Origin of the sequence: Cellulomonas soli, from assembly GCF_052036975.1 — a bacterium.
GTDB lineage: Bacteria > Actinomycetota > Actinomycetes > Actinomycetales > Cellulomonadaceae > Cellulomonas > Cellulomonas soli_A.
The window spans coordinates 1-57,671 of sequence record NZ_JBQIAR010000017.1 but is presented as its reverse complement, the minus strand read 5'-3'; the positions used below and the strand labels follow the sequence as shown (position 1 = coordinate 57,671).

At 74.6% G+C, this 57,671-nt stretch carries 49 protein-coding genes (1 of these 49 running past the window's edge); 35 read left to right on the top strand and 14 right to left on the bottom strand.

The features are described from left to right. Window positions 1-724 carry the start of an ABC transporter substrate-binding protein gene (locus ACTHAM_RS15765; protein ID WP_440689162.1) on the bottom strand. The gene continues 893 nt to the left of window position 1, outside the view, so the window shows 724 of its 1,617 coding nt (coding positions 1-724); it begins with the start codon at window positions 722-724; its stop codon lies beyond the left edge, outside the window. A gap of 241 nt (window positions 725-965) precedes the next feature. On the opposite strand from ACTHAM_RS15765, the gene ACTHAM_RS15760 reads away from it, so the two are divergent. From ACTHAM_RS15760 to ACTHAM_RS15745, 4 genes are read left to right on the top strand one after another with little or no spacing between them, the layout of a single operon-like run. After that, the gene (locus ACTHAM_RS15760; RefSeq protein ID WP_440689160.1) at window positions 966-2,225 is read left to right on the top strand and encodes an amidohydrolase family protein; all 1,260 of its coding nucleotides are present in this window, start codon (window positions 966-968) and stop codon (window positions 2,223-2,225) included. Further along, on the top strand, window positions 2,218-3,000 hold the full coding sequence (locus ACTHAM_RS15755) for a TetR/AcrR family transcriptional regulator (protein WP_440689158.1): 783 nt from the start codon (window positions 2,218-2,220) through the stop codon (window positions 2,998-3,000). The genes ACTHAM_RS15760 and ACTHAM_RS15755 overlap by 8 nt, the downstream gene beginning before the upstream one ends. A 30-nt stretch (window positions 3,001-3,030) precedes the next feature. Then, on the top strand, window positions 3,031-3,432 hold the full coding sequence (locus tag ACTHAM_RS15750; protein ID WP_440689156.1) for a GNAT family N-acetyltransferase: 402 nt from the start codon (window positions 3,031-3,033) through the stop codon (window positions 3,430-3,432). Further along, complete coding sequence (locus ACTHAM_RS15745; protein WP_440689154.1) at window positions 3,429-3,836, top strand: VOC family protein; 408 nt, start codon at window positions 3,429-3,431, stop codon at window positions 3,834-3,836. Before ACTHAM_RS15750 ends, ACTHAM_RS15745 begins: the two co-directional genes overlap by 4 nt. A gap of 61 nt (window positions 3,837-3,897) precedes the next feature. Here ACTHAM_RS15745 and ACTHAM_RS15740 read toward each other — a convergent pair whose 3' ends face one another. Next, entirely contained in the window at window positions 3,898-5,145 is a 1,248-nt protein-coding gene (locus ACTHAM_RS15740; protein WP_440689152.1) for a benzoate/H(+) symporter BenE family transporter, read from the bottom strand. A gap of 155 nt (window positions 5,146-5,300) precedes the next feature. Between ACTHAM_RS15740 and ACTHAM_RS15735 the strand changes: the two genes are divergently transcribed. Continuing rightward, window positions 5,301-8,201 (top strand): FAD-binding and (Fe-S)-binding domain-containing protein, encoded by a 2,901-nt coding sequence (locus tag ACTHAM_RS15735; RefSeq protein WP_440689150.1) that lies wholly within the window; start codon window positions 5,301-5,303, stop codon window positions 8,199-8,201. A 144-nt stretch (window positions 8,202-8,345) separates the two neighbouring features. After that, a complete protein-coding gene (locus ACTHAM_RS15730; protein WP_440689148.1) occupies window positions 8,346-8,510 on the top strand; it encodes a hypothetical protein in 165 nt (54 codons plus the stop codon). On the opposite strand, the gene ACTHAM_RS15725 is transcribed toward ACTHAM_RS15730, so the two are convergent. From ACTHAM_RS15725 to ACTHAM_RS15700, 6 genes are all read right to left on the bottom strand, one after another. Next, the gene (locus tag ACTHAM_RS15725; RefSeq protein ID WP_440689146.1) at window positions 8,507-8,923 is read right to left on the bottom strand and encodes a hypothetical protein; all 417 of its coding nucleotides are present in this window, start codon (window positions 8,921-8,923) and stop codon (window positions 8,507-8,509) included. The genes ACTHAM_RS15730 and ACTHAM_RS15725 overlap by 4 nt on opposite strands. A 106-nt stretch (window positions 8,924-9,029) precedes the next feature. Beyond that, window positions 9,030-10,340 (bottom strand): hemolysin family protein, encoded by a 1,311-nt coding sequence (locus ACTHAM_RS15720; RefSeq protein ID WP_440689144.1) that lies wholly within the window; start codon window positions 10,338-10,340, stop codon window positions 9,030-9,032. A 511-nt stretch (window positions 10,341-10,851) separates the two neighbouring features. Beyond that, entirely contained in the window at window positions 10,852-12,573 is a 1,722-nt protein-coding gene (gene cydC / locus ACTHAM_RS15715) for a thiol reductant ABC exporter subunit CydC (RefSeq protein ID WP_440689142.1), read from the bottom strand. Next, window positions 12,570-14,273, bottom strand: coding sequence for an ABC transporter ATP-binding protein/permease (locus tag ACTHAM_RS15710; RefSeq protein WP_440689140.1), 1,704 nt, complete (start codon window positions 14,271-14,273; stop codon window positions 12,570-12,572). Before ACTHAM_RS15710 ends, cydC begins: the two co-directional genes overlap by 4 nt. Window positions 14,274-14,480: 207 nt before the next feature. Next, window positions 14,481-14,948: a pyridoxamine 5'-phosphate oxidase family protein gene (locus ACTHAM_RS15705; protein WP_440689138.1), complete on the bottom strand. Its 468-nt coding sequence runs from the start codon at window positions 14,946-14,948 to the stop codon at window positions 14,481-14,483. 68 nt (window positions 14,949-15,016) lie between these two features. Then, on the bottom strand, window positions 15,017-15,487 hold the full coding sequence (locus tag ACTHAM_RS15700; protein WP_440689136.1) for a pyridoxamine 5'-phosphate oxidase family protein: 471 nt from the start codon (window positions 15,485-15,487) through the stop codon (window positions 15,017-15,019). An 83-nt stretch (window positions 15,488-15,570) separates the two neighbouring features. On the opposite strand from ACTHAM_RS15700, the gene ACTHAM_RS15695 reads away from it, so the two are divergent. Together ACTHAM_RS15695 and ACTHAM_RS15690 are read left to right on the top strand one after the other, a co-directional pair. Continuing rightward, the gene (locus ACTHAM_RS15695) at window positions 15,571-15,867 is read left to right on the top strand and encodes an MTH1187 family thiamine-binding protein (protein ID WP_440689134.1); all 297 of its coding nucleotides are present in this window, start codon (window positions 15,571-15,573) and stop codon (window positions 15,865-15,867) included. A 148-nt stretch (window positions 15,868-16,015) separates the two neighbouring features. Continuing rightward, window positions 16,016-17,371 carry a hypothetical protein gene (locus ACTHAM_RS15690; RefSeq protein ID WP_440689132.1) on the top strand — a complete coding sequence of 452 codons (1,356 nt, stop codon included), beginning with the start codon at window positions 16,016-16,018 and terminating at the stop codon, window positions 17,369-17,371. Window positions 17,372-17,375: 4 nt separating this feature from the next. On the opposite strand, the gene ACTHAM_RS15685 is transcribed toward ACTHAM_RS15690, so the two are convergent. From ACTHAM_RS15685 to ACTHAM_RS15665, 5 genes are all read right to left on the bottom strand, one after another. Further along, window positions 17,376-18,344 (bottom strand): alpha/beta hydrolase, encoded by a 969-nt coding sequence (locus tag ACTHAM_RS15685; protein ID WP_440689130.1) that lies wholly within the window; start codon window positions 18,342-18,344, stop codon window positions 17,376-17,378. Between the two features lie 69 nt (window positions 18,345-18,413). Continuing rightward, window positions 18,414-19,373 carry a zinc-binding dehydrogenase gene (locus ACTHAM_RS15680; RefSeq protein ID WP_440689128.1) on the bottom strand — a complete coding sequence of 320 codons (960 nt, stop codon included), beginning with the start codon at window positions 19,371-19,373 and terminating at the stop codon, window positions 18,414-18,416. A gap of 25 nt (window positions 19,374-19,398) precedes the next feature. Continuing rightward, window positions 19,399-20,166: a maleylpyruvate isomerase N-terminal domain-containing protein gene (locus tag ACTHAM_RS15675; RefSeq protein WP_440689126.1), complete on the bottom strand. Its 768-nt coding sequence runs from the start codon at window positions 20,164-20,166 to the stop codon at window positions 19,399-19,401. 24 nt (window positions 20,167-20,190) lie between these two features. Continuing rightward, window positions 20,191-21,432, bottom strand: coding sequence for a homoserine O-acetyltransferase MetX (gene metX, locus ACTHAM_RS15670; protein ID WP_440689124.1), 1,242 nt, complete (start codon window positions 21,430-21,432; stop codon window positions 20,191-20,193). A gap of 10 nt (window positions 21,433-21,442) precedes the next feature. After that, window positions 21,443-22,762 (bottom strand): bifunctional o-acetylhomoserine/o-acetylserine sulfhydrylase, encoded by a 1,320-nt coding sequence (locus ACTHAM_RS15665; RefSeq protein WP_440689122.1) that lies wholly within the window; start codon window positions 22,760-22,762, stop codon window positions 21,443-21,445. Window positions 22,763-23,252: 490 nt separating this feature from the next. Between ACTHAM_RS15665 and ACTHAM_RS15660 the strand changes: the two genes are divergently transcribed. The 15 genes from ACTHAM_RS15660 (at window position 23,253) to ACTHAM_RS15590 (ending at window position 44,055) form a co-directional block, all read left to right on the top strand. After that, window positions 23,253-23,642 (top strand): hypothetical protein, encoded by a 390-nt coding sequence (locus ACTHAM_RS15660; RefSeq protein ID WP_440689120.1) that lies wholly within the window; start codon window positions 23,253-23,255, stop codon window positions 23,640-23,642. Window positions 23,643-23,652: 10 nt separating this feature from the next. Then, entirely contained in the window at window positions 23,653-24,531 is an 879-nt protein-coding gene (locus ACTHAM_RS15655; RefSeq protein WP_440689118.1) for a lytic murein transglycosylase, read from the top strand. Continuing rightward, the gene (locus ACTHAM_RS15650; protein WP_440689116.1) at window positions 24,528-26,246 is read left to right on the top strand and encodes a protein kinase domain-containing protein; all 1,719 of its coding nucleotides are present in this window, start codon (window positions 24,528-24,530) and stop codon (window positions 26,244-26,246) included. Before ACTHAM_RS15655 ends, ACTHAM_RS15650 begins: the two co-directional genes overlap by 4 nt. A 157-nt stretch (window positions 26,247-26,403) precedes the next feature. After that, window positions 26,404-27,411, top strand: coding sequence for a phosphate ABC transporter permease subunit PstC (gene pstC, locus ACTHAM_RS15645; RefSeq protein WP_440689114.1), 1,008 nt, complete (start codon window positions 26,404-26,406; stop codon window positions 27,409-27,411). After that, window positions 27,411-28,562, top strand: coding sequence for a phosphate ABC transporter permease PstA (gene pstA, locus ACTHAM_RS15640; protein WP_440689112.1), 1,152 nt, complete (start codon window positions 27,411-27,413; stop codon window positions 28,560-28,562). The genes pstC and pstA overlap by 1 nt, the downstream gene beginning before the upstream one ends. A 23-nt stretch (window positions 28,563-28,585) precedes the next feature. Next, window positions 28,586-30,475, top strand: coding sequence for a substrate-binding domain-containing protein (locus ACTHAM_RS15635; protein ID WP_440689110.1), 1,890 nt, complete (start codon window positions 28,586-28,588; stop codon window positions 30,473-30,475). Then, window positions 30,472-33,084: a hypothetical protein gene (locus tag ACTHAM_RS15630; protein ID WP_440689108.1), complete on the top strand. Its 2,613-nt coding sequence runs from the start codon at window positions 30,472-30,474 to the stop codon at window positions 33,082-33,084. Before ACTHAM_RS15635 ends, ACTHAM_RS15630 begins: the two co-directional genes overlap by 4 nt. 137 nt (window positions 33,085-33,221) lie before the next feature. Then, window positions 33,222-34,094, top strand: coding sequence for a sortase (locus ACTHAM_RS15625; RefSeq protein WP_440689106.1), 873 nt, complete (start codon window positions 33,222-33,224; stop codon window positions 34,092-34,094). Between the two features lie 142 nt (window positions 34,095-34,236). Next, window positions 34,237-35,217: a substrate-binding domain-containing protein gene (locus ACTHAM_RS15620; protein WP_440689104.1), complete on the top strand. Its 981-nt coding sequence runs from the start codon at window positions 34,237-34,239 to the stop codon at window positions 35,215-35,217. Window positions 35,218-35,270: 53 nt separating this feature from the next. Further along, complete coding sequence (locus ACTHAM_RS15615; RefSeq protein ID WP_440689102.1) at window positions 35,271-36,902, top strand: Ig-like domain-containing protein; 1,632 nt, start codon at window positions 35,271-35,273, stop codon at window positions 36,900-36,902. A 158-nt stretch (window positions 36,903-37,060) separates the two neighbouring features. Continuing rightward, complete coding sequence (locus tag ACTHAM_RS15610; RefSeq protein WP_440689100.1) at window positions 37,061-38,182, top strand: COG1470 family protein; 1,122 nt, start codon at window positions 37,061-37,063, stop codon at window positions 38,180-38,182. 116 nt (window positions 38,183-38,298) lie between these two features. Continuing rightward, a complete protein-coding gene (locus ACTHAM_RS15605; RefSeq protein WP_440689098.1) occupies window positions 38,299-39,654 on the top strand; it encodes an Ig-like domain-containing protein in 1,356 nt (451 codons plus the stop codon). A gap of 119 nt (window positions 39,655-39,773) precedes the next feature. Continuing rightward, the gene (locus tag ACTHAM_RS15600) at window positions 39,774-41,390 is read left to right on the top strand and encodes a WxL protein peptidoglycan domain-containing protein (protein WP_440689096.1); all 1,617 of its coding nucleotides are present in this window, start codon (window positions 39,774-39,776) and stop codon (window positions 41,388-41,390) included. Window positions 41,391-41,629: 239 nt separating this feature from the next. Further along, the gene (locus ACTHAM_RS15595) at window positions 41,630-42,394 is read left to right on the top strand and encodes a phosphate ABC transporter ATP-binding protein (RefSeq protein WP_440689211.1); all 765 of its coding nucleotides are present in this window, start codon (window positions 41,630-41,632) and stop codon (window positions 42,392-42,394) included. 257 nt (window positions 42,395-42,651) lie between these two features. Then, window positions 42,652-44,055, top strand: a complete 1,404-nt coding sequence (locus tag ACTHAM_RS15590; RefSeq protein WP_440689094.1) for a C40 family peptidase — start codon at window positions 42,652-42,654, stop codon at window positions 44,053-44,055. An 81-nt stretch (window positions 44,056-44,136) separates the two neighbouring features. Here the strand turns inward: ACTHAM_RS15590 and ACTHAM_RS15585 are convergent, their stop codons facing one another. After that, window positions 44,137-44,631, bottom strand: coding sequence for an inorganic diphosphatase (locus ACTHAM_RS15585; RefSeq protein WP_440689092.1), 495 nt, complete (start codon window positions 44,629-44,631; stop codon window positions 44,137-44,139). Window positions 44,632-44,788: 157 nt separating this feature from the next. Between ACTHAM_RS15585 and ACTHAM_RS15580 the strand changes: the two genes are divergently transcribed. The 12 genes from ACTHAM_RS15580 to ACTHAM_RS15525 all read left to right on the top strand — a co-directional run. Then, window positions 44,789-46,201: a D-alanyl-D-alanine carboxypeptidase/D-alanyl-D-alanine-endopeptidase gene (locus tag ACTHAM_RS15580; RefSeq protein WP_440689090.1), complete on the top strand. Its 1,413-nt coding sequence runs from the start codon at window positions 44,789-44,791 to the stop codon at window positions 46,199-46,201. A 16-nt stretch (window positions 46,202-46,217) separates the two neighbouring features. Continuing rightward, window positions 46,218-47,444, top strand: coding sequence for a zinc-dependent metalloprotease (locus ACTHAM_RS15575; RefSeq protein ID WP_440689088.1), 1,227 nt, complete (start codon window positions 46,218-46,220; stop codon window positions 47,442-47,444). 7 nt (window positions 47,445-47,451) lie between these two features. Further along, window positions 47,452-48,681 carry a tRNA lysidine(34) synthetase TilS gene (gene tilS / locus ACTHAM_RS15570; RefSeq protein WP_440689086.1) on the top strand — a complete coding sequence of 410 codons (1,230 nt, stop codon included), beginning with the start codon at window positions 47,452-47,454 and terminating at the stop codon, window positions 48,679-48,681. 2 nt (window positions 48,682-48,683) lie between these two features. Next, window positions 48,684-49,238 carry a hypoxanthine phosphoribosyltransferase gene (hpt, locus tag ACTHAM_RS15565; protein ID WP_440689084.1) on the top strand — a complete coding sequence of 185 codons (555 nt, stop codon included), beginning with the start codon at window positions 48,684-48,686 and terminating at the stop codon, window positions 49,236-49,238. A 121-nt stretch (window positions 49,239-49,359) separates the two neighbouring features. Continuing rightward, window positions 49,360-51,468, top strand: a complete 2,109-nt coding sequence (ftsH, locus tag ACTHAM_RS15560) for an ATP-dependent zinc metalloprotease FtsH (RefSeq protein WP_440689082.1) — start codon at window positions 49,360-49,362, stop codon at window positions 51,466-51,468. Further along, window positions 51,449-52,099: a GTP cyclohydrolase I FolE gene (gene folE, locus ACTHAM_RS15555; protein ID WP_440689080.1), complete on the top strand. Its 651-nt coding sequence runs from the start codon at window positions 51,449-51,451 to the stop codon at window positions 52,097-52,099. Before ftsH ends, folE begins: the two co-directional genes overlap by 20 nt. 39 nt (window positions 52,100-52,138) lie before the next feature. After that, window positions 52,139-53,140 carry a dihydropteroate synthase gene (gene folP, locus ACTHAM_RS15550; RefSeq protein ID WP_440689078.1) on the top strand — a complete coding sequence of 334 codons (1,002 nt, stop codon included), beginning with the start codon at window positions 52,139-52,141 and terminating at the stop codon, window positions 53,138-53,140. Then, window positions 53,137-54,687, top strand: a complete 1,551-nt coding sequence (gene folK / locus ACTHAM_RS15545; protein WP_440689076.1) for a 2-amino-4-hydroxy-6-hydroxymethyldihydropteridine diphosphokinase — start codon at window positions 53,137-53,139, stop codon at window positions 54,685-54,687. Before folP ends, folK begins: the two co-directional genes overlap by 4 nt. Then, complete coding sequence (locus ACTHAM_RS15540; protein WP_440689209.1) at window positions 54,687-55,178, top strand: DUF3180 domain-containing protein; 492 nt, start codon at window positions 54,687-54,689, stop codon at window positions 55,176-55,178. The genes folK and ACTHAM_RS15540 overlap by 1 nt, the downstream gene beginning before the upstream one ends. Before the next feature lie 87 nt (window positions 55,179-55,265). Beyond that, complete coding sequence (locus ACTHAM_RS15535; RefSeq protein ID WP_440689074.1) at window positions 55,266-55,796, top strand: PH domain-containing protein; 531 nt, start codon at window positions 55,266-55,268, stop codon at window positions 55,794-55,796. Continuing rightward, a complete protein-coding gene (locus ACTHAM_RS15530; RefSeq protein WP_440689072.1) occupies window positions 55,793-57,319 on the top strand; it encodes a PH domain-containing protein in 1,527 nt (508 codons plus the stop codon). The genes ACTHAM_RS15535 and ACTHAM_RS15530 overlap by 4 nt, the downstream gene beginning before the upstream one ends. Further along, the coding region (locus ACTHAM_RS15525) for an NAD(P)-binding domain-containing protein (RefSeq protein ID WP_440689070.1) at window positions 57,316-57,671 on the top strand (356 nt) is incomplete at its 3' end. The genes ACTHAM_RS15530 and ACTHAM_RS15525, both read left to right, overlap by 4 nt.

Below are 57,671 nucleotides of genomic sequence, written 5' to 3'. Positions count from 1 at the left end.
CGTCGTAGGCCGTGAGCTCGTACCGCTCGCCCGTCTCGACGCCGGTCAGCTCGTAGGGCCCGGTGCCCGCGTCGTGCGTGGTCAGGTACGTCTGGGCGAAGTCGTCGCCGGCCTGGTCGGTGAGGACGGTCGGGCTGATCAGCTTCACGCCGAACGGGGATGCCAGGTAGTCCAGGAACGCGGAGTTCGGCGCGCTGAGCGTGACGACGGCCGTGAGCTCGTCGGGGGTCTCGACGCTCACGACGTCGCCGACCATGTAGGCAGGACCGGAGTCGACCTGGGTGCGCCGCTCGAACGAGGTCTTCACGGCCTCGGAGGTGAGGGCGGTGCCGTCGTGGAAGGTCACGCCGTCGCGCAGCGTGAACGTGTAGGTGAGCCCGTCGTCGGAGACGGTCCACGCCTCGGCCAGCTCGGGCACGATGGTCGGCTGCTCGACGCCGTCCTGGTACGCGACGAGGCCCTCGTACGTGTTCTCGATGATGTTCAGGCCGGGGCCGTCGTAGTTGACGTCCGGGTCGGGCGGCGTGGTGTAGCCGGTCAGCATGACGGCGATGAACGTGTCGTCCCCGTCGGCTGCGGCGGCGACCGTGCCGGACTGGCCGCACGCGGTGAGGGCGAGCAGGCCGGCCAGTGCGGCCGAGGCGGCGGCGGTGCGCCGCAGGCGGGTGCGGCGGGTGGGCAGGGTGCGGGCCGGCTGGGGTCGGCGGGTGGTGCTCGGGCTCATGCTCGGTACCTCTCGGTCGGGGGCGCCGCGGGGCGGGGCAGCGGTGAGGGCGCGGGGAGCGGGGCGGTGCGGGCAGGTGTGCCGCCGCCGGGGGTGGGGCGGCCGGCAGGTATTTCCTGTCGATGACCGAAAACTAGCTCCGGGGTGTTGCCCCGGGGTTGCCGCATGTTGCCGTCGCGTAAAATCTATCTGTGACAGGTAATGCGCTACCCTGGCTGCTCCCGACCCACGAGGAGCCCCCGTGACCGACCTGCTGCTGCGTGACGTGCGCCTGCTCGACGGCACGGGCGCCGACCCCCGTCCGCACACCGACGTCCTCGTGCAGAACGGCCTCGTCGCGGCCGTCGGACCCACCGGGACGCTCGTCGCAGACCAGCCCGATCCCGACCGCCTGACCGTGCTCGACTGCTCCGGCCGCACGCTGCTGCCCGGGTTCCTCGACGTGCACGTGCACGTCAGCACGCTGCCCGGCGCCGACGCGCTCGACACCGTGCTGGCACCCGAGTCGCTGCTCACCCTGCGCTCCGTGCCGCACCTGGCGGCCACGCTCGACGCAGGCGTGACCACCGCGCGTGACCTCGCTGGCGCCGACTCCGGGTTCCGCGACGCCGTCGAGCAGGGCCTGGTCCGCGGCCCGCGGCTGCAGATCGCGATTCGCATCCTGTCCATCACCGGCGGGCACGGCGACTGGCGCACGGTCGACGGCACCTCCCTCGACACCGGCCCCGGCGCCGGGGCGATCGCCGACTCGCCCGCCGAGTTCGTCCGCGCCGTCCGCGAGGTCCTGCGGCAGGGCGCCGACTGGGTCAAGGTCGCCGCGACAGGCGGTATGGGCAGCCCCCGCAGCCACCCCGAGTCCGGCGGCCTGTCCGAGCCCGAGCTGCGGGCCGTCGTCGAGGAGGCCGACCGCCACGGTGGCGTCGGGGTCGCGGCGCACGCGCAAGGTGCCGCAGGGATCGCCGCCGCGGTCCGCGCCGGGGTGCGCAGCATCGAGCACGGCTACCTCGTCGACGACGCGACGATCGACCTGATGGGGGAGCACGGGACGTACCTGGTGCCCACGCTGTCCACCCTGACCCGTCCGGTCGCCGACGGTCTCGCACCCTGGGTCGCCGCCAAGCGCCGCGCGCTGAAGGACCGTGCCCAGGAGCGGCTGCACACGGCCCTCACGGCCGGCGTCCCCGTCGCGCTCGGCACCGACGCCGGCATCGCCCCGCACGGCACCAACCTCACGGAGCTGGCGCTGCTGGTGCAGCACGGGCTGAGCCCCGCCGCCGCGATCGTCGCCGGTACCTCCGGCGCGGCCCGGCTGCTCGGGCTTGAGGACCAGCTCGGCACCGTCGCTCCCGGGCTGCGCGCCGACCTCGTCCTGACCGACGTCGACCCGCTCACCAGCATCGATGCGCTCGCCGACCCCCGCCACGTGCGGCTCGTGGTGCAGGATGGGCGCGTCGTCAAGGACACCACCGCCCCCGACAGGACGGACGCCCGCCATGGCTGAGCAGGTCGAGGTTCCCGCTGCCCCGACCGACCCTGCGGGCACCCCGGGCACCCCGGGCACCGAAGGCACCGCAGGGCCGGCCCCGCGTCGCCGCGGCCGACCGCGCTCGGCGCCCCGCAAGGACAGCTCGTTGAGCACCCGCGAGGAGATCCTCGAGGCCGCCGCGTCGTTGTTCAGCACCCAGGGGTACACCGACACGACCACCCGGCAGATCGCCGACGCGGTCGGTATCAAGCAGGCCTCGCTGTACTACCACTTCGCCGACAAGAGCCAGATCCTGCGGTCCCTGCTCAAGGGCACCGTCGCGCCGTCGGTGCAGTTCGCGCTGTGGGCGCGCGCCGCCGCACCCGACGACCCCGCCGCCGTGCTCGCGGCGCTGGCCCGCTACGACCTCGACGGCCTGCTGCGCGACCGCTGGAACCTGCACGTCGTGTACCGGCTGCTCGACATCGCCGAGACGGAGTTCGCCGAGACGCGCGAGAGCCAGGCGGCGCTCCGCGGGCACTACCGGGAGCTGTCGGCGCAGGTGCTGGCACGCCACGGTGTCGACGCGTCCGACGTCACCGAGGCCGACCTCGAGCTGGTGTTCGGCCTCGTCGAGAGCCTCATCGCCCAGCGTCAGTGGGGCGACACCGGCACGCGCGCCGCCTACGGGGAGGCCGTGGTGCGCGGGTGCCTGCGCCTGGTGCACGTGCCCGTGCCCCGCATCGCCGCGACCGTCGAGGCGGGGGAACGGCTGGTCGAGCGGTACCGCCACGAGGTCACGGAGCCCTGACCTGCGGACCCGTTCGTTACCGTGGCCGTCGTGGAGATCTCGCTCGTCCCGCCGTCCGCCGCGGAGTTCGTCGACCTGTACACCGGCACCGGCTGGGGCACGCTCGACGAGACCGTCGCCGCCCGGGCTCTCGACGGCTCCTGGCTCGTGTGCACCGCGCGTGACGAGGACGGTGCGCTGGCGGGCATGGGTCGGTTGCTCGGCGACGGGGCGCTCCACGCGTTCGTCACGGAGCTGATCGTGCGGGAGGACCTGCGTGGGCGCGGGGTCGGTGCGCGGTTGCTGGACCGGATGGTGCTGGAGGCCCAGGGTCGCGGGGTCCGCGACGTGCAGCTGTTCGCGGCACGCGACCGTGCGCCGTTCTACGAACGGCACGGCTTCGTCCGGCGCCCCGACGACGCCCCCGGCATGGGTCACGAGGGTCGGCTGTGACGAGCGCGGGGCCGACCGGCGCGATCCACCACCTCGAGGTGTGGGTGCCCGACCTCGGACGTGCCGATGCGGAGTGGGGGTGGCTCCTCACCGAGCTCGGGTACCGGCCGTTCCAGCACTGGCCCCACGGCCGCTCCTGGCGGCTGGCCGATACGTACATCGTGGTCGAGCAGTCGCCCGACATGACCGGCGCCGCCCACGAGAGGACGCGGCCGGGGCTGAACCACCTCGCGTTCCACGCGGGGGACCGCGCGCGGGTCGACGCCCTCACCGCCGCCGCGGCCGACCACGGCTGGGCGCTGCTCTTCGCCGACCGGCACCCGTACGCCGGAGGGCCTCAGACGTACGCCGCCTACCTGGCCAGCTCCGACGGCTTCGAGGTCGAGCTCGTCGCGCACCCGTAGCCGACGGCGGGTGGGCTCCCACCGACCGGGTTGCGGCTCCGGCGCGCGACATGGCCGGGCGCTAGCCGTCCGCGCGGGGCGCCGTCGGGTGCTCGCGCCACCGCAGCACCAGCAGCGTCGCGATCCCGGCGAGCAGCCCCCAGAACGCCGCCGAGATCCGCAGCGGTGCGACCCCCGAGACGGCGACGAGCAGGGTCACGGCCGCTGCTTCGCGCATGCCGGGTCGTCCTGCGTCGCGTGCGTCGACCTGGAAGGCGGCACCCAGCGCGGCGGCCATGGTGCCGACCAGGGCGAGCCCGGCCCCCGCGGCCACGAGGCCTTCGGGTGCGGCGAGGGCGACGGCGGCGACCGCCGCGGAGCCGATGCCGAGCACCACGTACCCGGAGCCCGCTGTCACTGCGGCGCGCCACCGGCCGCGCGGGTCGTGTCCGGCCTCGGGCCCGGCGGCCAGCGCGGCGGAGATCGCAGCGAGGTTGATGGCGTGCCCGCCGAACGGTGCGGCGAGCACGGTGCCGGCGCCGGTGACGAGCATCGAGCGGCGCAGCGGCACCTGGTAGCCGAACCCGGCGAGCACGGCTGTGCCGGGGATGTTCTGCGAGGCCATGGTCACCACGAACAGGGGGAGCGCGACGGAGACGAGCGCCGACCAGGTGAGCGTCGGGGTCGTCCAGACGAGCTGCGGGGCCAGGTCGCCCGCGGTGAGTGCGCGCACGTCCGCCGACGTCCAGGCGAGCGCCACAGCCAGCCCCATGGCGGCCGGCACCGCCCACCGGCGGGCGACCCGCAGCAGCACGAGCCAGGTGACGACCACCGGGGCGACCAGCAGCGGCTCGTCGACCAGGGCCGTGACCGGTTGCAGGCACAGCTGCAGCAGCACCCCGGCGAGCATCGCGTTGGCCAGGGGCACGGGGATGAGCCGCACCCAGCGTTCGAGCCGCGCCGAGAACCCGACCGCGGCCAGCAGCAGCCCGCACACGACGAACCCGCCGACGGCCGCGGGCCAGCCGCCGGTCACCGCGCCCGTGCCGGCGAGCAGCGCCGCACCCGGCGTGGACCAGGCGACCGTGATCGGCATCCGGGTGCGCCAGGCGAGCAGCACGGTGGCGAGCCCCATCGCGACCGTGACGGCCAGCAGGCCGGACGCGGCCTGCTGGGGGTCGGCGCCCACGGACCGCATCCCGGCGAGCACCACGGCGAACGCGCTGGTGAAGCCGACGAGCGCGGTGACGACACCGGCGGACACGGCGTGCGCGGTGTCGCGGGTGGTCGCGTCCTCGTCGTGGGTGCGGGTCGTCGTGTGGTCGCTCATGAGGCTCTCCGTCCGTGTCGGACGCGATGCTGCCAGCCTCGTGTTTCGGGGGATCGGCGCCGCGGAGCCGGGTGGGGCGCGCGCCGGGCAGGCCGCGGTGTCCAGCCCGCGGCGTGCACCGCCGGGTCCCAGACGCGCGGTGGGACACTCGGCGGGTGGCAGCCCTGACCGAGACCACCGCCCCGGACGTCGTCGACGCGCTGCGCAGCGCGGTGCGGGGGAGCGTCGACGACTCGACGCGCCGTCGCGCGGAGTACTCGACGGACGCCTCCAACTACCGGGTCGTGCCGCAGGTCGTGGTGTTCCCCCAGGACGTCGACGACGTGCTGGCCGCCACCGAGGTCTCCCGGCAGACGGGCGTGCCGCTGACGTCGCGTGGCGGTGGCACGTCGGTGGCCGGCAACGCGGTCGGCACCGGCATCGTGCTCGACTTCTCCCGGCACGTGAACCGCATCCTGGAGATCGACCCGGAGGCCCGCACGGCCCGGATCGAGCCCGGCGTGATCATGGCGCACCTGCAGAAGGCTGCGGCCCCGCACGGGCTGCGGTTCGGCCCGGATCCGTCCACGCAGGCCCGCGCGACGCTCGGCGGCATGATCGGCAACAACGCGTGCGGTCCGCGCGCGGTCGCGTACGGGCGCACGGCCGACAACGTGCTCGCGCTCGACGTGGTCGACGGGCTCGGTCGCCGGTTCGAGGCCGGCGCGGGTGCCGGGGCGCTGGACGTGGTGCCCGGCCTGGACGCGCTGGTCCGCGGCCACCTCGACGTCATCCGCACCGAGCTGGGCCGGTTCGGCCGCCAGGTGTCCGGGTACTCCCTCGAGCACCTGCTCCCCGAGAAGGGCACCGACCTGGCCAAGGCCCTGGTCGGCACCGAGGGCACGGTCGGCACGCTGCTGGGTGCGACGGTGCGCCTGGTGCCGATCGCCGCGGCACCCGTGCTCGTGGTGCTCGGCTACCCCGACATGCCCACCGCCGCCGACGCCGTGCCCGCGCTCCTCGCGCACGGCCCGCTGGCCATCGAGGGCATGGACTCCCGGCTCATCGACGTGGTGCGAGCGGTCAAGGGCCCTGGCGCGGTGCCTCCGCTGCCGGACGGCGCCGGCTGGCTCATGGTCGAGGTCGGCGGTGACACGCTCGACGAGGCGATGGCACGCGCGAAGGCCCTGGCCGCGGACGCCGGCACGAGCGCCGTCGGGGTGTTCCCGCCCGGGCCGCAGGCCACCGCCATGTGGCGCATCCGTGAGGACGGCGCCGGTCTGGGTGGCCGGACCCCCTCGCGGGAGCAGGCGTGGCCGGGGTTCGAGGACTCCGCGGTGCCTCCCGCGCAGCTCGGCGCGTACCTGCGTGAGCTCGAGGCGCTCATGGCCACGCACCGCGTCGACGGCCTGGCGTACGGGCACTTCGGCGACGGTTGCGTGCACCTGCGGCTCGACATTCCGATGGAACGTTCGGGCGACCCGCTGCGCGCGTTCATGCAGGACGCCGCCGAGCTCGTCGCGTCGCACGGGGGGTCGTTGTCGGGTGAGCACGGCGACGGCCGCGCCCGCTCGGAGCTGCTGCCGATCATGTACTCGGCCAAGGCCATCGAGCTGTTCGGCGCGTTCAAGGCGCTGATGGATCCGCGTGACCTGCTCAACCCGGGCGTGCTGGTGAACCCGCGCCCGCTCGACGCGGACCTGCGCCGCCCGGCGGCCCGACGCCTGCCGGCGGCGAGCGGCTTCCAGTTCCCGCACGACGCGGGCGACCTGACCACGGCAGTGCACCGCTGCGTCGGCGTCGGCAAGTGCCGCGCGGACAGCACCGCGGCGGGCGGGTTCATGTGCCCGTCGTACCTGGCCACCAAGGACGAGAAGGACTCCACGCGCGGCCGCGCCCGTGTGCTGCAGGAGATGGCCAACGGCACGCTCGTCTCGCGCGGCTGGTCCTCGCCCGAGGTGCACGAGTCGCTCGACCTGTGCCTGTCGTGCAAGGCGTGCTCGTCGGACTGCCCGGCGGGCGTCGACATGGCTCAGTACAAGTCCGAGGTGCTGCACCGGACATACCGACGTCGGCTGCGCCCGATGAACCACTACGCGCTCGGCTGGCTGCCCCGCTGGGCCCGCCTGGTCACCGGCGTGCCCGGCCTGGCCAAGGTCGCCAACGCCCTGCTCGGCATCCGCCCCCTGGCCAAGGCCGTGCTCGCCGCCGGCGGCATGGACACCCGCCGGAAGATGGTCGCGTTCGCCGAGGAACCGTTCCGCACCTGGGTCGGCAAGGGCGGCCACGACCTCGTCACCCGGGGCGCGTCACCGTCCGCCGCCCGCACCGGTACCCGCACCCCCGTGCTGCTGTGGACCGACTCGTTCAGCGACACCCTCGCCCCCGACGTCGCCAAGGCCGCCGTCACCGTGCTCAACGACGCCGGCTACGAGGTGCTCGTGCCCGACCACCAGGCGTGCTGCGGCCTCACCTGGATCTCCACCGGTCAGCTCGACGGTGCCAAGCACCAGCTCGAGCACCTGCTCGAGGCGCTCGGCCCGTTCGCCGTCAACGGCATCCCCATCGTCGGCCTCGAGCCGTCCTGCACCGCCGTCCTGCGCTCCGACCTGCTCGACCTGTTCCCCGACGACCCGCGCGCCGCGGCCGTCTCCCGCCAGACGCACACCCTGGCCGAGCTGCTCACCGCCGACGCCCCCGTCGGCCCCGGCGACCGCTGGCAGGTGCCCGACCTGTCCGACGTCACCGCCGTCGTGCAGCCCCACTGCCACCACTACTCCGTGATGACCTGGACCGCCGACCGGGCCCTGCTGACGAAGGCCGGGGCGACGTTCTCCACGACCGCCGGCTGCTGCGGGCTCGCCGGGAACTTCGGCATGGAGAAGGGCCACTACGAGGTGTCCGTCGCCGTGGCCGAGAACTCCCTCCTGCCTGCCCTGCGTGCCGCGGCCCCCGGTGACATCTACCTGGCCGACGGCTACTCGTGCCGCACCCAGGCCGAACAGCTCGCCGGGGTCACGGGGCACCACCTGGCCCAGCTGCTCGCCGAACGAGTCCGGGCCCGCGCGGGGGCCTGACAGCCCGCCCTCCGCGTCCGTCGCCCGTTCGGCCGCCCGGCAGGCACCCTGTGCGGTAGACATGGCGGGCGGACATCGCCGTCGCGACGTGCCGCGACGCGGGCGGCGTCGGCCGTGCGTACCGACCGAGCAGGGGTGCAGCGGATGACTGGCCAACGGGTGTTCTGGATCGTCGCCGCCGTGCTGATCGGGGCGGCCGCGGTCTGGCTGCGCAACTGGTGGACGTTCGCCGCCATGGTGATCGTCGTGATCGGCCAGCTCGCGCAGGCGTGGAAGGCGCACAAGGCGCCGACCGCCGACGAGAGCTAGACCCGGTCCTCCGGTAGCTCCAGCAGGCGTCGTACGCCCAGGCGTGCCAGCAGCAGCGCGATGATCAGTGCCGTCACGGTGAAGAACCCGCCCAGGCTCACCGCATCGCCGAACACGAACGCGACCAGCTCGAGCACGAGGATCTTCGAGCCGGGCAGCAGGACGGCGAGCGTGAGCAGGCCACCGGCCTTGCCGAGCGGGGTCTGCGCCGCGGTGAACCGCCGTTTCGCCTTCCGCTTGGCGGCCAGCACCACCTCGAGCACGAGCTTGAGCAGCAGGGCCACCAGCAACGACGTGGTGAACGTCTCGGTGATCACCTCGGGCGCGTACTGCGCGGTCAGGTTCAGCACGACGACGTAGACGAACACGTCGATGACGTGCTCGGGCCCGGGCACGTGCCGACGACCGCCCACCCCTCGACCCCCGTTCCCCCAGCGCAGATCCGGTCCGTGCACCCGCCCCGCGCATCGTACGAGCGCGTCGGTGGTCGCGCCGGGTGGGGCACCCGTCGACGCGGGCTCAGGTGGCGGGGCCGGTCGGGTCCGCCGGGACCGCCGGGTCCGTGCCGCCCAGACGCAGCCGGACGATGCGCCGCCCGTCGATCCGTTCCACCAGGAGCATCCGGCCCTCGACGGTCACCGTGTCGCCCTCGACGGCCAACCGCCCGAGGCGGTCGATCACGTACCCGGCGGCGGTCTCGTACGGACCGTCGGTCAGCGCGACGCCGGTGACCTGGCCGAACTCCTCGATGGTGAGACCCGCGTCGATGCTCATCGACCCGTCGTCGCCCGTGAGAGGAGCGGCCGGGCCGGGGACGTCGTACTCGTCGCGGATGTCACCGACGAGCTCCTCGACCAGGTCCTCCAGGGTGACGATGCCGTCGGTGCCGCCGTACTCGTCGACGACGACCGCCAGGTGCAGACCCTCACGGCGCATGCGTGACAGCGACGGCAGCACGTGGTTGGTCGACGGCAGGAACAGGCCGGTGCGCGTCAGGTCGCGGATCGTCGCCTCCGCCGGGGCGCCGAGCAGGTCGCGGACGTGCAGGAACCCGACGACGTCGTCGAAGCCCTCGCCGGTCACCGGGTACCGGGAGAACGGGCGAGCCGTGGTCGCCTCGATCGCCTGGGCGACGGTCAGGTCGGCGGACAGGAAGGCGACCTCGACGCGGGGTCGCATGACCTCGCCGAGGGAGCGGTCGCCGGCGTCGAGGACATCGGCGAGGATGCGGCGCTCGTCCTCGGGCAAGGTCTCGTGCGCGATGACGAGCTCGCGCAGCTCCTCGTCGGACATCTGCTCGGACGTGGCACGCGGGTCGCCGCCGAGCATGCGGACGACGGCGTTCGTCGACACCGAGAGCAGCCACACGACGGGGCGCATGAGCGACGCGAAGCGGTCCAACGGCGGTCCGACGAGCAGCGCCACGGTGGCGGCGCGCTGCAGGGCGAGTCGCTTGGGCACCAGTTCGCCGAGCACGAGCGAGAGGTAGGCGATGACGAGCGTGAGCACCACGAGCGCGGTCGCGTCTGCCGCGCCGCTCGACAGCCCGAGGCGCACGAACGCAGGGGCGAAGTCGGGGGCCAACGTCGATGCGCCGTACGCGGCGGAGAAGAAACCGGCGAGTGTCACGCCGATCTGCACGGAGGCGAGGAACCGGTTGGGGTCCCGGGCGACCTTCGCGACGCGGGCCCCGCGAGTGCTCTGCTGCGCGAGCCGGGTGACCTGGCTCTCCCGCAGCGACACGAGCGCCAGCTCGGTCCCGGCGAACACCCCGCCGACCAGGATGAACAGCAGCACGAGCGCGATGTTGAGCCACGTGTCCTGGTCCATCAGCCCTACCTCACCGACCGGTGCGAGCGCATGCGGTGCGTGGTGGGTGGGGCGCCGGGACTTCGAGGTCTCATCGAACGAGTAGACGTGACCTGTTCGACGCGTGTCAACCGACGCTGCCGGAGTCGGCGACGCTCTCTCAAGGACACCACGCCCTGTGTCGATGCGCTCGCCATGGGGGCGATGTCGGGGTGGTACGAGGACCTTGCCGCACGCTGGGCGCAACGTCAGATCGGGCTGCGGGCACCGACGCCGTTCACCGGCATGCTGGACCACCAGATCGTCGTACCCCGGGACCGCGCGGGCAGACCCGCGTATCGGTTGCTCGGTGCCGGCCCGTCGCGCGTCACCCGTCTGTACACCGGCCACGGCTTTGTACACCGGCCACGGCGTCACGCAGGAACTGGGTGAAGCCATTCTCGCCAGCTGGACGTGGCTCCCGCGGCGGAGCGTCTGACCCAGGCGGACCGGTTGGTCTCTTCGTCTCGTGCGGCCCGCGCCCGTGGCGCGGTCAGCCGACCTGGGCGGTCGTCGCCGTGAGCTCCTCGATCCGCACGATCCGGTCCGCGGTCCGTACGGCCCCGGGCCGGTGGGCGATGACCAGCACGGTGCGTCCGCGGCAGACCTCGGCCAGGGCGTCCTGGATCTCGGCCTCGGTCGTCACGTCGAGCTGGCTGGTGGCCTCGTCGAGCACGAGCACGGGGGCGTCGAGCAGGAGTGCCCGGGCGATGGCCAGGCGTTGGCGCTGCCCGCCGGACAGGCGTTCGCCCATCTCGCCGACACGGGTGAGGTAGCCGTCGGGCATCGCGGTGATCGTCTCGTGCAGCGCGGCCCGGCGGCAGGCTTCGACGAGCTGCTCGTCGCTCGCGTCGGGGGCGGCCAGGCGCAGGTTGGCGGCGATCGTGTCGTTGAACAGGTAGGTGCTCTGCCCGACGACCGCGACATGGCGCCGCAGGTCCTCCAAGGAGACGTCGCGCACGTCGAGGCCGCCGAGCAGCACCCGGCCGGCGTCGGGGTCCCAGGCGCGGGTGAGCAGGCTGACCAGGGTGGACTTGCCGGAGCCCGAGGGTCCGACGACGGCGGTGGTCGTCCCGGCCGCGACGTGCAGGTCGACGTCGACGAGCACGGGAGGTCCGGGGACCTGCGGCGGCTGCTCGTCCTCGGGGGTCGGGTAGCCGAACGTCACGTGCTCGAACCGGACCTCCAACGGCCCTGCGGGCAGCGGCACGGGGTGCGCGGGGGAGGTGGTGGCCGGTGCGGCGTCGGTGATCGCCCAGATGCGCCGGGCCGACGCGAACGCCTGCTCCAGGTCGGGTGCCACGTCCTCGACGGCGAGCACCGGGCCGAACGAGGCCAGGGCGATGACGCACGCCACCGCGTACGAGGCCCAGTCGAGGGAGCCGGCGGCGACGCGCTCCGCGCCGACGAGGGCCACCGTGGCCAGCGCACCGGCGGTGAGCAGGCCGTTCGTGGCCCGGCGTCGGGCGGTCCAGGTGGCCAGGCTCTGCAATCCGCGGTCCACGTCGTCGGCGAGGTCACCGGCGGCGTCGCGTCGACGTCCGGCGGCGCCGAAGGCCAGGACCTCCCGCACGCCCTGCAACGACTCGGTGACCAGCTGGGCAAGACGCCCGCGAGCCACCCGCACCCGCGCTGCGGCCGCGGCGGACGGGTCGCGCCCCCAGGCGGGCACGACCGCGCCGACCAGCACGAGGAACGGCAGCAGCGCGAGCGCGAGCACCGGGTCGTAGCCGACCGTGAGCGTCACGAGCACGGCCGCGGGGACGAGCACGGCGCTGACGGCGGGGACGAGCGTGTGCGCGAAGAACACCTCGACGCGGTCCACGTCCTTGGTGGCGCGGGCCACCAGGTCGCCGGTGCGCCGCCCGAGCACGCCGGCGGGCGACTGCGGTGCGAGCCGGTCGTAGAAGTCGACACGCAGCAGGGCGAGCGCGTGGAACGCGACCGTGTGCCCGGCGAACTGCTCGAGGTACCGCAGCACGCCCTTGGCCAGCGACAGCCCGACGAGCGTCCACAGCACGGGCCCGACCGGGGTGGACGGGTCGTCGACCACGCGCACCACCCCACTGGCGGCGACCGCCAGCAGGGCGATGCCGACGAGCGTCCCGGCCACACGGCACACCAGCGAGATCCCGAGGGGTGCGAGCACCGGTCGGCCGAACCGGACGAGCCGGCGGGACACGGCCAGTCGGGACATGTCGGCGACGGCGCTCATCGGGTCGCCTCCAGGGTGCGAGCGCCGGACAGGTCCAGGGCGCGGGAGTAGTAGGAGTCGATCGCACCGAGCCGGTCCGGTGGGCCTTGTTCGACCACCTGCCCGGCGGCGAGCACGACGACCTCGTCGACGGACCGGACCGTGCTCAGGCGGTGCGCGACGACCAGCACGGACCGCCCCTCACCGGCACGGTCGAGGGCGTCGACCAGGGCGGTCTCGGACGCGGCGTCGACCTGGCTCGTCGGCTCGTCGAGCACCAGGATCGGGGCGTCCTTGAGCAGCGCGCGGGCGACGGCGAGCCGCTGGGCCTGGCCGCCCGACAGCGACAGCCCTCGCTCGCCGACGCGCGTGGCCAGCCGGTCGGGGAGAGCGCGGACCTCGTCGGCCAGGTTGGCCTGTGCGAGCACGTGCCACAGGTGCTCGTCGGTCGCGTCCGGGTCGGCCAACCGCAGGTTGTCGGCGAGCGTGCCGGTGAAGAGGTAGGTGGTCTGCGCGACGACGGCCGTGCGTGAGCGCACCCAGTCGACGGGCACGGTCGTCGCGTCGAGACCGTCGACCCGCACCGTGCCCGCGCCGGGGCGCAGGTGCGCCTGCACGAGCGCGGCGACGGTGCTCTTGCCTGACCCCGACGGACCGATGAGCGCGACGCGGCGGCCGCGGGGCACCCTCAACGAGACGTCCCGCAGCACGGGCGGCCCGCCGGGGTATGCGAAGTCGACGTGCTCGAGCTCCAGGGCGGGCGCGTCGGCGGTGGCCGGTGCGCCGTGCGGCCGGATGTCGGGCGGGGCCAGCACGCCGGGTGCGTCGGCGACGACCGGCCGCTGCGCCAGCACGCCGTCGATCTCGCGCACCGCCGCCCGCCCGCCCATGCCCACGTAGAAGAACTGGCCGATCCGGTCGAGGGGTTCGAGCAGCACCGTCGAGACGAGCACGACTGCCACGGCCTGGCCGGGGCTGATCGCCCCGTCCCGCAGACGTTCGAACGCCAGGCCGGCGGCGGCCGTGACCATGACCAGCGAGAACGAGGAGTCGATGACGAGCAGCACGAGCTGGTTCCCGGCGAGCAGCCGCATGACCATCACGCGCAGGCTCTCGGCGTCGCGCGCCAGCTCGGCACCCTTGGCCTCGGCGCGGTGGAAGGCGGTGGCCGTCGGCAGGCCCTGGATCGCGTCGAGGTACTGCGCCGAGAACCGTCGGGCCGTCTGGCGGTACCGCGTGGAGACGCTGCGGAACGCCCGCTGGAACCCGCCGATGAGCAGGGGGATCGCGGGCAGGGCGAGGGCCAGCCAGCCGGCGATGGTCCAGTCCACGGCGGCGCCGAGCGCGACGAGCGCGACGAGAGGCACGGTCATCGAGGCCAGGATCGGCCGGCGGAACGTGGCCTCGTAGCCGGAGGCGCGTTCGACACCGTCGGTCGCGGTCGACACGAAGCGCCCGGAGCGGCCCTCGGTGCGGAACGCGACGCCGAGGGTGAACAGCTGCTCGAGCAGCACGTCGCGGCGCACCTTCTCGCGGGGGCCGACGGCGCCGAGGCTGAGGCGCGGGCCGGCGAACCCGGCGATGGCGATGCCGAGCAGGCCCGCGAGGAGGCCGGCGAGGACGCCTGCGCTGGTGCCGCGGCCGTCGCGTGCGCCGTCGAGCACCGCACCCACGGCGAGGTAGACGGTGGTGGCGGACAGTGCCACGACCCAGGTCAGCACTGCGGGGAGCGTGTCGGCGGCCCGCGGGAGCGGCGGTGTCCGCCGAGCCCCGGGGGAGCGGAGGCCTACGGGGTGCTGCGGCGGCGCCACGGCTTCTCCTTCGTCCGAGCGCGGGCGCGCAGCACCCGCGATCACTAGTGAGGAGAGCCTAACCTAAGTGACAACGAGCGGGTCCGGCACGCGGCGCCGCCGAGCGCCAGTGGGCCCTCAGCTGACCCGACGCGTCTCCCGTCCGCGGTCGAGGTGCCAGGACTCGACCAGCAGCTCGTCGGCGGACTCGGCCATGCGGGTCAGCACCACCTCGTTGATGTCGAGGGCGAAGTACAGGCCGTCCGGGCCCGTCTGGTCGGCCGGCTTGGGGATCGGCACGAGTCGCCCGGCCAGCTTGGCATCGCCCTCCCAGGTGGTCAGGTCGGCGGGCGGCTCGAGCGTGGGGGAGTGGATCGCCACACGCGGGTCGCGCACGACGTCGCGTGCCTTGAGGGAGTGCGGCATCATCCCCAGCGTCACGTCGCGCTCGCCGATCACGAGCTCGGTGCCCGAGACCCGCGGGGAGCCGTCGGCACGCAGGGTGGCGAGCACCTTGTTGGTGCCCGCGTCGAATCTCGCCGCGACGGCGTCCGCGAAGGCAGGGTCGGCCGCACGGACCTGGGACCACCGGGTGCGTTCGCTCATGCGTCCCTTCCTACCTCTGCGCACCGACACCGGCCCGGTCCGCGTCGGTGCCCTGGTGGGAGCGCCGGTCAGCGCACGGTCTGCGTGCGGCGCCCGCGCCGGGGGTGCCACGAGTCGATGACCAGGTGGTCCGCAGGGTCGCCCACGCGGGTCAGCACGACCTCCGTGACGACGAGGGCGAAGAACACCGACCCGGGCACCATGGGCACGTGCCCGGGCGCGTCGACGGGCACCAGCATCCCGGCCATCCGGGCGTCCCCGATCCAGCCGGCCAGGTCGACGGGCGGCTCGAGCGTGGGGGAGTGGATCGCGACCCGCGGGTCCCGGGCGACGTCGCGGGCCTTGAGCGAGCGCGGCATCATGCCGACGAGCAGCTCCTCCTCGCCGATGACGAGCTCGGTGCCCGAGACACGCGGCGACCCGTCCTCGCGGAGCGTGGCGAGCACCTTGTGGGTGCCGGAGTCGAAGACGGCCGTGACGGCGTCGGCGAACGCGGGGTCGCACGCGCGCAGCTCGGCCCAGCGGGTACGGGGGTTCATGCGCACTTCCTACCGCCTGGTGTCCGAGATGTCCGAATCGGGCCGGCTGGACGAGATGCCGGTGCACCGACCAGGCTGGGCGCATGCTCGTCGCCTTCTCCGTCGCCCCGCTCGGTGCGGGTGAGTCCGTCACCGAGGCCGTCGCCGATGCCGTGCGCATCGTGCGCGAGTCCGGTCTGCCGAACCGCACCGATGCGATGTTCACCACGATCGAGGGCGAGTGGGACGAGGTGATGGACGTCGTGCGCCGCGCCACCGAGGCCGTCGGTCGCCACGGCAACCGGGTCAGCCTCGTCCTCAAGGCGGACATCCGTCCAGGTCATGCGGGTGAGCTCGACGGGAAGGTCGAACGGGTCGAGGCGCGGCTCGCGCGCGACTGAGCGCCCGACCTGCGGGGACCACCCGGACGAGGGCTGACGTGGCCCGCAGGCTGTGGGACAGTGTGGCGGGCGTGCCGGACGCGGCGCGCGACGGGTGGCGACGGTGCGTGCGGCGGACCGCTGCGCGCCCAGGAGGGGCTGGGGGCACATGCCGATCTTCGAGCTCGACGAGGGCAAGGTGCGCCTCGTCCAGCCGATGCAGCCGCTGGCGGGGTCGTTCGCGCAGGAGTGCGCGTCGCTGCTGGCCGGCCACCTGGCGGCGATCGCCGGTGAGCCGCTGTTCACGGTGCGCTCACGTGCCTCCGTCCCCGAGCACACCGATGCCCCCGACCTGCTCGCGCTGGACGCCTCCGGACGCCCCGTGGTGTTCGACGTCGCGCAGGTCATCGACGACGACGCCCTCGTGACGGCCATGCGCCGGGCCGGGCAGGCCGGCCGGATGACGGTGACCGACCTGGCGCGGGCGTACCACGTGGACCCCGGCCGGTTCGGGATCGACTACGCCGCCTTCCGGGAGCAGGTCTCCTCGGGCCCGCAGACGTCGCGACGCGAGGGCGTGCGGCTCGTGCTGCTGTGCTCCGAGGTCGCCGCCGAGGCCTCGGACTCCCTGGCGTTCCTGCGCGGCCCCGGCCGGCACGTCGAGGTGTTCCAGGTCGGTGTGGTGCGCGGCGTCGACGACCGGCGCCTGGTCGACGTCTCGCCGCTCGCCGTGCACGAGGGTGTGCGCCGCACCGTCGAGCCCACGGCCCTGCGGCTCGTGCGGTCCAGCGAGGCGTTCGCCAGCGCGATGGCCTACCACCCGGACGACATGCGCACGCCGGGCGGCCCCGGCCTCGGCCGCCGGCCCAGCCCGCCGACCGGTGAGCTGCGGGCCGTCGGGCCCGCGGAGCGGCCCCCTGTGCCGCAGCCGACGCCCCTGTCGCGGCGCAGCAGCCACACGGCGACCGATCAGCCCGAGCCGACCGAGTCGACCGAGCCGACCGGACCGGCGGGCGCCGGCGACGAGCCCGACGGGCAGGCACCCGCCCCGGCAGGTCTGCGCACGCTCGTGCCCGCGGACGTGTCGGCCGTGCCGGCCGCCGGCATGCTCACCGGACCGACCGCCGCCCTGCGCGCCTCGATGGTGACGCCGACCGCGTCCGGCAACGGCACGGGCGGTCCGACCCCGTGGCGCTCGCTGCGGCACGACGACACCCTCACGGACTGGGGTCCGCTCACCGACGCCTCCCTGCAGGTGCCCGACCCGGCCCTGACCACCCTGGCCAAGAGCCGCCGGGCGCTGACCACCCTGGTGTGGCTGCGCGAACGTCGAGGTCAACGCCTGCAGGCGCTGCTGCGCGCCGACGGTCTGATCGAGCTCGAGGACGGCTCGGTGTACGCCGACCCCGGTGAGGCGGCCGCGGCGGCGTCCGGCTCGGAGTCCCTGGTGGACGGCTGGCGGGCATGGCGGCTGGGCGACGGCGGGCCGACGCTGGCCGAGGCCACGGGCGTACCGACGCCCTGAGGCGTCAGCTCCACCCGTACGCCGACACCCACCGGTCGATCTCGGCGTACACACGAGCCCGCACCGGCGCGGCAGACAGCACCAGGTCGTGCATGCCCCCGGCGATGCGCACCACGGTGACGTGCGAGCCGAGCTGCACGGCGCGCCGGGCCAGCAGCTCGACGTCCAGCACGCTGTCGGCCGAGCGCATGTCCTCGCTCCAGCGGGGACTGATGACGGTGCGCGCCGAGGCGAGCATGAGGATCGGGCTGTCGATGCTCAGCCCGCGGGCCACGGTGGCGTGACCGGCGGTGATCGCCCGCAACCAGCCGGCCCGCACGGGGAACGACGGCGTCGGGCGCCAGGCCTCGTTGATCGTCCACTCCCCGCCGAACCGGGCCTCCACGGTGCGCGCGTAGTACCCGGGGTCGATGTTCGGCAGCGGTGTCCGTGGCTGGAACCGGGCCAGCTGCGCCAGCGCAGGCCCCGAGGCGTACCGGACGATCGCCGAGCCCTGCAGCTCGAGCCACGGGCTGTTGAGCACCAGCCCGGAGACGAGGCCGGGGTGCCGGTTGGCCCACAGCACGCCGATCAGCCCGCCGGTCGAGTGGCCCATGAGCATGATCCGGCCGTGCGGGCCGATGTCGGAGCGCACCACCTCGAGCGCGGCGTGCAGGTCCTGGTCGTAGCTCTGCAGGTCGTCGGTGTAGCCCGGGGTCTGGTGCGGGCGCAGCGACCGCCCGTACTTGTGCAGGTCGAGCGCGTAGAAGGCGACGCCCCGCGCGTGCCAGAACTCCGCCAGGCCGGTCTGGAAGAAGTAGTCGGACCACCCGTGGACGTAGAGGATCGCCCGGGCGGGTCGCTGCGGCTCGACCGTGGGGGGTGCGTACCGCACGAGGCTGGCGACCAGCTCGCCCTCGTCGTCGGGCTCGAGCGGCAGCGTGGCGACCTCGTAGCCGTCGCCGAGCACGTCCGGCTCCCACAGCACGGGCATGCGGACGACTCCTTGTGTCGGGTGGCACGGTACCGGTCGGTACCGGGCCTGCGCCGTGGTCGGCCCCGGTCAGACCTCGAGGACGATCTTGCCGAACTGGCTCCCGTCGGCAAGCCGCGACAGGCCGTCGGCGGCGCGCGCCAACGGGAACGTGGAGTCGACAAGGGGGCGCACGCCCGTGCGGGCGAGGAACGCGAGCAGGTGCACCAGGTCGTCGCGCGAGCCCATGGTGGCGCCGGCCACGGTGATCTCCTGGAAGAAGATGCGGGTCAGCTCGGCGGCGGTCGCGTCGCCGCTGGTGGCACCGGCCACCACGATCGTGCCGCCGGGACGCACCGAGCGCACCGAGTGCGACCACGTCGCCCGGCCCACGCTCTCCAGCACGACATCGACCCGCGGGACGCGCGCGCCCGGCTCGACGGCGGCCGCCGCCCCCAGGGTCAGCGCCTGCGCGCGGCGCTGCTCGTCGCGGCTGGTCACGATCACCTCGAGGCCCGCGGCGGCCCCCAGCAGGATGGCCGCGGTGGCCAGTCCGCCGCCGGCACCCTGCACGAGCACGCGTTGACCGGGCGTGGCCCGGCCCGTGGTGAACAGCATCCGGTACGCCGTCAGCCATGCGGTCGGCAGGCACGCGGCCTCGACGAAGCTCAGGGCGGCCGGTTTGTCGACCAGGTTCCACGTCGGCACGGCGACCTGCTCGGCGAGCGTGCCGGGGTGCCGTTCGGACAGCAGCGAGCGCGGCTCGTCGGGCCCGACGCCGTGGCCGCTCGGTCCGCCGATGACGCCGTGCACCACGACCTCGCGCCCGTCGGCGGTGACGCCGGCCGCGTCGGTGCCCAGGATCATCGGCAGCTGCTCGGCCCGCAGGCCCACGCCGCGCAGGGACCACAGGTCGTGGTGGTTGAGCGCGGCGGCCCGCACGTCGACCGTGGTCCAGTGCTCGCGTGCCGGCGGGGCGGGGCGGTCGCCGACGTCGAGACCGGCGATCGGGTCGTCGGGGCTGAACCGGGCGACGGTGGCGGCGAGCATGCGCCCACCCTAGGACGTGCGCTGCTCAGAGCACGGGCAGCATGCGCCCCAGGTCGGGCACGGCGTCCGAGGCGAACCGGGCCTGCAGCGCCCCGGTGAGCGCGTCGACGTCGTACGGGGTGCGGCCGGCGGCCAGGCGCACCCAGGCGCGGGCGTCGACGATCTCCAGGTCCCAGCCGCCGCGCGCCACGACGATCCGCAGCAGGGCCTGCGCGACCAGGTCCAGCGCCTCGGGGTCGACCGGGTCCTCGTCGGCGATCAGCCGGGTGCGCCCGCGGGCGGCGGCCACGGAGCGGGCCAGGTCGTCGGCGTGCACCGTCAGCTCGATGACCCGCGAGACGGTCATGGTGCTCAGCAGCACGGGGCCGCGCCGGGCCTGCACGACACGGTCGACCGGGCCGAGCTCGTCGAGCCGCGCGAACGCGGCCTGCATCCGGGCGTCGACACCGCCGAGCGGGTCGTCGGCGATCTCGACGGCCATCTCGCGCGTGACCTTGGTGATCTCGTCGGCACGCCCCGGGTAGGTGCCCAGGTACTCGGCGAGGCTGAGCGGCACGGTCCCGGCGGGCAGCGGCTCGCACACCGCGAGCGCGTCCATGGCGCGGCCCACGTGCGCGACCAGCTCGGCGATGCTCCAGCCGGGCAGCACGGAGGCGGACGTCCCGGAGCCGTCGGCCACGACGGCTCCGATCCACGGGCGCAGCCGGTCCCACTGGCTGTGCAGGGCGTGCCGGGCGGCGGCCAGCTCGGCGGACGCCGGTCCGGTGGGGGAAGGCAGGGACGAGGTGGTCATGGGCCCATCGTGCCCGAGGGCCTCTCAGATCGCGTGCGTCCGCAGGAAGTCCGAGACGATGGCCCCCACCTGGTCCTCCTCGATGAGGAACCCGTCGTGGCCGAACTGCGACCGGATGGTCCGTACGGGTCCAGCGCCGGGGATGCCCGCGGCGATCCGCTGGGACTGCTCCGGGGGGAACAGCCGGTCGGAGTCGACGGCGACGACCAGAGCGCGCGCGGTGATCTGCGCGAGGGCCGCCTCGACCCCGCCGCGGTCGCGGCCCAGGTCGTGCGTGATCATGGTGCGGGTCAGGGCCACGTAGGTGTTCGCGTCGAACCGGCGGCTGAGCTTGTCGCCGTGGTGGTCCAGGTAGGACTGCACGGCGAACCGGCCGCCCTCGAGGGGGTCCTCGGCCCCCTGCGGGATCCGGCCGAAGCGTTCGTCCAGCTCACGGGCCGAGCGGTACGTCTGGTGCGCGATCTGGCGGGCCAGGCCGAGGCCGACGTGCGGTCCCTCGCCGTCGGGGGCGTCGTAGTAGTTGCCGTCGCGGTAGCGCGGGTCGGCGGCGATGGCCGCGAGCTGGGTGTGGAACCCGGCGATCTGGTCGCCGGAGGTCTGCGCCGTGGTGGCGATCGCGGCGAGGGTGCGCACGCGGGTGGGGGCGCTGACGCCCCACTCGAGCACGCGCAGGCCGCCCAGCGACGCGCCGACGACCAGGGCCCACTCGTCGATGCCGAGCAGGTCGGCCAGGCGGATCTCGGCGGCGACCTGGTCGCGCACCGTCAGCAGCGGGAACCGGCCGCCCCACGGGAGCCCGTCGGGGGCGGTCGAGGCGGGGCCGGTGGAACCCTGGCAGCCACCGAGCACGTTGGGGGCGACCACGAAGTAGCGGTCGGTGTCGATGGGTGCGCCGGGCCCGACCATCGACTGCCACCAGCCGGCCGTGGGGTGGCCGGGCCCGGCCTCACCGGTCACGTGCGAGTCGCCGGTGAGGGCGTGCAGGACCAGCACCGCGTTGCTGCCGTCCTCGGCCAGCGTGCCCCACGTCTCGTACGCCAGGCGCACCGCTGGCAGCCGACCACCCGACTCGAGCGCGAAGGGGCCGAGGTCGGCGAACTGGCGGCGGCCGACGGGGTCGCCGTCGCGCCAGGCCGCGCTGGCCGGGACCGCGGGGCGGTCACCGAGAGGGGCACGGCTGGCGAGCGTGCGCGCACGCGCCGGGACCGCCGTCCGGGTGGGGACGGCGATCGCCGGCGCGTGCGGGCGGTGCGGCTGCGTGGGCACGGGTGCGGCCTCAGGCGCCCTTGGCGGCCCGGAAGCCCGCGTCGAGGTCGGCCAGGATGTCGTCGATGTGCTCGATGCCGACAGCCAGGCGCACCAGGCCGGGCGTGACGCCGGACAGTGCCTGCTCCTCGGGCGTGAGCTGGCTGTGCGTCGTGGAGGCCGGGTGGATGACCAGCGAGCGCACGTCCCCGATGTTCGCCACGTTGGAGTGCAGCTCGAGCGCGGAGACGAACGCCTGACCGGCCGCGGAACCGCCCTCGATCTCGAACGCGAGCACCGCGCCGGCACCGCGCGGGGCGTACTTGAGCTGGTTGGCGTGCCAGGGGCTGGACTCCAGGCCGGCGTAGTGCACGCCGAGCACGTCGTCGCGGGCCTCGAGCCACTCGGCGACCTTCTGCGCGTTCTGCACGTGCCGCTCGACCCGCAGGGACAGCGTCTCGATGCCCTGCGAGATGAGGAACGCGTTGAACGGGCTGATCGCCGCGCCGAGGTCGCGCAGCAGCTGCACGCGGGCCTTGAGGATGAACGACAGGTTGGCGCCGAACGCACCGCCCACACCGAGGTCGCGGGCGAACACCAGGCCGTTGTACGACGGGTCGGGGGTGTTGTAGTTCGGGAAGCGCTCGGGGTTCTGCGCGTAGTCGAACGTGCCGCCGTCGACGATGACGCCGCCGATGGCCGAGCCGTGCCCGCCGAGGTACTTGGTCGCCGAGTGCACGACGACGTCGGCGCCCCAGGCCAGCGGGTTGATCAGGTAGGGCGTGGCGACCGTGTTGTCGACCACGAGCGGCACCCCGTACTCGTGCGCGACGGCGGCCACGGACTCGATGTCCAGCACGTCGGACTTCGGGTTCGGGATGGTCTCGGCGTAGAAGAGCTTGGTGTTCGGGCGGATCGCGTCCTTCCACGCCTGCGGGTCGTGCGGGTCGCTGACGAACGTGGTCTCGATGCCGAGCTTGGGCAGCGTGTGGTGCAGCAGGTTGTACGTGCCGCCGTACAGCGACGGGCTGGCCACGACGTGGTCGCCGGCCTCGGCGATGTTGAGGATCGCGAACGTCTCGGCGGCCTGCCCGGAGGCGACGAGCAGCGCGCCGACGCCGCCCTCGAGCGAGGCGATGCGGTTCTCGACGACCTCCTGCGTGGGGTTGCCGATGCGCGTGTAGATCGGGCCGAGCTCCTTGAGCGCGAACCGGTCGGCGGCCTGCTGGGCGGTGTCGAAGACGTACGACGTGGTCTGGTAGATCGGCAGCGAGCGGGCGCCCGTCGTCGGGTCGGGCTGCTGACCGGCGTGGATCTGGCGGGTCTCGAAGTTCCAGCTCTCGTTGCTCACGGGTGCTCCTCGGTGCGGTGGTTCACGGTGGCTCGGTCCCGGTGCGCGTGCGGCGCCGGGTGGTGCGGGTCGTGGACCGTGTGAGCTCGGCAGGCGTCGTCCGCTCGTGGTCCGGGGGATGGGCGCACGGGACGTGTCAGGGCTCTACCGGGGAGGGCGACCGAGGATGGTCGGGCACCTGCCGCCGGGCACAGCCGAGCGTGCGCTGGGTCAGCGACACATTCGGCGGCAGGACATGTCGGTGAGGTTACGGGGACGTCGGGGGGTGCGGACAGAGGCGTCCCGCATGATGAGACGGGCGTCTCATTCGTGGCTGAGCGGCAGCTGGGCGTCCGCCATGTGCCGGCGCAAACGGGTGAAACTGCCGCACAACACCCCGCCGTTCGTCCTCCGGACGCCTGGGCGTCGCCCCCGCCGAGCGGCACTGCGCTGGAGTACGCCGCGGAGCGCGCCACCAGGGCGTGCCGGCGAGGAGAGGGCGGGGTGCGCGGTGGCGCCCGTGTTCCAGCTGTACCGCTTCCACGACGAACAGCTCGTGTGGTGGCGGCTCATGAGCGCCAACGGCCGCGGGCTCGCCCGCGGACCCGCCGGCTACCCGGACGCAGTCGGTGCGCAGGTCGGCGTCCAGACCGTGCTCGCACAGCTCGACCGGCTCGAGACGGTCCTGCGCCTCACCCCGACCTACCGCTGGTGGTGGGCGCTGCACCTCGACGGGACACCCGTCGTGGAGAGCATCGGCGACAAGGACAGGCGGGTGCGCTGCGAGCACGCGGCCGCGAAGTTCGTGGAGCTGGCTGCCTCGGCGCACGTCGACCCCGTGCCCTGCACGTTCCGTCGGATGCACGGAGCCGCGCGGCTCGTCGGCGGGACCGTCCGATGACAGGCCACCGATGAGCGGCCTCGACGGTGGACTGAGGGTCGCCGCGGCCGGGGTGGTCCTCGCCGGCAGTGCGGTCCTGTCGGTGCTCGCCGTGAGCTGGACGGGCACCGCGCCGTGGGCTCCGTCCGCCGAGCCGCCGCCCGGCGTGCCGGTCGTCGCCGCCCCCGACACCGAGACCACCGGCGACCTCGGAGCCGCACGAGCCACCGGCACGGCACCTCCCGGCACGCCGGGTGCGCTGCCCGCACCGGGCGCCGGCCCCACGGGCACGGCCACACCCGTCGCAGACGGCACGGCCGGTCGGATCAGCCCGCGCGCCTCCGCCCCGGTCGCCGCCGCGGCGTGGGTCGCACGAGTGGCCACGTCGACCTCCATCCCGTCGGTGGCGCTGCAGGCCTACGCGGACGCGACCCTGGCGACGCAGACGGAACACCCCGGCTGCCACCTGGGCTGGAGCACGCTCGCCGCGATCGGTGCCGTCGAGTCGGGCCACGGCACGCACGGGGGCACCACGCTGCGCCCGGACGGGCGACCCGAGACCGCGGTCGTCGGACCGCCCCTGGACGGCACGCGGGCGATCACCGCGAGCGCCGCAGGCACCGCCTGGCACGGGGACCCCGACTGGGAGCACGCCGTCGGACCCATGCAGTTCCTGCCGGGCACGTGGGCGCGGTGGGGTGCCGACGCCGACGGCGACGGGACCGCCGACCCGCACGACGTCCAGGACGCCGCGCTCGCCGCGGCACGGTACCTGTGCGCAGGCGGGCGCGACCTGGCCACCGCGGACGGCTGGTGGTCCGCCGCGCTGTCGTACAACCGCGACGACAGCTACGCCGCGCACGTGCTCGAGCTCGCCGACGCGTACGCCGACGCCGCCGCGAGGCCGTGAGCGCAGCCACGCGCGAGCCCGACGGGGCCGACGAGGCCGCCGGGTCGACCCTCGTCGGCCGGACCGTCCTGGGCCGGTACCGGCTCGGCCGACCGATCGGCGCCGGAGGCACGGCCGACGTGCACGTCGCCGACGACCTGCGCCTCGGCACGACCGTGGCCGTCAAGGTCCACCGCGACCCCGCCCCGGGCGGTCCCGGCGCGGACCCGACCTCGCCGCTGCGACGCGTCGCGCACCTGCGGCACCCCCACGTGGTCGAGGTGACCGACCTGGGCGTCGACCTCGACGGGCGGGTCTGCGTGGTCATGCAGCTCGTGGACGGCTGCACCGTCGACGCCCTGCTGGCGGACGCCCGACCGCTCCCCGTCGCCCACGCCCTCGCGCTCGCCGACGCCGTGCTCGACGGGCTCGAGCACGCGCACGCGCACGGCGTGCTGCACCTCGACCTGTCGCCCGGCAACGTGATGCTGCCCGACGCGGACCCCCGTCGCGCCGTCGTCCTCGACCTCGGCGGCACCACCCCGCGCTCCGCGCAGGCCGACGGGTGGGTCACCGTCAGCCCGTCGTACGCGTCGCCCGAGATCGCGACCGGGGCCGCCGGCGACGCGCGCTCCGACGTGTACGGGGTCGGCTGCCTGCTGCTCCACGCGCTCACCGGGCAGCTCCCGTACCCGTCGGACCACCCCGAGCAGGTGCTCGCCGCGCACGTCCACCGACCCGCCCCGGTGCCCTCCTCGCGCACGCCGGGGCTCCCCGCCGGCATCGACCGGCTCGTCGCCCGAGCGCTGCGCAAGGACCCGCAGGAGCGGTTCGCCTCCGTCGGCGCCATGCGTGCCGCGCTGCGCGAGATCGCCGGCGACCACGGGCCGCCGCTCACCTCGGCTGCGCCCTTACCTCGACACGGCGAGCGCCCTGCCGTCGAGCCCGGTCCGACCCGGACCCGGCCGCTGCGCACGGTGGACGACCCGCCGGGGGTGCCCACCGGTGCCGTCGTGGCCCCACCGCCACCGGTGCGGCGCTCGCGGCTGCCCGTGCTGCTGACCGTGGTCGTGCTGGCGGGGCTCGCCGTCGGCGGCGCGGTCGCGACCGGCGCGGGCGGGGACCTGCCAGGTGGGGCACCGGTGGCCCTCGGCGCGCTGCCGACCCCGACGACCGCGCCGCCGTCCTCCGCGCCGTCCGTGCCACCGGCCGCGTCGGCGACCCCGTCCTCGTCCGCCGTCGTGATCCCGGTGCTCGACGGTGCGGACGTCGACCGGGCGCGTGCGATCCTCGCCGACGCGCAGCTCACCAGCGGTGACGTGCTGCTGCTCGACGGCCCCGGACCCGCCCGGACCGTGCTGCGCAGCGAACCCCCGGCAGGCACGCAGGTCGGGGTCGGTGCGGTGGTGGGCATGGTCGTCGCGAGCGGGATGACGGCCGTCCCGGACGTCGTCGGGCTGCCGTGGGTCCGGGCGCGCGAGCTGCTGGTCGGGGCCGGGCTCGGGCCGGTCGAGCCGGCAGGGTCGGCGCCCGACACCGTCGTGCGGCGCACCGAGCCGGCGGCCGGCACCCGCATGCCCGTCGGCGGGTCGGTGGCCTGGTCCGCCGCACCGCCCGTGACCGCCGCCCCGAGCCCGTCGAGCGTGCCGAGCCCGTCGAACGTCGTGCCGACGCCTGACACGAGTGCCGGGCCCACGCCCACGGCGACGCCCGGCACGGGGCCGGGGGCGCCATGACGGCGACGGTCCGGGCCGGACATACCGGGCGCCCGGGCGCGTTCGTCCCTCGTTCACCGGCCCGGGGCCTCCCGGTCATCGCCGCTCGCTTGTATCGGCCCCGAGAGGTCACGGGACGCACCGCGGACCGAGGCCGGCACCAGGAGGGGGAGTCCGCGTGAGCACGTCCGTGCCCGTCCGTCAGGGCGGTGCCGCCGTCCCGCGGCGGCTGTCGCGGCGGACCTCCGGCTCCGACCGGGTGTTCGTCCTCGGGGCACGCGGGGTCGGTGCGACCGTGCTCGCGATCACGGGAGGCATCGGCCTCTTCCTCGCCCTGCAGTCGGTGCCCACGTTGCGCCGCTACGGGTGGTCGTTCTTCACCGAGTCCCAGTGGGCGCCCGAGAGCGACACGCTCGGCATCAGCGCCGTGCTGCTCGGCACCGTGACCGTCGCCGGCGTCGCGATGGTGTTCGCCGTACCGCTCGCGCTGTGCACGGCGCTCTACATCAGCGAGTACGCACCGACCCGGCTGCGGGCGGCGTGCGTCTCCCTGGTCGACCTCATGGCCGCCGTGCCCAGCATCATCTACGGTCTGTGGGGCTTCTTCCTGATCCAGCCGCTGGCCGCCCCGCTCGCCCGGTGGCTGCACACGTACCTGGGGTGGATCCCGCTCTTCCACGTCGAGACGGATCCGCGCGCAGCGGTCTGGGAGCAGACCCGGTACACCGCCTCGGCGTTCGTCGCGGGCATCGCCGTGGCGATGATGGTGCTGCCGATGGCGTCGTCCGTGATGCGCGAGGTGTTCTCGCAGGCGCCGCCGGGGGAGCGCGAAGGCGCGCTCGCGCTGGGCGCCACACGGCTCGGCGTCATCCGGTCGGTCGTGCTGCCGTTCGGGCGCGGCGGCATCATCGGCGGCACCATGCTCGGGCTGGGGCGGGCGCTCGGCGAGACCATCGCGGTCGTCCTCATCGTCTCGCCCGCCTTCGACCTCAAGGTGCGTCCGCTCGAGATCGGCACCAACACGGTGTCCGCGCTCATCGCCGGCCGGTTCGGCGAGGCGACCGACGCCCAGCTGTCGGCCCTGCTGACCGCCGGCCTCGTCCTGTTCCTGCTCACGCTGCTCGTGAACACCCTCGCCTCGACCGTCGTGGCACGCAGCCGCTCGGGTGCGGGGACGGACATCTGATGACGACCACCGTGATCGCCGAACCGGCCGCCCCTGGCACGACCGTCGTGGTCTCCGGAGCGCGCACCCGGAGCACCACGGTGCGTCGTGACGCCGCGGTCCGACAGCCGCGCCCGCAGGGACGGCGGCACTCCGGTGCACCCGTGCAGGACGCGCTCGTCGTCGCCGGCTCGCTGGCCGCCGCGGCCGCGCTCGCGTGGGTGCTCTGCTTCCGGCTCCTGCCGTGGGGGAACCCGCTCGCCTACGCGGTGGTGGCGTTCGCGCTGTTCCTCGCGATCGTGGCCGTGGCCACCTCGGCGACCGCCGACGGGCCGCTCGTCGCGGACCGCCTGGTGGCCGCCGTCGTCACCGGCGGGGCGGCACTCGTGGGCGTGGCGTTGACCTCCACGGTCGTCTTCACGTTCGCGCGTGGCCTCGGGGCGCTGAGGCACGCCTCCATGTTCCTGGACGACATGACCGGGGTCGGGCCCCGGGACGCGCTGTCGACCGGCGGCGTCGGGCACGCCATCGTCGGCTCGCTGATCCAGATCGGTCTCGCGGTCGCGTTCGCGGTGCCCCTCGGCCTGGGGACCGCGGTGTTCATGACCGAGGTCGGCGGGCGGTTCTCGCGCGTCGTGCGCACCGTCGTCGAGGCGATGACCGCGCTGCCGTCGATCGTCGCCGGCCTGTTCGTCTACACCGTGGTCATCGTCGGCCTCGGGGTCCCACGCTCGGGTCTGGCCGCATCGGCCGCGCTGTTCGTGATGATCCTGCCGATCATCGCGCGGGCCGCCGACGTGGTGCTGCGCGTCGTGCCGTCCGGGCTGCGCGAGGCGAGCCTCGCCCTCGGGGCGCCCAGGTGGCGCACCGTCTGGCACGTCGTGCTGCCCACCGCCCGACCGGGCCTGGCGACCGCCCTGATCCTCGGCGTCGCGCGCGGCATCGGCGAGACGTCCCCCGTGCTGCTGACCTCGGGGGCGGCGTCGTTCCTCGTGCTGAACCCCACCGACGGGGTCATGAACTCGCTGCCGCTGTTCATCTACTCCACGGTGCGCAGCGGTGAGAACACCTACATCGAACGTGGCTTCGCCGCCGCGTCGATCCTGCTGATCCTCGTGCTCGTGCTGTTCGTCGTCGCGCGGCTCGTCGCGCGCCGGCCGGCCGGGCGCTGAACCCGACCCGTCCTGGAGGACCGATGACACACCCGCGCACCGGGAGCCCCCGGGGACGGTCGCCGCGCCAGAGGCTCGCGGCGTGGTCCGCCGGCGTCGCGGCGGCGCTCGTGGCCGCTCTCGGCCTGCTGGTCGCGCTGCCGACCGACGCGTACGCGGCGTACGGGCAGATCGAGGGCTCCGGGTCGACGTGGAGCCAGGTCATCGTCGACCAGTGGATCGCCGACGTGTCGGCGAGCGGCATGGCCGTGACGTACAACGGCGGCGGCTCGTCCCAGGGGCGCAAGAACTTCGCGGCGAACGTCACCGACTTCGGCATCACGGAGATCCCCTACCAGGGCACCGACGAGTACGGGAACGCCGACACCGCCGGGTCACGCGAGTTCTCCTACCTGCCGATCGTGGCCGGAGGGACGGCGTTCACCTACCACCTCGAGGTCGGCGGGCAGCTGGTCAAGGACATCCGGCTGTCCGGGGAGACGCTCGCCAAGATCTTCACGAACGTCATCACGAGCTGGGCCGACCCGGCCATCAAGGCCGACAACAACGGGCGCGTGCTGCCGGACACCCCGATCTACCCGGTGGTCCGCTCCGACGGCTCGGGCACCACGGCGCAGTTCACGACCTGGTTGGACAAGGCCCAGCCCGATCTGTGGCGCGCGTACTTCGGCCGGGCGGGCCTCACGTCGTACTACCCGAAGCCCAGCGGTTCCCGGATGATCGCCGCCGCAGGGTCCGACCAGGTCATGAACACGGTCGCCGCCACGTCGGGCAACGGCACGATCGCCTACGTCGAGTACTCGTACCCGATCAACAAGGGCTACCCCGTGGTCAAGGTGCTCAACAGCGCCGGCTACTACGTCGAGCCGACGCAGTACGCGGTCGCGGTCGCGCTGACGCGGGCGCGGATCAACACCGACCCCACCTCGCAGGCCTACCTGACGCAGATCCTGGACGACGTCTACACGAACCCGGACCCGCGTGCGTACCCGCTGTCGTCGTACTCGTACATGCTGCTGCCGACCGGCAAGAGCGACTCGCGCATGACGACCAACAAGCGGCAGACCCTGGTCGACTTCATGTTCTACTCGCTGTGCGAAGGGCAGGGGAAGGCCGGCGCGTTCGGCTACTCGCCCCTGCCGCTCAACCTCGTGCAGGCGGGCTTCGAGCAGGTCGCCAAGCTCGGTGCCGCCGACCCCGGTGTGGACATCGCGAACCGCGACGCCACGCGGTGCAACAACCCGACGTTCGTCGCCGGGGACCTCAGTCGCAACAAGCTGGCCGAGGTGGCCGCCCAGCCGGCGGCCTGCGACCAGCAGGGGCAGGGTCCGTGCCTCGGCGAGGGCCAGGTCGTCGACACGTCGGGCGGCGCCGGTGCAGGTGGCGGCGCCGCCGCAGGAGGGACCGCATCCGCAGGCGGGGCTACGTCCGGGGGCGGGGCGGCCGCTGCGGGGGGCGGCGCCGCGGCAGGTGCCGACACCACCGCGATCGACCCGGCGACCGGCCTTCCCGTCGGGAACGCGGTGGATGCCGCGACCGGGTCGGTGACCGGCGCGGTCGCCACCACGGTCGCCGCCCGTCCGGTGGGCAGCAGCGTGGCGTTCGGAGCGCTGGCGGGAGCGGAGCTCCTGGCGGTGGCGCTGGTACCGGGGCTGTTCGCCGTGCGGCGTCGGGCCGTCACGGCGCGGACGGCTGCGGGTGCCGCGCCCGGACCTTCCTCGCGGGGCGCAGCCGGTCTGATGGGCGCCCCGCTCCGGGCCACTCCCTCGGTGAACGGCACCCGGACCGAGCCTGCCTCGGCCCCACCGGGCCGGTCGCCGTCCGACGAGGGCTTCGGTGCGCGCCCCGTCGAGCACCCCGGTGCGCACCCGCTGGGCCGACCGGGGGCCGGGATGCACGGGACCGGGCGATGAGCGGGCGACCGTCGCGCGCAGAGCCCAGGACGGCCCGACGCCGGGCGCCGAGGGTCGTGCTCGTCCTCACGCTCCTCGGGCTCTTGGGCCTGGGTGCCGCAGCCGGCCGTCCCACGCCGGCGGCGGCGGCGGAACCGGGCGCGGAAGCGGGTTGGACCGCGACCCGCACGCTCACGCGGGAGCACGTCGCCGCCGACGGCACCCCGGAGCCGGTCGACAGCCGCACGGTGACGGTCTCGGTCGACCGCACGCAGAACCTGCGCGGGCGCGAGCGTGTCCACGTGACCTGGTCGGGAGCACGCCCGTCCGCCGGGCGCACCGTCAGCCCGTACGGCTTCGACGGCGCCAACCAGGAGTACCCCGTGGTGATCCTGCAGTGCCGCGGGCTCGACGACCCGACGCTTCCGGCCGCGCAGCAGATCGCACCGGAGACCTGCTGGACGACGACGTACATGCAGCGCGTCGCCCAGGCGGCACCCTCGGCCGCGGTGTGGCGCCACGACCGGTACGCCACCGAGGCCGAGCGGGGCGACCAGGGCACCGCGACCGACTGGCCGGAGGCGTGCGAGAAGCTCCTGCCGTCGATGCTCTCGCAGCGGCTCGTACCGTTCCGCGCCGCCAACGGGACGGTCTACCCGGCGTGCAACAACAGCAGCATCCCGCCCGAGTCCTCCGTGGACGCGGCGCTGCCGGCCGCCGAGCTGGCGGGGTTCACCCGCCTCGACGGCACCGGGGAGGCGAACGTCGAGATCCGTACCGCGACGGAGAACGAGTCGCTGGGCTGCTCCTCGGACGTGCCCTGCTCGCTCGTGGTGATCCCGATCATGGGTATCAGCTGCCTGGACGCCGACGCGGCGTGCCGTGGTGACGGGTCGTTCGCGGAGGGCTCGTCCAACTTCGACAACCTCGGCGCGGACGACGCGGTGTCGGCGCGGTACTGGTGGTCGGCGTCGAACTGGCGTGACCGCTTCGCGGTGCCACTGACGTTCGCCCTGCCGCCGGATGCCTGCGACGTCCTCGACGACCGGGCACCGGTCGACATGTACGGGTCCGAGCTGCTCAACCAGGCGTCCCTGCAGTGGGCCCCCGCCTACTGCCTGCGGGCCGACCGCTTCAAGTTCCGGCACAACCGCATGTCCGAGGCCTCGGCGCTGCGTCTGCTCGGCTCCGGGGGCGCCGTCGCGGCGTTCGTGTCCGAACCCGCCGCCACGACCAGCGTGCCGCTCGGCTACGCACCCGTCGCGGTCACCGGCTTCGCGATTGCCTACGTGACCGATCTGCCGGGCAACGCGGGAGAGGCGAAGGAGCTGAGGCTCACACCGCGCCTGCTCGCCAAGCTGCTCACGCAGTCGTACCCGGCGTCATCGTCCGGCCGGGCGCACCCCGGCATGTCCGACAACCCCCTGTCGCTCAACACCGACCCGGAGTTCGTCGAGCTGAACCCCGGCCTGTCGGACATCGCCGAGGAGGCCCGGGCCACCGTGCTGTCGTTGTCCGAGGCATCCGACGTGATGACGGCGCTGACGTCGTACATCGCGGCGGACGCCGAGGCGATGGCGTTCGTGCACGGGCAGCCGGACCCCTGGGGCATGGTCGTCAACCCGTCCTACCAGGACGTGGAGCTGCCGCGCGCCGAGTGGCCCATGCTCGACACGTTCGTCCGGGACATCAAGCGCGAGTGCGAGCAGCTCAACCCGTCGCCGTACCTCGGCCTGGTGGCCGCCCCGGTGAGCCGGCTCAGCACCATCGCCGGCGCGGTGCTCGACGCGTGGCCGAACGTGCAGACCCAGTGCACGCGCTCGACGACCAGCGACCCGTGGAAGTTCGGCCGCATCGCGCGGCAGGGCTACGGCGCCCGGTTCATGCTCGGGCTGGTCTCCCTGGGCGACGCGGAGCGCTACGGGCTGCGAACCGCAGGTCTGCGGACGGCCGGCTCCGGTGCGGGTGCCACGTTCGTCACGGCGTCGCAGGAGTCGATGGCGAAGGCCCTGACCGCGGCCGACCAGACGGCGCCCGGCGCGCCGTTCGTGCTCGACCGCACTGCCCTGCCGGCCGACGCGTACCCGGGGACGATGGTGGTGCACGCCGCCGCACGTCTGAGCGGGCTCGACACGGCCGACGCGATGCACGTGGCCCAGTTCGTGCGGACCGCCACGACCGAGGGCCAGGAGTCGGGCAGCGGCAACGGGCAGCTGCCCGACGGGTACCTGCCTCTCGCCTCGACGGGTGTGACGGCCCCGCTGTACGCCTCGGCGCAGGCGGTCGCCGACGCGATCGAGGCGCAGGACCCCGACTCCCTGAAGCCGGCGCCGGTACCGGCGGCGGCTCCCGTCGCACTGCCCGTCCCGTCGACCGTGAGGACCTCGCCACGGTCGGCAGCCGTGGACGCCCCACCTCTCGCGGCGGAGCCGGCGGGGCCGGTGGCCGTCGAAGGTCTACCTGCCGACGAGAAGCAGACCGGGCAGTCCACGACGGCCTCGGGCACCACCCTGGCCGAGGAGTCGGACGTCGCGGACCGCGCGCTGCCCGCGGCGTTGTCGCTCGCGCTCGGGGGTGCGGTCGGTGCGCCGCTGCTGCGCCGGTTCACGACGCGGCGGAGGCCGGTGTGAGCGTCGTCGAGCTCGATCCGCAGGCGAGCGCGCCCGCCCCGGAGGCCGTCGCGCCGGGAGGCGTCGCCGCGGGGCCCCGCCGGCCCCGCCGACCCCGCCGACGGGAGCACCCGACGTCGGCCGGTCGACGTCGGCAGGTGACCCCGCGGCCTCCGCGGCCGCCGCGATCGCAGGAGCCGGCCGCCTCGCTGGTCGCCACCACGGCCCTGCTCGTCGTGGCCGCGCTCGCCGCGTGGGCGCTCGTGCAGGTGCTCGTGCTGGGCAGCCTCGTGCAGGCGCGGTCCCAGCAGGTGCTCTACGCCCAGCTGCGCGAGCAGCTGGCGTCGCAGACCGCCCCGACGGGCGGTGCGATCGAACCCGGTGCCCCCGTCGCCGTGCTCAGCGTCCCGACCCTCGGGCTGCAGCAGGTCGTCGTCGAGGGCACCGCGTCGGGCGATCTGCAGGCGGGGCCGGGCCACCGGCGGGACACGGTCCTGCCGGGCCAGGCGGGCGTCTCGCTGGTGCTGGGGCGGGCGACCGCGTTCGGGGGACCGTTCCGGCACGTACCGCACCTGCGCGAGGGCGACGGCATCGAGGTGACGACCGGCCAGGGCGAGTTCGTCTACCGGGTCGACGGCGTTCGCCACGACGGCGACGCGCTGCCGACACCGCTCGAGGACGGCGGGTCGCGGCTCACGCTCGTGACCGTCGAGGGGTCGGGGATGCTCGGCGCGATCTCCGGGTACGAGACGGTCTACGTGGACGCCACCCTCGTGGGTGACGCCGTCCAGGGGCCGGCGGGTCGGCCCGGTGCGGTACCCCCGGCGGAGGGTGTGCTCGCGGTCGACGTCGGTGCGCTGCCCGTCCTGGTGCTCGCGGTGCAGGCGCTGCTCCTGGCCGTGGCCGCGACGCTGCTGCTGCGGCACAGGCTCCCGGCGCGCGCGGCCTGGGTGCTCGGGGCCCCGCTGCTGCTCGCGGCGGCGTGGTGGGCGACCGAGATCGCCGCACGGCTGCTGCCGAACCTCGTCTGACGTCGCGCGGGCACGTCCCCATGCCACGGCCGGGACGTCCTTCGTTCACCGTCCGGGACCCGGGGGTTCGCCCGGTCTGCGAACAGTGTGCAGTGAGCCGGGATCGGCCGGCCGACCGCACACACGAAGGGCACCATCCCTCATGAAGCGCACGAAGGTCTCGCTCCTCCTCACCGTCGCCCTCGCCGGCGTGCTCGCCGCGACCGTCGCGGGTCCCGCGTCGGCTGACCCGACCCCGCAGCCCAAGGACGTCGTGGGCGTCGGCTCGGACACGACCGAGTACGCCGTCAACTTCCTCGCCGACGGCGTCCGGGTCGGCAGCCTGTACTCGCCCGGCTACAACGCCTCGGCCGGGGCCCGGCTGGTCTCGTTCAACGCGACGGGCAGCACCCCGGTCGTCCTGAAGTCGGGCACCACCGCGGTGACGCGGCCGAACGGCTCCGGCGCAGGCAAGGCCACCCTGTTCGGCGCCGGCGCCAACTCCAACGTGAACTTCGCGCGCTCGTCGTCGTCGCTGTCGGCCGCCGAGGTGTCCGCGGGGCTCTGGCAGGTGCCGTTCGCCCTCGACGGCCTCAAGCTCGCGACGGCGACCACCTCGAACGCACCCGCGTCGATCACCGCGGCCCAGCTCGTCGGCATCTACAACGGCTCGATCAGCAACTGGAACCAGATCGGCGGCGCCTCCGGCGCCATCGTGCCGATGATCCCGCAGACCGGTTCGGGTACCCGCACGGTCTTCCTGGCCCAGCTGCAGGCGGCCAACGGTGGCGTGGCCGTGACCCTCGCCTCGACCGTCGTCGAGGTCCAGGAGCACGACGCGGCCCCCATCGCCGCGAACGCCAACGCGGTCGCCCCGTTCTCCACGGGCCGCGCCAAGACCGCCACGGGCATCAAGCTCGAGGGCGGCTGGAGCTACACCCGCGCGCTCTACAACGTGGTGCGGTCGGCCGACCTGTCCTCGGTGTGGTTCACGCAGGTCTTCGGCGCGGACGGCTTCGTCTGCTCCGGTTCCGGTCAGGCGCTCATCGAGGCGGCCGGGTTCGACCAGCTCTCCGTGCCGGCCGACGGCGGCGTCTGCGGCGTCCCGACGCAGGCGGCGACGACCAACCTCACCGTCAACTGACCTGCCCCCTGATCGCCCTCGCTGATCTCATCGACCATCGGAAAGGCCTTCCCATGACTCGCACCAGGACGCTCGCCGGCGTGCTCGCCGGTGTCGTCGTCGCCACGACCGCGTTCGCGGCCCTTGCGACACCTGCCTCCGCGAACGACGAGGGGCCGGACGTCCCCGGCCAGATCTTCCTGTTCGCCAACACCGGGGGCTTCACCAACCCGGCCAACACGACGCCGGTGACGAGCGGGACGGGCACGGTCCGCCCGTTCCAGTCGCTCGCCGTCGACAAGCTGTGCCCGGCGGCCACCGACGCCGTGCAGGCGGCGATCCGCATCCCGCAGGCCGGCGTGCCCGAGAACGACTGGGAGCAGGTGCCGATCACGGCGGCGACCCAGGCCAAGGACGCCGAGGGTCGCTTCTACACGGCTCGCGGCGACTACCTGACGAAGCCGCAGGCGATGACGTACATCGCCTCGCAGCCCGGCAAGACCGGCACCATGCCGCTGATCCTCATGTGCCGCAACTACGACGGGCTCGGGGTCGGCGTCATCCGCACCACGATCACCATGACGGGTGACGCGACGAACCTGACCTGGTCGGTCCCGTCGCCCACCATGCCGCGGGTGGCGAGCACGTCGACGCTCGCGGTCTCCCAGACGTCCGTCGAGCAGGGCACCGAGGTGACGCTCACCGCCACCGTGGCCCCCTCGGCGGCGACGGGCACGGTGGAGTTCTTCGCCGGGTCCTCCTCGCTGGGCACCGGCACGGTGACGGGCGGCACGGCCGCGCTGACCACGGCCGCGCTGCCCGTCGGCTCGGCCCAGGTCACCGCCGTCTACTCGGGTGACTCCACCTACGAGCCGTCGACGGCGGCCGCGGTCACCGTCGAGGTCTCGGCGGTCGCGCCGCGGTCCACGACCACGACGCTGACCGTGGACCCCGTCACGGGGGCCGCCTACCAGTCGGTGGCGCTGACCGCTGCGGTCGCGTCGGCGGCGGGTGCACCGACCGGCACGGTCACGTTCAGCGACAACGGCACGACCCTCGGCACCGTCCCGGTCACCGCGGGTGTGGCCCCCGTCTTCACCACGAACGTCCTGGGTGCCGGTACGCACTCGCTCGTCGCCGCGTTCACGGGTACCGCCCCGTACACGAGCTCGACCTCGGCGGCGGTGAGCGCCGAGTACACGCTCGCGGGCGCGGTGCACGAGCAGACGGTCACGGTGGACATCCCGGTCGGTTCCATCACGCTGACCACGCCGTACACGCCGTCGTCGCCGCTCGCGCTGGGCACCGCGGTGCTCGACCCGGTCGACTCGACGTACGCCGCGTCGGCGGAGTTCCGCGACATCGTCGTGACCGACACGCGTGCGGGGAACCTCGGCTGGACGGCCTCGGTCGTGTCGAGCCCGTTCGTCGCGGCGAGCGGTGACTCGTTCGACGGCCGCTACGCGGGCCTGACCGGCCTGGTGGCCACGCAGGTGCCGGGCAACGCGCTGTCGGCGGCGGACGTCGTCCTCACCGACAACGCCCCGTACACGGTCGGTCTCGCCGCACCGAAGGTGTTCGCCAGCTACCCGTCGGCGCGGTCGCTCGGCACGGCCCACCTGGCCGGCGTGCTCGGCGTCGACCAGGTGCCGTCGTCGGTGGCGCCGGGCCTGTACACGGCGACGGTGACGCTCACCGCCGTCTGACGGTCGTCCATCAGGTGGGGCAGGGGTGCCGACGTGCGCCCTTGCCCCACCTGCGTGCTCGGCGGTCGTCCCTCGTTCGCCGTCCGTTCCCTGCCCGCACACCCCGGTTCGTCACGCTTCGGGTGAACCGTCCCGACTCGTCCGCAGGAGCCTCGCCGATGACCGCCCTCGTGCGCCGCTGCGCAGCCCTCGTGCTCGTCCTCCTCGCGGCAGCCGGGCTCGCGGCCCCGGCGTCGGCCGCCGACCCCGACCCGTCGGCAGGCTCCGACCTGGTGTCGTTCGGCATCGCACCGGCGGGCCCGGAGCGACCCGACGACCGGCCCTACGTGGCGCTCACGGCCCCGGCCGGCTCCGTGGTCTACGAGCACGTGGCGCTCCTCAACCAGGGGCCGGAGCCGGTCACGCTCGACGTGTACGGCGCGGACGTCGTCATGGCCGACGGCGGCGGGCTCTCGGTCCGCGCCGCGTCCGACACCGACACCGACGCCGGGGCCTGGGTGTCCGTCGACGCTCCCGGGCCGGTGGAGGTCCCCGCGCAGGACGCGGACGGCTACGGCTGGACGATCGTGCCGCTCACCGTCACCGTGCCGCAGGACGCCGAGCCCGGCGACCACGTGGCAGGCCTCGTCGCCTCGCTCGTCACGGTCGCGGGCGGTGCCGGCGAGAGCCCCGGGCTCCAGCTCGAGCAGCGCGTCGCGGCGCGCATCTACGTCGAGGTGCAGGGCGAGGTGGCCCCGGGTCTCGCCGTGGAGGACGTCCGCGCCGACTGGGTGCCCTCGGGGTTCCTGGGTGCCGGCGAGACGACCGTCACGTGGACGGTCCGGAACACCGGCAACGTCCGGCTCGCCGTCGAGTCCTCCGCCGTCGTGGCCGGACCGTTCGGGGTGCGCGCGCGCCACGCGGACGGTGCTCGGGTCGAGGAGCTGCTGCCGGGCGGCTCGGCCCGCCTGACGGCGACGGTCGACGACGTCCTCGCCCTCGGCCGGCAGGACGTCACGGTCACGGCGCACGCGCTCGCACCGGCCACTGGTCGTGACCCGGGCCTGGACCCGGTCGTGGTCACGAGTCACGTGTGGGCGGTGCCGTGGGGCCCGCTGGCCGCGCTCGGCGTCCTTGTCCTGCTCCTCGTCCTCGCGCTCCGTCGCCGCCGCAGGCGGCCCGTCGGGCGGCGGGCCCGGCCGTCGGGCCGCGGCAGTCGCCCGGCTCGCCGGGGCGGCGACCGGGGCCGCGTCCCGGAGCCCGGCGCGGTCGACGACGTCCCCGTGCACGTCGGCGGCTGAGCCCGCGTGCGTCGTCCCTCGGTCGCCTCCCCGGCACACCTCGTTCACCCGTGCTCGCCATCCTCGGCGGGTACGCGCCCGGCCCACCACCCGCACACCGTGAAGGGAAATCTGTGATGCGTCACACCCAGCTCCTGGCCACCTCGGCCGTCGGCGCGCTCCTGCTCGGCGCCTTGACCGTGGTCACCGCGGTCCCCGCCTCTGCCCTGGACGAGGGCCCGGACCTGCCGGGCAGCATCTACTTCCTGGCGAACGCCGGTGGTCTCGACGCGAACACGCAGGCGGACGTCATCACCAGCGGCACGACGCTCGACCGGCCGTTCCAGTCGCTCGCCGTGTCGGCGACGTGCCCCGCGGGTTCAGCCTCCCTGCAGCCGATGATCCGGATCCCGCAGGCGGGCCAGCCGGAGGACGAGTGGCTCGAGGTGCCGATCGCGGCGAACATGAACCACGTCGACTCCCAGGGCCGGTACTACACCGAACGCGGTGACCGCCTGACCAAGCCGGACGCGATGAGCTACATCGCGACGCAGGCCGGCAAGACCGGCACGATCCCGCTGATCGCGGTGTGCCGCGACGACATGGGTCTGGGCGTCGGCAAGTTCCGCACCACGCTCACGCTCACCGGCGACAGCACGAACCTGACCTGGTCGGTGCCGGCACCGGAGCCGCTCGGCTCTGGCGTCACGCAGACGACGACGGCGCTCACGGGCGCCGTGCAGGGTGCCGACCTGGTGCTGCAGGCGAGCGTGGCGCCGGCGGCGGCGGCCGGGACCGTCGCGTTCTCGGAGGGCGGCACGAGCCTGGGCTCCGCGCCGGTGAGCGGCGGAGCCGCTCAGGTCACCGTGCCGGCTCCGGCGTCGGGGTCGCACACCTACACGGCGACCTTCACGCCCACGGACGCCGCCTCGTACGGCACCTCGACGACGACCTACGCGGTGACCGTCGCGCTCGACGCGGCCACGGGGCAGCTGGTGCTGAACGTCCCGGCCGCACCGGTCGGTGACGGGGCGCTGACGTTCACCGTGCCGTTCGCGCAGGCGGTCGCCCTGGCCGGCACGCGCGCCACCGACAACTCGCGCGTGGTCGCCACGGCCGCGTTCCCGACCGTCACGGTCACCGACACCCGGCGTGACGGTCTGCTGAGCGGCTGGGAGGTCAACGCGCAGGCGTCCGACTTCTCCGGGGCGGCGGGCACCGTGGGTGCGAAGTACCTCGGCTGGACGCCGGCGCTCCCGCAGAGCCTGCCCGACGCCGGCAGCCCGTTGCAGGCGCAGGCCGGGTCGTCGGTGGCGTCCTCGCTCGACGAGTCCCAGAGCGCCGGCCTGTCGGCCAGCGCCCTGCTGGGGCGGACGGCGACACCGGGTCGTGGCACCACGACGCTGGACGCCGCGCTGCTGCTGGCGATCCCGGGTGCCACCGCCGAGGGTTCGTACACCTCGACCGTCACGGTGACGCTCGTCGCCGAGTGACGTCGTCCCCGGACCGACGGGTGCCGGGCGCCGCCCTGGCGCCCGTCGGTCTCGCGGGGCCCGTGCGCGACGCCGGGCGTCGCCCTCCCGTCCGCACCTCGCACCAGGAGAGAGTCCGCATGCCTCGTCCTCTGAGGTCCGTCGTCCGTGTGGCCGCAGGGCTCCTCGCGGCGTTCGTCGTCGTCCTGCCCGCGTCCTTCGCCGCGGCGGACGACACCACCGCCGCCTGGTCGGTGACGCCGTCCGACGCCGCCGGAGCGACCGACGGCCGCACGCGCCTGGAGCTCGCGCTCGCGCCGGGGGAGCAGGCGGAGGAGCACGTGCTGCTCGTGAACTCCTCGACCGTCGAGCGGACCTTCCGTGTCTACGGCGCAGACGGCTTCAACACCGAGACCGGCGGGTTCGACCTGCGGCCTGCGGCGGCGGCACCCGTCGACGTCGGGGCGTGGGTGACCACCCCGGAGGCGACGGTGACCGTCCCGGCGCTGTCGACGCGCACGCTCGCGCTCACCGTGGCCGTCCCGGCCGACGCGACGCCGGGCGACCACATGGGCGGGTTGGTGGTCTCTCCCGAGCAGGTCCAGGTCGACGAGGCGACCGGCGTCCTCGTCGACACGCGGGTGGCGGTGCGGGTCGCGGTGCGGGTCGCGGGCGAGCTCGCCCCTGCCCTCGAGGTGCGCGACGTGCACGCCTCCTACTCGGCGGCTGCGGTGCCGTTCGGGGCGTCGCCGGCGACGGTGACGTTCGAGGTCGTCAACACCGGCAACGTCAAGGTGCTGGGCGTGCCACGGGTGCGGCTCACCGGTCCGTTCGGTGCGGTGCTGGCCCAGGTCGAGGCGGAGCGCACGCGCGAGGTGCTGCCCGGTGACTCGTTCACGGTCACGACGACGCTCGACGACGTCGAGCCGACCGTGCTGGCCACGGCCGTGGTCGATGTGACCATGGCCGCGGCACCCGGGCCGGACACCGAGCTGCCCGGGGTGTCGAGCACGGCACGCACACGCGTGCTGGCGGTCTCCTGGTCGGGCGTCGCGGTGGTCGCGCTCGTCGTCGCCGCGGCGGTCCTGGTCGTGCGCCGTGCGCGCAGGCGCCGACGGGAGGCCGAGGTGCTGTGGGACCAGGTCGTGACCGAGGCGCGGCGCGGGTTGGAGTCCGGCGGGGGTCAGACGTCCGAGGTCGTCGTGACGGTCGCACCGGCGCCGGGGTCCCGAGCGATCGACGGTCCGGGTGTCGGCGGTCCCGTCCGGACGGCCACGGGGCCGACGGTGCTGCTTGCCCTGGTCGCGCTGGGTGCGGCAGGCGCGCTCGGGGCACTGGGGCTCGCGGCGGCGCCGACCGCCGGTGCGGCCGAGCCGCCGGTCGTGGCGTCGACGGACGTCGACGACGGTTCCCTGCGGTTGGAGGTACCGGCGGCGCCGACGTCCACGGCCGGGCCGGTGGCGCCGGTCGTGCCGGGCACCCCGGCCGCCGGTGCGGCCGGTGGCACACGGCGTCCGCCGTCCACGCCGGCCGCGCCGCCTGCCGACCCGGGGGCGCAGACCGACGGGGGAGCGGGCGGGGGTGACCAGGTCGAGGCCGACGGCGGGCAGGACCAGGTGAGCCCGGACCTGCTGTGGCGTGCGGCGCAGGGTGACGCCCCCGCTCGGGCCGCCCTGGCAGCGAGCGCGCTCACGGTGGCCGGCGGTGCGGGGTGGTTGGTGCGTCACCTGCTCGTCGCTCGACGGGCAGGGCTGTGACGGGCGGGGTCGTGACGGGCGGGCCCGCGGTGGGTGCGGCGGTGGACGGTGTCGAGGAGGAGCACGTGACGGATCAGGTGCAGGCCGGGGCGGAGCGGACCGTGGTGCTGCCCGCGGTGACGGGGGCGCCCGGTCTCGTCGAGCCGCCCCTGGTGGCCGACCCCGTGGCGCAGGTCGGATCGCCGCCCCTCGCCGAGCAGGTCGTGCCGCCGGTGGTGCTGCCGAGCGGTCTCGCCGAGCTGCGGGCACGGGAGATCTCCGCCTGGTTCGGGTCGCACCACGTGCTCGACCGGGTGTCGCTGACGATGCCGGCCGGGCAGGTCACCGCGCTGATCGGGCCGTCGGGCTGCGGCAAGTCGACGTTCCTGCGGATCCTCAACCGCATGCACGAGCTGGTGCCGTCGGCGGCGCTCGCCGGTGAGGTGCTGCTCGACGGCCAGGACCTCTACGACCCGCGGCTGCGGGTGACGCAGGCACGCCGGGACGTCGGCATGGTGTTCCAGAAGCCGAACCCGTTCCCGGCGATGAGCATCCGGGAGAACGTCCTGGCGGGCCTGCGGCTGACCGGGACACGGGTGAGCGCCGCGGAACGGTCGATGCTGGTGGAGTCCTCGCTGATCCGCGCGGGCCTGTGGAAGGAGGTCCGCGACCGCCTCGACGCCCCGGGCGGCGGCCTGTCCGGTGGTCAGCAGCAGCGGCTGTGCATCGCCCGTTCGCTCGCGGTGCGACCGCGCGTCCTGCTGATGGACGAGCCGTGCTCCGCGCTGGACCCGACGTCGACCAGGGTGATCGAGGAGACGATCCGGGAGCTGGCCTCGCAGGTGACGATCGTCATCGTGACGCACAACATGCAGCAGGCGGCCCGCGTGTCGCAGCAGTGCGCGTTCTTCCTCGCGGAGCACGGGGTGCCGGGGGCGATCGTGGAGCACGGCGACACCTCGGCCATGTTCACCAGCCCGCAGGACGCCCGGACGGAGGCCTACGTCGGCGGTCGGTTCGGCTGACGCGGCCGGGCGCCGAGGAGGGCCCCGGCGCGGGCGAGGCACCCTGTCCGGCCCGGTGAGCGCGCCGGTCGGGGTGCCTCGCGCAGGCGCACGGGTGAACCGACCGGTGTTCTGTCCGGGTTCCTCCCGAAGCACAGCGGTGTGACTCGTGTGACGGATGTGACTCGTGTTCACTTCTGAGGTTCACGCCGGTAGCGTGCCGAGAGCGGGACCCGTCAGGGCAGCCGCACAGCACGCGCCCGCGGAAGGGGAACCCGGTGACGTCACGCACCACGCACGCCCGAGGACGTCGGGCGGCCGGTCGGCGCGCCGGCGTGTCCGGGGTCGTCGTCGCCGCGCTGCTCGCCGCCGGCACCGGTGCCGCGACGGTGGCGTCCGCCGAGCCGACCCCCCCGTCGCAGCAGGACGTCGAGCAGGCCCAGGAGGCCGTGGGTACCGCCCGCACGTCCGTGGCAGCCGCCGAGGTGCGCCTCGCCCAGCTGACCGCCGCCAACGACGCCGCCGAGCTGCGCGTCCAGCAGGTCGGCGAGGCCTACACGCAGGCGCTCGCCGACGCCGATGCGGCGCAGGCCGCATCCGCCGATGCCGCTGCGAAGTCGGAGCAGGCCGACGCGAAGGCCGAGGAGGCCCGCCGCGAGCTGGCCGCCATCGCCCGTCAGATCGCCCGCACCGGCGGTTCCGCCGACGCCCTGCAGTCGCTGCTGTCCTCCGACGGTTTCGAGGACGTCGCCCGCCGCAGCGGCACGCTCGACAGGGTCAGCGGCAAGGCCGACGAGGCCGTGCAGCAGTTCAAGGCCGCCCAGCACGTCGCCACCACGCTCGCCGCCCGGGCCACGGCGGCCGCCGACGACGCCGCCACCGCCAAGGCGGCCGCGCAGAGCGCGCTGGAGACCGCCGAGCAGGCGCAGGCCGACGCGGAGCAGTCCGTCGCCGGTGCTGCCGCCGAGCGCGACCAGCTGCTCACCGTCCTCGCCGCCGCACGGCAGACGAGCCTCGAGGTCGAGCGCCAGCGGCAGGACCAGCTCGACGCCGAGCAGCGGGCTCGCACCGAGGCGGCTGCGCAGGCGGCCCGTCTGGCTGCCCCGTCGACGGGCACGACCACCCCGGCCGCCGGCGGGGGCACCACGCCTCCGGCGGCCACCACGCCCCCGGCGACGACGACCCCACCGGCGACCACCACGCCCCCGGCGACGACGACCCCGCCCGCGACCACCACGCCCCCGGCGACCACCACCCCGCCCACGACCACCACCCCTCCGGCACCCGTCACGGGTGGGACGTCCAGGGGCACCGCGGCCCAGGGCCAGGCGGCGGTCGAGGCCGCCATGACCAAGATCGGGCTCCCGTACGTGTGGGGCGGTGTCGGACCGTCCGGCTATGACTGCTCCGGTCTGACCTCCACGTCGTGGCGCACCGCGGGCCTCAGCATCAACCGCACCTCACGTGACCAGTACAAGCAGGTGCTCAAGATCTCGTACGACCAGCTGCGCCCCGGCGACCTGGTGTTCTGGGCCGACAACCCCGCTGACCCGAGCTCGATCTACCACGTGGCCATGTGGGTCGGCGACGGCAAGATCATCGAGGCGCGCACCTATGGCAAGCCGGTGCAGGTCTCCTCGATGCGCTGGTCCGGCACCATGCCGTACGCCGGTCGCCCCTGACCCGGCAGCCGTGACGACGAAGGCCCGCCCCCGAGGGGACGGGCCTTCGTCGTGCGTGGCGCGGGTGCGCCCGCGGTCAGGTCAGTGGTCGTACCCGGCGTCGATCGCCCGCTGGCGCGACCGCTCGATCTCCGCCTCGGCCTCCGCGCGCCCCGTCCAGTAGGCGCCCTCGACGGACTTGCCCGGCTCGAGGTCCTTGTAGACCTCGAAGAAGTGCTGGATCTCCAGCCGGTGGAAGTCGGAGACGTCGTCGATGTCCTGGCGCCACGCGGCGCGCTGGTCGCCCGTGGGCACGCACAGGACCTTGTCGTCGCCGCCGGCCTCGTCGCGCATGCGGAACATGCCCAGCGCGCGGCAGCGGATCAGGCAGCCGGGGAACGTGGGTTCCTCCAGCAGCACGAGCGCGTCGAGCGGGTCGCCGTCCTCACCGAGGGTGCCCTCGATGAAGCCGTAGTCGTCCGGGTACCGGGTCGACGTGAACAGCATCCGGTCGAGGCGGATCCGCCCCGTCGCGTGGTCCACCTCGTACTTGTTGCGCTGCCCCTTGGGGATCTCGATCGTGACGTCGAACTCCACTGCACTCCTGTCGCACGCCCCGCCGCCCGTCACCGGGGGCCGGCATGACACGTCGTCGTGAGGGCGCGAACACGTGCCGTACGCCCCTGCTACGGACAGTAGTCTGACGCACCGGCACGGCGAGTGCGTCGCGCGTGCGTGGAGGGGGTCGGTCCGGGTGGCCAGGGGTTGGCGCGTCGCAGGCACCAGCGTGCTCGTCGTGGTGCTCGGAGCGGGCGCCTACGCGACCGCCGACGCGTACGACGTCGTCCCGGGCGCGATCACGCTCGCGCCCGTCCCGGCCGAGGCGGCGCCGTTCCCGACCGCCCCCGGAGCACTCGAGCCGGCCGACGCGACCACCGCGCTGACCGCGCTCGACCCGGCGGTGCCGCTGCCGGTGGCCGCCACGCTGCAGGCCAAGGTCGACGCACTCGCCACGGACACCCGGCTCGGTGCGACCGTGGGGGTGGTCGTCGCCGACCAGCTCACGGGCGAGGTGCTCGCCTCGCACCTGGCGGACCAGGGTCGCACCCCCGCCTCCACCGCCAAGCTCGTCACCGCGGTCGCCGCGCTCGGCACGCTCAGCGGCGACCTGACGCTGGACACCCGCGTGGTGCGCGGCGACGGCGACGCGATCGTGCTGGTCGGCGGCGGCGACATGATGCTGGCCGAGGGCGCCGGCGACCCGGATGCCGTGAACGGGCACGCCGGGCTGGCCGACCTCGCCGCGCAGGTCGCCCGCTCGTTGCTGCTCGAGGGGCGCACCAGCGTGCAGCTGACGTTCGACGACTCCCTGTTCAGCGGCCCTGCGCTCAGCCCCCAGTGGGACCCCGCGGACATCCGGGACGGTTACGTCGCCCCGGTCACCGCGCTGGCGGTCGACATCGCCAAGATGAGCGAGGGCGCGTACCCGCCGCGGTACACCGACCCGTCGGCGCGTACCGCGCAGGTGTTCGCCACCCGGCTCGCCGAAGCGGGGGTGAGTGTCACCGGGACGCCCACGCGGGTGACCGCGGACGACGGTGCGCTCGAGCTGGGCGTGGTGCACTCCGCGACGCTCGACAAGGTCGTGCACCACTTCCTCGACACGTCCGACAACACGATCACCGAGGTCGTGTCACGTCTCGTGGCGCTGGACGCAGGCCTGCCCGGCAGCTTCGAGGGCGGGTCCCAGGCCGTGCTGCGCGCGGTGGCGGCCCTCGGCGCGGACATCACGGGCTGCTCGCTCGTGGACGCCTCCGGGTTGGGTGCGGGCTCCGTGCTGACCCCGGACCTGCTGCTCGACCTGCTCCAGCTGTCCACCGACCCGGCGCACCCGCTGCTGCGTGAGGTCGCCACGGGCATGCCCATCGCCGGTCTGACCGGCACCCTGGTCGACCGGTACACGACCTCGGACGCCCGCGGGCTGGTGCGTGCCAAGACCGGCAGCCTGCCGGGGGTCACGTCGCTGGCCGGCACCGTGCTCGACGCCGACCGCCGCCAGCTGCTGTTCGTGGTCATCGCCGACCAGACCCCCGAGGGTGGGCAGTGGGCGCCCCGGTCGGCCATCGACGCGTTCGTGAGCGACCTCGCAGGCTGCGGCTGCCGCTGACGGCTACCGTGGCCCGATGGACGGCCCGGACACCCAGGTACCCGACGCGCCGGACGGCGGGGTGCCCGTCTCCGCGCCGGTCCCCGCGCCCGTCTCCGTGACGCCGGAGGGCCCGGTCGACTGGGACGTGGCCGCGCGACTGGCCGGCAGGCTGTCCGCACCCGGGCCGACGGCCGAGCGTGCCCGCCTGACCGAGCTGGTCGACGAGCTGCGGGCCGGGGCTGCTCGCACGGCCGGGCACGCCGCACGGGCCTCGCGCCTGGTGCCCGCCGACGGACGCGCGCCGCAGGACGTCTCCCGCGTGCTGGTCGTCGACCGCCCCGGGTGGGCGCGGGCCAACACGCAGGTCTTCGCCGCGATGCTCTCCGACGTCGACGCGTCGGTGTGGACGAGCGACACCGGTGCCGCCCCCTCGCTCGCCGCCCGGGGCGCCGCCACCGCCGAGGTGGCCGGGGTGCTCGCCCTGCTGTCCGGCAAGGTGCTCGGGCAGTACGACCCGTTCTCGCAGCCCGCCGGGCAGCCCGGGCGCCTGCTGCTCGTCGCGCCGAACGTGCTGCAGGTGGAGCGGTCGCTCGACCTCGTCCCGGCGGACTTCCGGGTCTGGGTGGCCCTGCACGAGCAGACGCACGCGCTGCAGTTCGCCGCGGCGCCGTGGCTCGCCGGGCACCTGCGCGCCCGGGCGTCGTCGCTGGTCTCCGGGCTGGGCACCTCGGTGCGGTCCGCGGTCCAGGCGGCGACGGGGGCGGCCGGACGTGCGGCGCGGACGGGTGGGCCGGCGACCCGCCCGGAGGCCGCCGGCTGGCCGACCCCCGCCGAGGCCCTCGCCACGCTCGTGCGTGCCCTGCGCGACCCCGAGATCGACCTCACGCGCCTGCTGCCCGCCGAGCACCGGGCCGTGGTCGACGAGGTCGGCGCCGTGATGGCCCTGCTGGAGGGGCACGCCGACGTGACCATGGACGCCGCCGGGCGCGGCCTGGTGCCGTCCGTGCGGCAGCTGCGTGCCCGGTTCGAGGCACGGCGTGACCGGGCGGCCGACGCGCACGGCCTTGCTCGGGTGCTGCGTCGGGTGCTCGGGCTGGACACCAAGCTCGCGCAGTACCGCGACGGCGCCGTGTTCGTCCGCACCGTGCGACGCGCGGTCGGCATCGACGGGCTGAACGCCGTGTGGACCGAACCTGCGCTGCTGCCGACCCCCGCCGAGATCGCCGACCCGGCACTGTGGGTGCGCCGGGTGCACGGGTGAGGCACGGGTGAGCGGTCCGGACCGGGCCGTGGCCGCCGTCCGGTCGGCCGTCACGGCGGCCACCGCCGACGTCCCGCCCGGTGCCCTGGTGCTCGTGGCGTGCTCGGGCGGACCGGACTCCCTCGCGCTCGCGGCCGCGACGGCGTTCGTCGCCGACCGTGCCAGACGGGGTGCCCGACGGCGTGCCCCACGGCGCGACCGGCCCGCGGCCGCCGGTGCGGTCCCCGCGGAGGGGGGTGCTGCGGGCGGCGCGTGGCGTGCCGGTGCGGTGGTGGTGGATCACGGCCTGCAGCCCGGTTCGGCGCAGGTGGCTGCCCGTGCGGCGCAGACCTGCCGCGAGCTGGGCCTGGACCCGGTGCGCGTGGTGCGCGTCGACCCCGCAGGTCCAGGCGGCCCCGAGGCGGCCGCGCGCGACGCCCGGTACGCGGCGATCGAGGCGGTCGCCGCCGCCGACGGCGCGTGCGCCGTGCTGCTGGGGCACACGCTCGACGACCAGGCGGAGACGGTGCTGCTGGGCCTGGCCCGCGGGTCCGGGGTGCGGTCCCTGGCCGGGATGCCGACCCGTCGCGGCCTGCTGCGACGTCCCCTGCTCGCGCTGCGTCGCACCGACACGCTGCAGGCGTGCGCGGCGCTGGGGATCGAGGTGTGGCACGACCCGACGAACGCCCCCGCGCCGGGGGACGCGAGCGCCCCGCGCCGCAGCCGGCTGCGGACCCACGCCATGCCCGCCCTGCTCGACGTGCTCGGCCCGGGGCTGCCGACGGCGCTCGCCCGCACCGCCGATCAGCTGCGCGAGGCGGGCGACGCCCTCGACGAGCTGGCCGACGACCTGCTCGCGCGGGCCCGGCTGGACGGGGCGGCGCGGTCGGTCCCGGCGGTGCAGGTGCCGGTGGGCGACACACCCGGGAACGGGATGTCCGTCGTCCCCGTCGCGGCGTCCTACGAGGTCACGACGCTGCGCGACGCCCCGACCGGGCTGCGCCGCTGGGCCCTGCGGACCGCGGCCCTGCGGGCGGGATGCCCCGCCGGGAGCCTGCGCCGCGAGCACGTGCTGGCCCTCGACGCGCTGCTGGTGGACTGGCACGGGCAGGGCCCGGTGGCGCTCCCGGGCCCGCCCGGGGTCCCGGCAGCCGGGTGGCGTGCGTGTGGCACGCTTGCTCTGGGGCCAGCCGGCCGACCTGGGAGTCGGACCGACCGCGACCCCGACCCCCGGACGGACGATCGACAGGAGCGGTAGCGGTGGACGCTGCGGACATGGGCGCGGACCTCGAGAAGGTCCTGCTGAGCGAGGAGCAGCTGCATGCTCGCCTCGACGAGATCGCCGCACAGATCGACGCCGACTACGCCGGTCAGGACCTGCTGCTCGTCGGCGTCCTCAAGGGCGCCGTCATGGTCATGGGCGACCTCGCCCGCCGGCTGCACACCCCGATCGACATGGACTGGATGGCGGTCTCCTCGTACGGCTCGGGCACCAAGTCCTCGGGTGTCGTGCGGATCCTCAAGGACCTCGACGCGGACCTCACGGGCCGGCACGTGCTGATCGTCGAGGACATCATCGACTCCGGTCTGACGCTGTCGTGGCTGCTGTCGAACCTGCGTTCGCGTGGGCCGGCGTCGGTCGAGGTCGCCACGATGCTGCGCAAGCCCGAGGCCGCCAAGGTCGAGGTCGACGTGCGCTACGTGGGTTTCGAGATCCCCAACGAGTTCGTGGTCGGCTACGGCCTGGACTACGCCGAGAAGTACCGCAACCTGCCGTTCGTGGGCACGTTGGCCCCGCACGTCTACGGCGCCTGACCGTTCGCACGGCCCCCCGCCTGTGCCCTGGGCGAACAGGCGGGGGCACCATCAGCATCAGCGTGTAACTTCGAGCCACCTGTCCTGCCCATCGGAGGGATGAGGGGGCTGCGCCCCGCCCATGAATCTCAAGCGACTTGCCCGTGGTCCCGTGCTGTGGATCGTCCTCGCCGTGGTGCTGCTCTGGGTCGGTGCCAGCACGCTGGCCACCCCCAGCGTGCAGCGCATCGACACCTCCGACGGCCTGGCGCTCCTCGCCGACGGCAAGGTGACCCAGGCCAAGGTCACCGAGGGGGAGCAGCGTGTCGACCTGACCCTCAGCGAGGACTTCGTCCAGGGCGAGGACAACTACGGCACCTCCGTCCGGTTCTTCTACGTGGTCCCGCAGGGCCCCGACGTGATCGCGGCGATCACCAAGGCCGACCCCGAGGACGGCTACACCTCCGACGTGCCGCAGACGTCCTGGTGGACGAGCCTGCTGGGCCTGGTGCTGCCGTTCATCATCATCCTGGGCGTCTTCTGGTTCCTGATGTCCAACATGCAGGGCGGCGGCTCGCGGGTGATGAGCTTCGGCAAGTCGCGCGCCAAGCTGGTCAGCAAGGAGTCCCCGCAGGTCACCTTCGCCGACGTCGCAGGTGTCGACGAGGCGCTCGAGGAGCTGCAGGAGATCAAGGAGTTCCTCTCCGAGCCCGCCAAGTTCCAGGCGGTCGGGGCCAAGATCCCCAAGGGTGTGCTGCTGTACGGCCCTCCCGGCACCGGCAAGACCCTGCTGGCCCGCGCCGTCGCCGGCGAGGCCGGCGTGCCGTTCTACTCGATCTCCGGCTCGGACTTCGTCGAGATGTTCGTCGGCGTGGGTGCCAGCCGTGTGCGCGACCTGTTCCAGCAGGCCAAGGAGAACTCGCCGGCCATCATCTTCGTCGACGAGATCGACGCGGTCGGCCGGCACCGCGGTGCGGGTCTGGGCGGCGGGCACGACGAGCGCGAGCAGACGCTCAACCAGATGCTCGTCGAGATGGACGGGTTCGACGTCAAGACGAACGTCATCCTCATCGCGGCGACCAACCGGCCCGACATCCTCGACCCCGCCCTGCTGCGCCCCGGCCGGTTCGACCGTCAGGTCGCGGTCGACCCGCCGGACCTCAAGGGCCGCGAGCGGATCCTGCAGGTGCACGCACAGGGCAAGCCGATGGCGCCGGGCGTCGACCTGACCACCGTGGCGCGCCGCACACCGGGCTTCACGGGTGCCGACCTGGCGAACGTCCTGAACGAGGCGGCGCTGCTGACCGCCCGGCAGAACGGGTCCGTCATCGACGACCGCGCCCTCGACGAGGCGATCGACCGCGTCGTGGCCGGACCGCAGAAGCGCACGCGGGTGATGAACACCAAGGAGGTGAAGATCACCGCGTACCACGAGGGTGGTCACGCCCTGGTGGCCGCCGCCCTGCGCTACACGGACCCGGTCACCAAGGTGACGATCCTTCCTCGTGGTCGGGCGCTGGGCTACACGATGGTCATGCCCACGGAGGACAAGTACTCCACGACGCGCAACGAGCTGCTCGACCAGCTCGCGTACGCCATGGGCGGCCGGGTCGCCGAGGAGCTCGTGTTCCACGACCCGACCACGGGTGCCAGCAACGACATCGAGAAGGCGACCGCCACCGCGCGCCGCATGGTCACCCAGTTCGGCATGAGCAGCCGGCTCGGGGCGATCCGCCTCGGCCAGGAGTCGTCCGAGATGTTCCTGGGCCGCGACGTCGGTCACCAGCGCGACTACTCCGAGGACGTCGCCGCGTCGATCGACCTCGAGGTGCGCGGGCTCGTCGAGCGGGCGCACACCGAGGCGTGGGAGATCCTCGTGGAGTACCGCGACGTGCTCGACGCCCTGGTCCTGGAGCTGCTCGAGAAGGAGACGCTCAACCAGGAGCAGCTCGCGACGATCTTCGCGCCCATCACCAAGCGCCCGCCGCGCGACGTGTGGCTGTCCAACGACGACCGCGGCGTCTCCGACCGCCCGCCGGTGCTCACCCCGGCCGAGCGTGCGGCGGCGAACGGATCGGCCGCCGGCGTCACCGACGGTGCGGCCGACCCGATCACCAGCCCCGGCAGCACGACGCCGGTTCCCGACGACGGGGTCGGCCCGGTCCTCGAGCAGACCACCGTGACCGACGGGCAGGCGGGTCCCGCCGGCCCGAGCGCCCTGGAGGCACCCGATGGCGACGGATCCCACTGACGGCACCGCCGACCCGGCGGTCGTCTCGACGATCAGCCCGGTGACCTGGTCGGGACGTGCCGTGGGCACGTACGACGAGGCCCGGGCGGAGGCCGCCGTCCGTGAGCTGCTGCTCGCGGTCGGGGAGGACCCGGACCGCGAGGGGCTGCGCGACACCCCCGGTCGGGTCGCTCGCGCCTACAAGGAGATCTTCGCCGGGCTCTACCAGGAGCCCGAGGACGTCCTGACGACCACGTTCGACCTGGGCCACGAGGAGCTCGTGCTGGTCAAGGACATCGAGGTGTACTCCACCTGCGAGCACCACCTCGTGCCGTTCCACGGCGTGGCGCACGTCGGGTACATCCCGGGGGCCGACGGGCGTATCACGGGCCTGAGCAAGTTCGCCCGGCTCGTGGACGTGTACGCGCGTCGCCCGCAGGTGCAGGAGCGGCTCACGTCGCAGATCGCCGATGCGATGGTCCGCGTGCTCCAGCCGCGGGGCGTGCTCGTCGTGGTCGAGTGCGAGCACCTGTGCATGTCGATGCGTGGTGTGCGCAAGCCGGGTTCCCGCACGGTCACCTCGGCGGTCCGCGGGCAGCTGCGCGACGTGGCCACCCGCGCCGAGGCCATGAGCCTCGTGCTGGGCCGCTGACCGGCCCGTCCGGACCGGCGACGCCCTAGGCTCGAACCCATGACCGCACGCCAGCAGGACCCCGCCGTGCCGGCGGTGTCGGGCACGGGCTCACCCGTCGAGCTGCCGGGGGGTCGCCCCGCGCCGCTCCCGGCCGCGCTGCGGGCGGGCGATCGCACGCTGGTCATGGGCGTGGTCAACGTGACCCCCGACTCGTTCTCGGACGGTGGCCGCTGGTTCACCCCCGGTGCCGCGGTCGCGCACGGGTTGACGCTGCTCGAGCAGGGCGCCGACCTGCTCGACGTCGGGGGCGAGTCGACCCGTCCCGGGTCCCGGCGGGTGCCGGTCGAGGACGAGCTGGTGCGGGTCCTGCCCGTCGTCGAGGAGCTCGTGCGCCGGGGGGCGACCGTGAGCGTGGACACCACGCGGGCCGCGGTGGCCCGTGCCGCGGTCGAGCGCGGTGCCGCGGTCGTCAACGACGTCTCCGGTGGTCTGGCCGACGAGGAGATGGCCGGGGTGGTGGCCACCACGGGGGCGGTGTACGTGGCGATGCACTGGCGCGGTCACGCCGACGTGATGGACCAGCTGGACCGGTACGGCGACGTGGTGGCCGATGTGCGCCGCGAGCTCGCGGCGAGGGTAGCGGCGCTGCGGGCGGCCGGGGTGCGCGACGAGCAGATCGTGCTCGACCCGGGTCTGGGTTTCGCCAAGCCCGGTGCGAGCAACTGGCCGCTGCTGGCCCGGCTGCCGGAGCTGGTGGCCGACGGGTTCCCGGTGCTGGTCGGTGCGAGCCGCAAACGGTTCCTCGGGCACCTGCTCGCCGACGCCGACGGGCACCTCGCCCCGCCGCTGGCCCGCGACGGTGCCACCGCGGCGGTGTCCGCGCTCGCCGCGGCGTCCGGCGCATGGTGCGTGCGGGTGCACGACGTCCCCGGATCCGTCGACGCCGTGCGTGTCGCAGCAGCATGGCGGGCTGCACGGCCCTCCCGGCCCGCGCGCATGGACACCATGGACGAGCTGCCCGTCGACGAGGACGCGGCCGACGGAAGGAGGTCGCTGTGACGGTGCAGGACGGGTACGACGGCAACGACACGTTCGCCCCGCGTGCGCAGGTCCCGCCGGAGGGGCGACCCCGTGCGCTGCCCGCGGGCGACCGCGCCGCCGCGCCGCGCGGGCCGATCGTGCCGGTGGTGCACGACGCCGAAGGGCGTCGGCTCGACCAGGTCCAGCTGGTGGGCGTCAGCGCGTTCGGCTACCACGGGGTGTTCCCCGCGGAGCGGCGTGAGGGGCAGGTGTTCGTCGCCGACGTGGTCGTGCACCTGGACACCCGCCGTGCCGCCGGGCGCGACGACCTGGCGCTCACGGTGAACTACGGCGTGCTGGCCGAGCAGGTGGCCGCGGTGCTCGCGGGGGAGCCGGCGGACCTGCTCGAGACGGTCGCCGAGCGGATCGCGGCCACCGTCCTGGCGACGGCGCTGGTGGTGGCTGTGGACGTGCAGCTGCACAAGCCGCAGGCCCCCATCACTGTGCCCTTCGACGACGTGGTGGTGGCGATCCACCGTGACCGCAGCCGGCTGCCCGCGGCGGAGCCGTACCGCGCGCCGGTCGCGGCGGCCGCCGCACCGGGAGGGCCCGAGCGCACACCCGCCCGGGGAGAGGTTGTGCCCACGCACACGGCGGTGATGCCGATCAGCCCGGGCCTGGGTTCGCCTGCGCTCGCGTCGGCACCCACACCGGTGGCGACGCCCGACCGCCACCCCCTCTCCGAGTACCTGGCCGCGCCCGTCGCCCCGCAGATGTCTGGCCCCACGCCGGTGCTGCCGCCGCCCGGGCCTGTCGCCTCGGTGCAGCCGCCGACCGGGTACGCCCCCGGCGTCCCGGCACCGGCGGTCGGACCGGCCGTCGGCCCGGAGGTCGTGTCGTTGCCCGCGACGGGTCCCGTCAGCGGCCCCGTGGATGCCGCCGCGGGGCATCCGGGTGCCGAGCTGGTGGAGCTGGTCGAGCCGGTCGAGGTCGTCGACGGTGAGCTCGAGCTCGACGCGCTCGACCAGGTGCCCGCCGCGCCGGTCCCCGTGGTGCTGGCCATCGGCGCGAACCTGGGCAACGCCCAGGAGACGCTGCGGCAGGCGGTGTCCGACCTGGCGGCCGTTCCCGGCCTGCACGTGGACGACGTCTCCGCGTTGGCCCGCACCGCCGCGGTCGGTGGGCCGGAGCAGCCCGACTTCCTCAACGCGGTCGTGCTGGCCCGCACGACGATGTCCGCCCGGGACCTGCTGCGGGCCACCCAGGCGATCGAGCACGCGCACGGCCGCGAGCGGCTGCAGCACTGGGGACCGCGCACGCTCGACGTCGACATCGTCGTGTACGGCTCCACGCTGGCCACCACGGACGACCTGGAGCTGCCGCACCCCCGCGCCCACGAGCGGGCGTTCGTGCTGCAGCCCTGGGCGCAGGTGGATCCGGACGCGGTGCTGCCGGGCCTGGGGGGCGGGCCGGTGGCGGCCCTCGCCGCGACCGCCCCGGACCGCGACGGCATCCGGTGGCTCGCGCTCGACTGGCTGACCAGCCCGGTGTCGGCGCCGCAGGCGGAACCGGGTGTCGACGCGTGATGCACCGCACCCGCTGGCAGACGCTGCTGCTCCTGGCGTCGGCGGTCGCCGTCAGCACGTGGGTGGTGCTGCGGGCGGCCCTCGCCCGTGGTGCGGGCCTGCCGACCGTGCCGTGGCTCGTCGTGGCCGTCGAGCTGGTGATCGCGGCGGTGGTGCTGTCGATGGGTTGGGCGGTCCGCCAGTTCCTGCGGGGCAGGCGGCCGACGCTCAACCCGATCCGTGCGGCGCGCACGGCGGTGCTGGCCAAGGCGTCCTGCTACACGGGGGCGCTGCTGGCCGGCTGGTACGGCGGGCAGGTCCTGACGGTGCTGCGGGAGTCCGGCGGTTCGGAGCAGCTCGCGCGGGCGGCATCGGCCGGCGCGGCGACGGTCGGGGCCGTGGTGCTGGCGGTCGTCGGGCTCGTCGTGGAGTGGTTCTGCCAGATCCCGCCGCCCGAGGACTCGCTGACGCAGCGGGCCGACGAGCAGGCACCGGACCCCGCGGCGGGCTGAGGCGTCGGACCGGGCGAGCCGGGCTGAGCGCGCCGGGTCGGACCCCCGTCGCAGCCTGTCGCCGTCCGACGGTGGAAGGATGGCGGCATGTCCTCCGCCCCGCAGCTCCCGGAGTCCGCCGTGCCCGCGACCGCCCGGGGCGCCTTCGACCCCGAGGGCGTCACCTGGACCCCCGTCTCGACGCGCTTGGCCGCAGCCCGGCTCACCGTGGCTGCGCTGTGGTTCGTGCTGCCGCTCGTGGGGTCGCTCGTGCTGGCGGTGCTCGTCGGTGAGCCGTGGCTGTGGGCGCTGCCCGGGGTCCTCCTGGCCTTGGTGGCCTGGATCGCGTGGCTCGTGCCCCGGCAGGTGCGCGCCCAGGCGTACGCAGAGCGCGACGACGACCTGCTGATCCGGCGGGGCATCATGTTCCGCACGCTCGTGGTGGTGCCGTACGGCCGGATGCAGTACGTCGACGTGAACGCCGGTCCGCTCGACCGCCGGTTCTCGATCGCGTCGGTGCAGCTGCACACCGCCTCGCCGCAGACCAACGCCTCGATCTCCGGTCTGCCGCCGCAGGAGGCCGCACGGCTGCGTGACCGTCTGGCCTCGCGTGGCGAGGCCCGGCTGGCCGGGCTGTGAACCCGGAGGTGGCGCCGGTCGAGGTCGAGGACGACCTCGACTGGCAGCGGATGCACCCGGTGACGCCTGCGCTCAAGGGCTGGAAGCTGCTGCTCGGTCTGCTCGTCGTGGCGTGGGCGCAGCTGGAGAACGTCCAGGAGGGCCTGCGGCACGTGCACGGTCGCGGATGGCTGGTCGTTGCCGGCGGCCTGGCGCTGTTCCTGCTGGTCGGGTTCGCCTACTCCACGGTGGCGTGGCGGATGACCCGGTTCGCCGTCACGGACGAGGCGGTGCACCTGCGCACGGGGGTCCTGTTCCGTCAGCAGCGGCAGGCCCGGCTGGACCGCCTGCAGGCCGTCGACGTGGTGCAGCCGCTGCTGGCGCGCCTGGTCGGGCTGTCGGAGCTCAAGCTCGAGGTGGCCGGTGGTGCGGAGTCGGCGGTCTCGCTGGCGTTCTTGCGCGAGTCGGACGCGGAGGCCCTGCGGGTGCGGCTGCTGGCGCTCGCGGCCGGTCGCCGGGCGGTTCCGACGGCGGTGCCCGGCGTCGAGCCGGCGTCGACCCCGTCGGGCGCGGCGCCCGAGGTGACCGAGGGGGCCGCCGCCCAGGTGCCGGCGCCCGCTCCGGCGGCGCTGTCGGCCCTCCCCGCGGACGTGCCCGAGCAGCCCGTCTACGAGGTGCCGATGGGGCGCCTGCTGCCGGCGACCCTGCTGTCCGGGGCGATGATCTGGCTGGTCGTCGGCCTGGTCGTGGCCGGTGTGCTGATGGCGGTCTCGCGGGAGGTCGGCTCCGTGCTCGTCGTGGCTCCCGCCGTGCTCGGCACCGTCGGCGCGGTCTGGGGTCGCATCAACCAGGGTGCTGGTTTCCGGGCGGCCGTCTCGCCGGACGGCATCCGGCTGCGCCACGGGTTGACCGAGTCGCGCACGCAGACGGTGCCCCCGGGGCGTGTGCAGGCCATCCGGGTGACGCAGCCGCTGCTGTGGCGCAAGGCCGACTGGTGGCGGGTGCAGATCAACGTGGCCGGGTACGCCGGGACGGAGGACGCCGAGCACGACACCGTGCTGCACCCCGTGGCCAGCCGCGAGGAGGCCATGACGGCGATCTGGCTGGTGCTGCCCGATCTGGGCGTCGAGGACCCGCGTGCGGTGCTCACGGCGGCGTTCTCCGGGCAGGACGAGGACGGGGGCTTCACGGCCGCGCCGCGCCGCGCCCGCTGGGTGGACCCGGTGGGGTGGCGTCGCCGCGGGGTCCTGGTCACCGGTCGTGCGCTGCTGGCCCGCTCCGGGCGGGTGTGGCGGCAGGTCGACGTCGTGCCGCACGAGCGGACGCAGTCGCTGGGCCTGGCGCAGGGCCCGTTGCAGCGCCGGCTGGGGCTGGCCTCGTTCGTCGTGCACTCCACGCCCGGGCCTGTCAGCCCCCAGGTCGCGCACCTCGACGCGATCACGGCGGCTGAGCTGCTCGACGAGCAGTCCCACCGTGCCCGCAGGGCCCGTGCCGGTGCGGGGCCCGAGCAGTGGTCGCGCACCGAGCCGGACGGCCTGGCATGAGCGTCGCGGACCCTGCGCGTCGCCCGGGTCGGCTCGGTGTGGGGGTGGTCGGGGCCGGTCGTGTGGGGGCGGTGCTCGGCAGCGCCCTGCGTGCGGCAGGTCACCCGGTGGTCGCCGTCTCGGCGATCTCGGCGGCCTCCCTCGAGCGGGCGGCCTCGCTGCTGCCGGGCGTCCCGGTGCTGGACGTGCCCGAGGTGGTGCGCCGCTCGGAGCTCGTGCTGCTGACCGTGCCCGACGACGCCCTGCACGACCTGGTGGCGGGGCTCGCGGGGGTGGGTGCGTGGCAGCCGGGGCAGATCGTCGTGCACACCTCGGGGCGGTTCGGCGCGGACGTGCTCGCGCCGGCGCGAGC

Excerpts from the sequence above, each read along its gene's own strand:
- ACTHAM_RS15755 (WP_440689158.1), top strand. The coding sequence starts at position 2,218 with ATGGCTGAGCAGGTCGAGGTTCCCGCTGCCCCGACCGACCCTGCGGGC.
- ACTHAM_RS15740 (WP_440689152.1), bottom strand. The coding sequence starts at position 5,145 with ATGAGCGACCACACGACGACCCGCACCCACGACGAGGACGCGACCACC.
- ACTHAM_RS15730 (WP_440689148.1), top strand. The coding sequence starts at position 8,346 with ATGACTGGCCAACGGGTGTTCTGGATCGTCGCCGCCGTGCTGATCGGG.
- ACTHAM_RS15720 (WP_440689144.1), bottom strand. The coding sequence starts at position 10,340 with ATGGACCAGGACACGTGGCTCAACATCGCGCTCGTGCTGCTGTTCATC.
- cydC (WP_440689142.1), bottom strand. The coding sequence starts at position 12,573 with ATGAGCGCCGTCGCCGACATGTCCCGACTGGCCGTGTCCCGCCGGCTC.
- ACTHAM_RS15705 (WP_440689138.1), bottom strand. The coding sequence starts at position 14,948 with ATGAGCGAACGCACCCGGTGGTCCCAGGTCCGTGCGGCCGACCCTGCC.
- ACTHAM_RS15700 (WP_440689136.1), bottom strand. The coding sequence starts at position 15,487 with ATGAACCCCCGTACCCGCTGGGCCGAGCTGCGCGCGTGCGACCCCGCG.
- ACTHAM_RS15695 (WP_440689134.1), top strand. The coding sequence starts at position 15,571 with ATGCTCGTCGCCTTCTCCGTCGCCCCGCTCGGTGCGGGTGAGTCCGTC.
- ACTHAM_RS15690 (WP_440689132.1), top strand. The coding sequence starts at position 16,016 with ATGCCGATCTTCGAGCTCGACGAGGGCAAGGTGCGCCTCGTCCAGCCG.
- ACTHAM_RS15685 (WP_440689130.1), bottom strand. The coding sequence starts at position 18,344 with ATGCCCGTGCTGTGGGAGCCGGACGTGCTCGGCGACGGCTACGAGGTC.
- ACTHAM_RS15680 (WP_440689128.1), bottom strand. The coding sequence starts at position 19,373 with ATGCTCGCCGCCACCGTCGCCCGGTTCAGCCCCGACGACCCGATCGCC.
- ACTHAM_RS15675 (WP_440689126.1), bottom strand. The coding sequence starts at position 20,166 with ATGACCACCTCGTCCCTGCCTTCCCCCACCGGACCGGCGTCCGCCGAG.
- ACTHAM_RS15655 (WP_440689118.1), top strand. The coding sequence starts at position 23,653 with ATGAGCGGCCTCGACGGTGGACTGAGGGTCGCCGCGGCCGGGGTGGTC.
- pstA (WP_440689112.1), top strand. The coding sequence starts at position 27,411 with ATGACGACCACCGTGATCGCCGAACCGGCCGCCCCTGGCACGACCGTC.
- ACTHAM_RS15635 (WP_440689110.1), top strand. The coding sequence starts at position 28,586 with ATGACACACCCGCGCACCGGGAGCCCCCGGGGACGGTCGCCGCGCCAG.
- ACTHAM_RS15630 (WP_440689108.1), top strand. The coding sequence starts at position 30,472 with ATGAGCGGGCGACCGTCGCGCGCAGAGCCCAGGACGGCCCGACGCCGG.
- ACTHAM_RS15620 (WP_440689104.1), top strand. The coding sequence starts at position 34,237 with ATGAAGCGCACGAAGGTCTCGCTCCTCCTCACCGTCGCCCTCGCCGGC.
- ACTHAM_RS15615 (WP_440689102.1), top strand. The coding sequence starts at position 35,271 with ATGACTCGCACCAGGACGCTCGCCGGCGTGCTCGCCGGTGTCGTCGTC.
- ACTHAM_RS15610 (WP_440689100.1), top strand. The coding sequence starts at position 37,061 with ATGACCGCCCTCGTGCGCCGCTGCGCAGCCCTCGTGCTCGTCCTCCTC.
- ACTHAM_RS15605 (WP_440689098.1), top strand. The coding sequence starts at position 38,299 with ATGCGTCACACCCAGCTCCTGGCCACCTCGGCCGTCGGCGCGCTCCTG.
- ACTHAM_RS15600 (WP_440689096.1), top strand. The coding sequence starts at position 39,774 with ATGCCTCGTCCTCTGAGGTCCGTCGTCCGTGTGGCCGCAGGGCTCCTC.
- ACTHAM_RS15575 (WP_440689088.1), top strand. The coding sequence starts at position 46,218 with ATGGACGGCCCGGACACCCAGGTACCCGACGCGCCGGACGGCGGGGTG.
- ftsH (WP_440689082.1), top strand. The coding sequence starts at position 49,360 with ATGAATCTCAAGCGACTTGCCCGTGGTCCCGTGCTGTGGATCGTCCTC.
- folE (WP_440689080.1), top strand. The coding sequence starts at position 51,449 with ATGGCGACGGATCCCACTGACGGCACCGCCGACCCGGCGGTCGTCTCG.
- folP (WP_440689078.1), top strand. The coding sequence starts at position 52,139 with ATGACCGCACGCCAGCAGGACCCCGCCGTGCCGGCGGTGTCGGGCACG.
- ACTHAM_RS15540 (WP_440689209.1), top strand. The coding sequence starts at position 54,687 with ATGCACCGCACCCGCTGGCAGACGCTGCTGCTCCTGGCGTCGGCGGTC.
- ACTHAM_RS15535 (WP_440689074.1), top strand. The coding sequence starts at position 55,266 with ATGTCCTCCGCCCCGCAGCTCCCGGAGTCCGCCGTGCCCGCGACCGCC.